The organism is Klebsiella sp. BIGb0132, from assembly GCF_024810075.1.
GTDB lineage: Bacteria > Pseudomonadota > Gammaproteobacteria > Enterobacterales > Enterobacteriaceae > Klebsiella > Klebsiella terrigena.
In genome coordinates, this window is the sequence record NZ_JANUDW010000004.1 from 284,263 (window position 1) to 341,933 (window position 57,671).

At 55.1% G+C, this 57,671-nt stretch carries 44 protein-coding genes, 1 tRNA gene and 2 pseudogenes (2 of these 47 only partly in view); 25 read left to right on the plus strand and 22 right to left on the minus strand.

Going from position 1 to position 57,671, the window contains the following annotated elements; genetic code table 11:
- Window positions 1-232, minus strand: the 5' portion of a protein-coding gene (locus tag M2416_RS14630; RefSeq protein WP_259225344.1) for a helicase HerA-like C-terminal domain-containing protein. The gene continues 1,271 nt to the left of window position 1, outside the view; only the first 232 of its 1,503 coding nucleotides appear in the window; it begins with the start codon at window positions 230-232; its stop codon lies off the left edge, out of view.
- A 99-nt stretch (window positions 233-331) separates the two neighbouring features.
- The gene (locus M2416_RS14635) at window positions 332-1,153 is read right to left on the minus strand and encodes a TIM barrel protein (RefSeq protein WP_076946982.1); all 822 of its coding nucleotides are present in this window, start codon (window positions 1,151-1,153) and stop codon (window positions 332-334) included.
- Between the two features lie 351 nt (window positions 1,154-1,504).
- Between M2416_RS14635 and M2416_RS14640 the strand changes: the two genes are divergently transcribed.
- Together M2416_RS14640 and iolB are read left to right on the plus strand one after the other, a co-directional pair.
- Entirely contained in the window at window positions 1,505-3,010 is a 1,506-nt protein-coding gene (locus M2416_RS14640; RefSeq protein ID WP_259225348.1) for a CoA-acylating methylmalonate-semialdehyde dehydrogenase, read from the plus strand.
- Between the two features lie 18 nt (window positions 3,011-3,028).
- Window positions 3,029-3,838 carry a 5-deoxy-glucuronate isomerase gene (iolB, locus tag M2416_RS14645; RefSeq protein ID WP_159237536.1) on the plus strand — a complete coding sequence of 270 codons (810 nt, stop codon included), beginning with the start codon at window positions 3,029-3,031 and terminating at the stop codon, window positions 3,836-3,838.
- A 269-nt stretch (window positions 3,839-4,107) separates the two neighbouring features.
- On the opposite strand, the gene M2416_RS14650 is transcribed toward iolB, so the two are convergent.
- Complete coding sequence (locus M2416_RS14650) at window positions 4,108-4,965, minus strand: MurR/RpiR family transcriptional regulator (protein WP_259225363.1); 858 nt, start codon at window positions 4,963-4,965, stop codon at window positions 4,108-4,110.
- A gap of 149 nt (window positions 4,966-5,114) precedes the next feature.
- Window positions 5,115-7,028, minus strand: coding sequence for a bifunctional 5-dehydro-2-deoxygluconokinase/5-dehydro-2-deoxyphosphogluconate aldolase (locus M2416_RS14655; RefSeq protein ID WP_259225365.1), 1,914 nt, complete (start codon window positions 7,026-7,028; stop codon window positions 5,115-5,117).
- A gap of 526 nt (window positions 7,029-7,554) precedes the next feature.
- Here M2416_RS14655 and iolD point away from each other — a divergent pair.
- The 9 genes from iolD (at window position 7,555) to M2416_RS14700 (ending at window position 20,685) form a co-directional block, all read left to right on the plus strand.
- Window positions 7,555-9,495: a 3D-(3,5/4)-trihydroxycyclohexane-1,2-dione acylhydrolase (decyclizing) gene (iolD, locus tag M2416_RS14660; RefSeq protein ID WP_041143802.1), complete on the plus strand. Its 1,941-nt coding sequence runs from the start codon at window positions 7,555-7,557 to the stop codon at window positions 9,493-9,495.
- 48 nt (window positions 9,496-9,543) lie between these two features.
- A complete protein-coding gene (iolG, locus tag M2416_RS14665; RefSeq protein ID WP_076946977.1) occupies window positions 9,544-10,557 on the plus strand; it encodes a bifunctional inositol 2-dehydrogenase/D-chiro-inositol 1-dehydrogenase in 1,014 nt (337 codons plus the stop codon).
- 42 nt (window positions 10,558-10,599) lie between these two features.
- The gene (locus M2416_RS14670) at window positions 10,600-11,484 is read left to right on the plus strand and encodes a sugar phosphate isomerase/epimerase family protein (protein ID WP_259225393.1); all 885 of its coding nucleotides are present in this window, start codon (window positions 10,600-10,602) and stop codon (window positions 11,482-11,484) included.
- A gap of 23 nt (window positions 11,485-11,507) precedes the next feature.
- Window positions 11,508-12,407, plus strand: a complete 900-nt coding sequence (iolE, locus tag M2416_RS14675) for a myo-inosose-2 dehydratase (RefSeq protein ID WP_159867408.1) — start codon at window positions 11,508-11,510, stop codon at window positions 12,405-12,407.
- Window positions 12,408-12,555: 148 nt separating this feature from the next.
- A complete protein-coding gene (locus tag M2416_RS14680; protein ID WP_041143806.1) occupies window positions 12,556-14,049 on the plus strand; it encodes a sugar porter family MFS transporter in 1,494 nt (497 codons plus the stop codon).
- Window positions 14,050-14,423: 374 nt separating this feature from the next.
- Window positions 14,424-15,332: a dihydrodipicolinate synthase family protein gene (locus M2416_RS14685; RefSeq protein WP_076946974.1), complete on the plus strand. Its 909-nt coding sequence runs from the start codon at window positions 14,424-14,426 to the stop codon at window positions 15,330-15,332.
- Window positions 15,333-15,346: 14 nt separating this feature from the next.
- Window positions 15,347-17,314 (plus strand): YjhG/YagF family D-xylonate dehydratase, encoded by a 1,968-nt coding sequence (locus tag M2416_RS14690; RefSeq protein ID WP_259225399.1) that lies wholly within the window; start codon window positions 15,347-15,349, stop codon window positions 17,312-17,314.
- Between the two features lie 359 nt (window positions 17,315-17,673).
- Window positions 17,674-19,053: a glycoside-pentoside-hexuronide (GPH):cation symporter gene (locus M2416_RS14695; RefSeq protein ID WP_141335058.1), complete on the plus strand. Its 1,380-nt coding sequence runs from the start codon at window positions 17,674-17,676 to the stop codon at window positions 19,051-19,053.
- Between the two features lie 12 nt (window positions 19,054-19,065).
- Window positions 19,066-20,685 carry a glycoside hydrolase family 43 protein gene (locus M2416_RS14700; RefSeq protein WP_041143810.1) on the plus strand — a complete coding sequence of 540 codons (1,620 nt, stop codon included), beginning with the start codon at window positions 19,066-19,068 and terminating at the stop codon, window positions 20,683-20,685.
- A gap of 4 nt (window positions 20,686-20,689) precedes the next feature.
- Here the strand turns inward: M2416_RS14700 and M2416_RS14705 are convergent, their stop codons facing one another.
- The 9 genes from M2416_RS14705 to M2416_RS14745 form a co-directional block, all read right to left on the minus strand.
- Window positions 20,690-21,448 (minus strand): IclR family transcriptional regulator, encoded by a 759-nt coding sequence (locus M2416_RS14705; protein ID WP_259225400.1) that lies wholly within the window; start codon window positions 21,446-21,448, stop codon window positions 20,690-20,692.
- A gap of 132 nt (window positions 21,449-21,580) precedes the next feature.
- Window positions 21,581-22,885, minus strand: coding sequence for an ABC transporter substrate-binding protein (locus M2416_RS14710; RefSeq protein ID WP_259225401.1), 1,305 nt, complete (start codon window positions 22,883-22,885; stop codon window positions 21,581-21,583).
- Between the two features lie 2 nt (window positions 22,886-22,887).
- Window positions 22,888-23,973: an ABC transporter ATP-binding protein gene (locus M2416_RS14715; protein WP_259225402.1), complete on the minus strand. Its 1,086-nt coding sequence runs from the start codon at window positions 23,971-23,973 to the stop codon at window positions 22,888-22,890.
- 5 nt (window positions 23,974-23,978) lie between these two features.
- Window positions 23,979-24,803 carry a phosphodiesterase gene (locus M2416_RS14720; protein ID WP_259225403.1) on the minus strand — a complete coding sequence of 275 codons (825 nt, stop codon included), beginning with the start codon at window positions 24,801-24,803 and terminating at the stop codon, window positions 23,979-23,981.
- 10 nt (window positions 24,804-24,813) lie between these two features.
- Complete coding sequence (locus tag M2416_RS14725) at window positions 24,814-25,701, minus strand: carbohydrate ABC transporter permease (protein ID WP_259225406.1); 888 nt, start codon at window positions 25,699-25,701, stop codon at window positions 24,814-24,816.
- Window positions 25,691-26,563: a carbohydrate ABC transporter permease gene (locus M2416_RS14730; RefSeq protein WP_143967785.1), complete on the minus strand. Its 873-nt coding sequence runs from the start codon at window positions 26,561-26,563 to the stop codon at window positions 25,691-25,693. The genes M2416_RS14725 and M2416_RS14730 overlap by 11 nt, the downstream gene beginning before the upstream one ends.
- A gap of 199 nt (window positions 26,564-26,762) precedes the next feature.
- Complete coding sequence (ahr, locus tag M2416_RS14735; protein ID WP_259225408.1) at window positions 26,763-27,782, minus strand: NADPH-dependent aldehyde reductase Ahr; 1,020 nt, start codon at window positions 27,780-27,782, stop codon at window positions 26,763-26,765.
- 158 nt (window positions 27,783-27,940) lie between these two features.
- Complete coding sequence (locus M2416_RS14740; protein WP_259225410.1) at window positions 27,941-28,519, minus strand: class I SAM-dependent methyltransferase; 579 nt, start codon at window positions 28,517-28,519, stop codon at window positions 27,941-27,943.
- On the minus strand, window positions 28,519-29,532 hold the full coding sequence (locus M2416_RS14745) for an HNH endonuclease (RefSeq protein WP_259225422.1): 1,014 nt from the start codon (window positions 29,530-29,532) through the stop codon (window positions 28,519-28,521). The genes M2416_RS14740 and M2416_RS14745 overlap by 1 nt, the downstream gene beginning before the upstream one ends.
- A gap of 281 nt (window positions 29,533-29,813) precedes the next feature.
- Between M2416_RS14745 and M2416_RS14750 the strand changes: the two genes are divergently transcribed.
- Window positions 29,814-29,898, plus strand: a tRNA-Leu gene (locus tag M2416_RS14750).
- Window positions 29,899-30,475: 577 nt separating this feature from the next.
- Here the strand turns inward: M2416_RS14750 and M2416_RS14755 are convergent.
- A complete protein-coding gene (locus M2416_RS14755; protein ID WP_259225423.1) occupies window positions 30,476-30,868 on the minus strand; it encodes a hypothetical protein in 393 nt (130 codons plus the stop codon).
- 84 nt (window positions 30,869-30,952) lie between these two features.
- Here M2416_RS14755 and M2416_RS14760 point away from each other — a divergent pair, with 84 nt between their 5' ends.
- Window positions 30,953-31,870, plus strand: coding sequence for a hypothetical protein (locus tag M2416_RS14760; RefSeq protein ID WP_259225424.1), 918 nt, complete (start codon window positions 30,953-30,955; stop codon window positions 31,868-31,870).
- Here the strand turns inward: M2416_RS14760 and M2416_RS14765 are convergent.
- Complete coding sequence (locus M2416_RS14765; RefSeq protein ID WP_259225425.1) at window positions 31,867-32,070, minus strand: hypothetical protein; 204 nt, start codon at window positions 32,068-32,070, stop codon at window positions 31,867-31,869. The two genes, M2416_RS14760 and M2416_RS14765, sit on opposite strands and share 4 nt — an antisense overlap.
- A gap of 341 nt (window positions 32,071-32,411) precedes the next feature.
- Here M2416_RS14765 and M2416_RS14770 point away from each other — a divergent pair, with 341 nt between their 5' ends.
- The 5 genes from M2416_RS14770 (at window position 32,412) to M2416_RS14790 (ending at window position 49,130) form a co-directional block, all read left to right on the plus strand.
- On the plus strand, window positions 32,412-32,639 hold the full coding sequence (locus M2416_RS14770; protein WP_259225426.1) for a hypothetical protein: 228 nt from the start codon (window positions 32,412-32,414) through the stop codon (window positions 32,637-32,639).
- A gap of 252 nt (window positions 32,640-32,891) precedes the next feature.
- Window positions 32,892-35,750, plus strand: coding sequence for a DEAD/DEAH box helicase (locus M2416_RS14775; RefSeq protein WP_259225427.1), 2,859 nt, complete (start codon window positions 32,892-32,894; stop codon window positions 35,748-35,750).
- Between the two features lie 2 nt (window positions 35,751-35,752).
- The gene (locus tag M2416_RS14780; RefSeq protein ID WP_259225429.1) at window positions 35,753-40,675 is read left to right on the plus strand and encodes a class I SAM-dependent DNA methyltransferase; all 4,923 of its coding nucleotides are present in this window, start codon (window positions 35,753-35,755) and stop codon (window positions 40,673-40,675) included.
- The gene (locus tag M2416_RS14785; RefSeq protein ID WP_259225432.1) at window positions 40,675-47,016 is read left to right on the plus strand and encodes a DEAD/DEAH box helicase; all 6,342 of its coding nucleotides are present in this window, start codon (window positions 40,675-40,677) and stop codon (window positions 47,014-47,016) included. The genes M2416_RS14780 and M2416_RS14785 overlap by 1 nt, the downstream gene beginning before the upstream one ends.
- Entirely contained in the window at window positions 47,013-49,130 is a 2,118-nt protein-coding gene (locus M2416_RS14790) for an ATP-dependent helicase (protein WP_259225434.1), read from the plus strand. Before M2416_RS14785 ends, M2416_RS14790 begins: the two co-directional genes overlap by 4 nt.
- A gap of 112 nt (window positions 49,131-49,242) precedes the next feature.
- Here M2416_RS14790 and M2416_RS14795 read toward each other — a convergent pair.
- A pseudogene (locus M2416_RS14795) lies at window positions 49,243-49,578 on the minus strand (integrase core domain-containing protein); the annotation flags it as partial.
- Between the two features lie 192 nt (window positions 49,579-49,770).
- On the opposite strand from M2416_RS14795, the gene M2416_RS14800 reads away from it, so the two are divergent.
- From M2416_RS14800 to M2416_RS14820, 5 genes and pseudogenes are all read left to right on the plus strand, one after another.
- Window positions 49,771-50,292 (plus strand): DUF2778 domain-containing protein, encoded by a 522-nt coding sequence (locus M2416_RS14800; RefSeq protein WP_115193685.1) that lies wholly within the window; start codon window positions 49,771-49,773, stop codon window positions 50,290-50,292.
- Window positions 50,267-50,545, plus strand: coding sequence for a hypothetical protein (locus tag M2416_RS14805; protein ID WP_259225436.1), 279 nt, complete (start codon window positions 50,267-50,269; stop codon window positions 50,543-50,545). The genes M2416_RS14800 and M2416_RS14805 overlap by 26 nt, the downstream gene beginning before the upstream one ends.
- A 54-nt stretch (window positions 50,546-50,599) precedes the next feature.
- A pseudogene (locus M2416_RS14810) lies at window positions 50,600-50,761 on the plus strand (DUF2778 domain-containing protein); the annotation flags it as partial.
- Window positions 50,742-51,263 carry a hypothetical protein gene (locus M2416_RS14815; RefSeq protein ID WP_259225440.1) on the plus strand — a complete coding sequence of 174 codons (522 nt, stop codon included), beginning with the start codon at window positions 50,742-50,744 and terminating at the stop codon, window positions 51,261-51,263. The pseudogene M2416_RS14810 and the gene M2416_RS14815, both read left to right, overlap by 20 nt.
- A gap of 1 nt (window position 51,264) precedes the next feature.
- Entirely contained in the window at window positions 51,265-51,750 is a 486-nt protein-coding gene (locus M2416_RS14820) for an Hcp family type VI secretion system effector (protein WP_041143831.1), read from the plus strand.
- 105 nt (window positions 51,751-51,855) lie between these two features.
- On the opposite strand, the gene symE (M2416_RS14825) is transcribed toward M2416_RS14820, so the two are convergent.
- The 4 genes from symE (M2416_RS14825) to M2416_RS14845 form a co-directional block, all read right to left on the minus strand.
- Entirely contained in the window at window positions 51,856-52,191 is a 336-nt protein-coding gene (symE, locus tag M2416_RS14825) for an endoribonuclease SymE (RefSeq protein WP_259225442.1), read from the minus strand.
- 376 nt (window positions 52,192-52,567) lie between these two features.
- Complete coding sequence (locus tag M2416_RS27000) at window positions 52,568-52,969, minus strand: IncC plasmid conjugative DNA transfer DtrJ family protein (protein WP_405047860.1); 402 nt, start codon at window positions 52,967-52,969, stop codon at window positions 52,568-52,570.
- A 38-nt stretch (window positions 52,970-53,007) separates the two neighbouring features.
- The gene (locus M2416_RS14840) at window positions 53,008-53,925 is read right to left on the minus strand and encodes a nucleotidyl transferase AbiEii/AbiGii toxin family protein (protein WP_259225444.1); all 918 of its coding nucleotides are present in this window, start codon (window positions 53,923-53,925) and stop codon (window positions 53,008-53,010) included.
- Window positions 53,918-54,691 (minus strand): type IV toxin-antitoxin system AbiEi family antitoxin, encoded by a 774-nt coding sequence (locus tag M2416_RS14845; RefSeq protein WP_259225446.1) that lies wholly within the window; start codon window positions 54,689-54,691, stop codon window positions 53,918-53,920. Before M2416_RS14845 ends, M2416_RS14840 begins: the two co-directional genes overlap by 8 nt.
- Window positions 54,692-54,941: 250 nt before the next feature.
- Between M2416_RS14845 and M2416_RS14850 the strand changes: the two genes are divergently transcribed.
- Window positions 54,942-55,583 (plus strand): HNH endonuclease, encoded by a 642-nt coding sequence (locus M2416_RS14850; RefSeq protein WP_259225455.1) that lies wholly within the window; start codon window positions 54,942-54,944, stop codon window positions 55,581-55,583.
- A 29-nt stretch (window positions 55,584-55,612) separates the two neighbouring features.
- A complete protein-coding gene (locus M2416_RS14855) occupies window positions 55,613-56,605 on the plus strand; it encodes a PDDEXK family nuclease (protein ID WP_076946954.1) in 993 nt (330 codons plus the stop codon).
- 101 nt (window positions 56,606-56,706) lie between these two features.
- Here M2416_RS14855 and symE (M2416_RS14860) read toward each other — a convergent pair whose 3' ends face one another.
- Window positions 56,707-57,048, minus strand: coding sequence for an endoribonuclease SymE (gene symE, locus M2416_RS14860; protein ID WP_259225457.1), 342 nt, complete (start codon window positions 57,046-57,048; stop codon window positions 56,707-56,709).
- Window positions 57,049-57,611: 563 nt separating this feature from the next.
- Window positions 57,612-57,671: the 3' portion of a Gfo/Idh/MocA family protein gene (locus M2416_RS14865; RefSeq protein ID WP_259225485.1), read on the minus strand. It continues 957 nt past the right edge of the window; 60 of the gene's 1,017 nt are visible here — the last part of the coding sequence; the start codon falls outside the window, past its right edge — the gene reads right to left on this strand; its stop codon occupies window positions 57,612-57,614.

Here is a 57,671-nt window from a genome sequence, read left to right on the forward strand (position 1 = left end):
CCTGCAGCTTTTCGCTGCTCTGGCCCGCCTCGGCGATACCGGTGAGGTCACCCTTCACGTCGGCCATAAATACCGGCACGCCGATTTCGGAAAAGGACTCCGCCAGCTTCTGCAGCGTGACGGTTTTACCGGTCCCGGTAGCCCCGGTGATCAGGCCGTGACGGTTGGCCATTCCGGGGAGTAGATGCAGCTGTTTTTCCAGCGTACGCGCAATCAGCAGGGGTGAGCTCATGGTCGATTCCTCCATTTATCCTGCGTCGATTATAGGCAACCTGGCCGCAAAAAGACGCAGGGAATCGCCACTTTAGGGCAGAGTCGGCGTTTATTTTCTTCAGGCGCAGTGCTGCTGGATCAGCGCGATGCTCTGCTCTACCTCACGACGGATATCGTCTTCACGCCAGTTTGCCAGCTCCGGCGCAAACGGCTCGAAGGCGTAAACGCCCTGATAGCCGCGCGCCTCGAGGTTTTTGACCTGCTCGCAGGTTTGCAGCCTGTCGCGCGGCGTCAGCATGATGCGCTCATCGTCGGTGAGCTCCTCACGCGGGCGGGTATCCTCGACGCCGGAGAGATGGACCAGGCCGATAGCGTCGATCTCCAGCTGGCTAAACTCCTCATCCGCCTGCGGGTAGAGATGGTGGTGGAAGGTATCGATCAGCAGCTTAAACGGCACGCGGGCATCGTGAATAAGCGTTTGCGCCTGCGCCGCCGAGCGCAGCGAGCTTTGCGGAAAGCCCAGCGGCTCAACCAGCCCGTGGATGCCGTAAAAAGAGAACAGCGGCGCCAGCTCGCGTAGCGCGCTCAGCGTCTCGTCGGTGGAGACCGCGCTGCCGTCGTTGAGCGGGCAGAGCACCAGCGACTTCGCGCCAACGGCCTGCGCCTCCTTCAGCAGGGATTCGGTCAGGCTGCGCACCTCCGGCGTACGGCAGTTGAAGGGATAAACCGCATTGATGGTCAGAATCTCAATATGGTAGCGCTCGGCCAGTTCGCGCACCTGGCGGGCGCTGAGATCGTCGGTCACCTTTCCGCCGGGGAGATCGTTGCGCAGCTCGACCTTGTTCAGCCCGAGGCTGTTCACCAGACGAAAAAAGGACTCGATATTCAGCGAAGGGGCGATCTTGCGATTAATGCAGAAGCGGTGCAGGGCAATGGTCATTTTACTCTCCGGGAACAGGATGAAGTGGCTTCGTTCGATTACCCTCTAGTCAAAACGTTTATTCCAAAATTGGCAATGAGTGAAATGGTGATTATTTGAGCCGTCTCGCAAAATAGCGTGCGCAAAAGGGACGATGCGCGTCGGGCCGAAGTGCCGCAGCGTCTGTTTCCGTGCGATCGCGCTTTCTTGCAGGAACAGAAGCGTTATTGCTTAAAATTGCGACCATCATCACCAAATTAGAATTTCATTTTATATCTATGTTGAAATATAAATTTCATTTTACTACGGTTATAGCACAGCAAAATCGGAGATGGGCCGCAGCGTTGGCCTTCCACACCATGAGGCGAGAACATGACGATCACAGGAAACTTTATTGGCGGGCAGACCGTTACCAGCAGCAGCAATGAAACGATGCCGGTGTTTGACCCGGCGACGGGCAAAGTGGTGCGCGAAGTCACGCTATCCACCGCCGAGGAGGTCTCTGGCACCATTCAGGTCGCGCGCGACGCGTTTGAAAGCTGGTCGCGTACTACGCCCCTGCGCCGCGCCCGGGTGCTGTTCAACTTTAAAATGCTGCTGGAACAACATGCCGAAGAGCTGGCGGGGATCATCGTTAGCGAGCACGGTAAGGTGTGGTCGGATGCGCTGGGCGAGCTGACACGCGGCCTGGAAGTGGTTGAGTTTGCCTGCGGGATCCCGCACCTGATTAAAGGCGAGTATTCATCCGACGTCGGTACCGGCGTCGACAGCTACTCCCTGATGCAGCCGCTGGGCGTGGTGGCGGGGATTACGCCGTTTAACTTCCCGGCAATGGTGCCGATGTGGATGTTCCCGCTGGCGCTGGCCTGCGGCAACAGCTTCATCCTCAAGCCGCCTGCGCTGGCGCCTACCGCGGCGGTACGTCTTGCGGAGCTGCTCAAAGAGGCGGGCCTGCCGGATGGCGTCTTTAACGTGATCCACTGCAGCAACGAAGATGCTGAGCAGCTCTACACCGACCCGCGCATTGCGGCGGTCAGCTTTGTCGGCTCCTCCGGCGTGGCGGAGTATATCTACAAAACCGCCAGCGCTCACGGGAAGCGCGTGCAGGCCTTCGGCGCGGCGAAAAACCATGCGATCGTGATGCCGGATGCGGACCTCGATGCCACGGTGAACGCGATTATGGGCGGCGCGTTTGGGTCGGCGGGAGAACGCTGCATGGCGCTGCCGGTGGTGGTTGCCGTCGGCGATGAAACCGCAGACAAGCTGATTGCCCGCCTCCAGCCGCTGGTGCAGGCGCTGAAGGTCGGCCCTGGCTGCATGCGCGGCAAAGAAGAGAACGAAATGGGCCCGGTGGTTTCCGACAGCCATCAGAAAAAAGTGCTGGGCTATATTGATAAGGGCGTCAGCGAAGGCGCGACGCTGGTCGTCGACGGCCGTAAGCCGCGGGTGCCGGGTTACGATGAGGGTTACTATGTTGGCGGGACGTTGTTTGATAACGTGACGCCGGAGATGACCATCTGGCGGGAAGAGATTTTTGGGCCGGTGCTGGGGATTGTGCGCGTCGCCGACTATCACAGCGCGCTGGAACTGGTGAACAGCCACGAGTTTGGCAACGGCAGCGCCGTCTTCACCAGCAGCGGTCATACCGCGCGTGAATTTGTCCATGACGTGCAGGCCGGGATGGTCGGGGTCAACGTGCCGGTGCCGGTACCGATGGCGTTCCACAGCTTTGGCGGCTGGAAGCGCTCGGTCTTCGGCGCCCTGAACGTCCACGGGCCGGACGGCGTGCGTTTCTACACGCGTATGAAAACCGCCACCGTCCGCTGGCCGGAAGGGCAGCAAACCGTATCTGAATTCAGCATGCCGACGTTAGGCTAATCGGCGAAGGAGAGCGCCATGTCGTTACTGGCTAAATCGCAAAAAGAGGGGCAGATCCAGCACATTACGCCGCAAAGCGCCGGCTGGCGCTACATCGGCTTTGACGTCTGGATGCTGAAAAAGGGGCAGAGCGTGACGCTGGAAAGCGGCGAACGCGAGCTGTGCCTGGTGCTGGTCGCCGGGCTGGCCTCGGTCAAAACGACGAAGGCCGATTTCCCGGACCTCGGGCAGCGGATGTCGCCGTTTGAGCGCACGCCGCCGTGGTCGGTCTACGTGCCGCCGCAGGATAAAGTCGAGGTTACCGCCGATTCCGATCTCGAGCTGGCGGTCTGCAGCGCGCCGGGTAAGGGGAGCTTCCCCGCGCGGGTGATTCGCCCGCAGGAGGTTGGCGTTGAGCATCGCGGCAAAGGGCGCAACCAGCGCCGGGTGCACAATATTCTGCCGGACAGCGCGCAGGCTGACTGCCTGCTGGTGGTCGAGGTCTACACCGATGAAGGGGCCACCAGCTCGTGGCCTTCGCACAAGCACGATACCGCGCTGCCGGGCCGCGAGACCCAGCTGGAGGAGACCTACTATCACCGCTTCGACCCGCCGCAGGGCTTTGCCTTCCAGCGCGTCTATACCGATGACCGCAGCCTGGACGCCTGCATGGCGCCCTACAACCACGACGTGGTGATGGTGCCGCGCGGCTATCATCCGGTGGCGGCGATTGCCGGCTATGACAGCTACTATCTGAACGTGATGGCCGGGCCGGATCGGCGGTGGCTGTTTAGCTGGGAAGAAGATCACGCGTGGATTAATAGCCCCGACTATCCTCGCCACGACTGATACGCCGTGAACGCGACGCAGGGCCGGTTAGATTTGCTAACCGGCCTTTTTTATTGCCTGAGCGTTCCCGGCGGCCGCGCGGCCCGGTTCGATAACGGGTCGTCTGGGCGGGAGGGGAAAATTTGCACAATGTCGCCTGACTGGACGGGATGACAAGGCGTGTGGCGCCAGCCCGGATAAGACGTTGACGCCGCCATCCGGGAGAAGAGAGTACGTCTGGTCGTGGTCGAGCGGACGGGCGGACGCGCCGCCTCCGGGGAGGCGGTGCCTCAGGCCTGCTGCTGGGCCTGCGGATCTTTACTGCTGTTGAGGGCCAGCGAAACCGCCAGCGTCTGGGCGAGGCAGAGCGAAGCCACCTGCGAGCGGAACCCGTCAACCTGGGCCTCGCGCACCACGAAGCAGACGTCGCTGAAAGCCGCGAGCGGGCTAACCTGGCTGTCGGTGATGGCAATCTGCCGCGCCTTGCGCTGGGCGCCGAGCTCAACCAGCTCAACCACCTCGCGGGCGTAAGGCGAGAAGCTGACCGCCACCACCACGTCTTTCGGACCGACCAGGCTCAGCTGCTCGGTAAACATGCCGCCGAGTCCGTCGATCAGGAAGGCCTTGCGGTCAAGGTGGCGCAGGGCGTAGGTCAGATAGGAGGCGACGCTAAACGAGCGGCGCAGGCCGATAACGTAGATATTCTCCGCTTCCGCCAGCAGGGCTACCGCGCGCTCAAGCTCGTCGCCCGAGGTCTGCATGGCAAGCTGCTGCAGCGCCTGGGTGTTGACCATGGTAAACATATTGAGAATTTCGGTCGGCGTTTCCGGCGGCGAGCTCTCATCGCTGGTGGTCTGACGGAACAGGCGCGCGCGCTCGGTATAGTTGGCGGTCTCTTCCATCAGATGCTGTCTGAACATCTGCTTCATTTCGTTAAAGCCGCTGAAGCCAAAAGCGTTAGCGAAACGAATCAGGGTGGATGGCGGAACGTCGGCCTGCTGGGCAATAGAGGCTACGGTATCGAAAGCCACGCTATTGCTGTTATCCAGAATATAGCGCGCCACCTGTTTTAAGCGTTTGCTTAACGTCTCGTAGCGACGCCTGATCTCATCCTGCAGGATGGTAAGTTGGGTTGGATTATTGGCCATAAATTGCGCTCTGATGAAATGAAAGAAATATAACTTCCAGTGTACCAAATGAAGCGAATTTTTCATTTTTTGCGATGAAATACGCGATTCATTTCACGAAGAAAGCGAAAAAGCCCGCACCGGAGGGGGAAGGTGCGGGCTGAGCAGGATTAGCCGCGGGCTTCGCGCCAGTAGCCGATAAGCGCCAGGTAGTTGCGTTTCACCTCATCGATCAGCGCCTCATCGCTAAGCTCGCCCTGCATCCAGCGGCGCGAAGGCTGACCAAAGATGGTGCGGCCGACGGCAAAGCCCTTGATGATCGGGTGGTTCGCGGCCTCGGCGAATCCGGCGCGCAGGCGATCGGGCGGCGCGTCGAGGCCAAGGATCAGGATCCCGCGGCACAGGCTATCTTCACGTTCGATCAGCGCGGCGATCTTCTCCCAGCTCGCGCTGGCGAGCGGCGGCAGCTTCCACCAGTCGGGCTGGATACCGAGCCGGTAAAAATGTTCCAGCATGGCGTAATAGTGGCGCTCGTCCTTATCCGGGCCGCTCTCCGGTAGGATCACTTCCAGCAGCAGCTCGTGCCCGGACTTATTGCAGGCCTGCCAGACCTCCAGCAGCAGCGCATCCTGCTCGGCGCGCAGCGCCGCCGGGTCGGCCGGATGATAGAAGACCAGGCACTTAACCACCTGTTCCAGCGGCCAGTCGATCAGCTGAGTGCCGATATTGCCGTGCTCAAGACGCAGCGGGCGAGAGCCCGGCAGCTCGATTGGCCGCCCGATCCACCAGCCTTTGCCGGTAATGGCGTTCAGCGCGCGCTGGCCGTAGGTACCATCGGCGAGGATACCGCTGCGCCGATCGAGCCCGGCCTCCTGCGCAGCCGCCTCGGCGGCGGCCAGCAGCAGCAGTTTGAGCTGCGGGATGCAGGCCGTATCGCGACCGGTTTCCTGCACCAGATCCGCCAGCTGCTTGCGGTGGTCAAAGGCGAAGATGCACAGCTCAGGCCACTGCTGGCGGCGGCTGGTCACCCGATGGAGATGGTTCAGACGGGCGTCGAGATCCGGGCGCGGGACCGATTCCGCGCGCAGCAGATAGTCATCCAGCTCCACTTTCGTCGGCATCGCCGGCGCGCAGCCGTGGCGAGAGACCACCAGCGCCCCGCAGGCGTTAGCGTAGCGGCAGGCCTGCTCCCAGCCCTCGTCGTTCAGCCAGCCGCGCAGCAGGCCGGACATAAAGGCATCGCCGGCGCCCAGCACGTTGAGCACCTCCACCCGCACGCCCTGCTGCAGTGGCACGCTGTCCCAGCTGTCGGGGATCTCGCCTTCCAGCACCACGCAGCCCATCGGACCGCGCTTGCACACCAGGGTGGCTTTGGTGGCGTGGCGGACGTTTTTCAGCGCCGTCAGCGTATCGGTGCTGCCGCCGGCAATATGAAACTCTTCTTCTGTACCGACCACCAAATCGAACAGATGTAGCACTTCCTGCAGCTGACGGGTGACGGAACCGGAAGCAATGAAACGCGTTTCACCGTCGCCGGGCGAGGTTAATCCCCAAAGAACCGGGCGATAGTCGATATCCAGCGCCGTCCGCAGGCCGTGGCGGCGGGCGTACTCCAGCGCTTTCAGCACCGCTGCGCGGGTGTTGGCATGCGATAGGTGCGTGCCGGTGATCGCCAGCGCCCGGGAGGAGGCGATGTACTCTTCCTTAATATCTTCCGGCGTCAGCGCCATATCGGCGCAGTTGTCGCGGTAAAAAATAAGCGGGAAGGTTTCCTGATCTTTAATCCCCAGCATCACCAGCGCGGTAAGGCGCTGGTGGTCGGTTATCAGGTATTCGGTATCAACCCCGGCACGGCTTAGCGTTTCACGTAAAAAGCGGCCATTGTGCTCATCACCCACGCGGGCAAGCATCGCCGATTTTAGTCCCTGAATGGCGGTGCCAAAGGCCACGTTGCCCGAGGAGCCGCCCAGATATTTAGAGAAACTGGCGACATCTTCCAGCCTTGCGCCAATCTGCTGGGCATAGAGGTCGACAGCCACCCGGCCAATACAGATGACGTCGAGCCGCTTTACTGCTGCATTCATAGCTACGGTTTCCTTTTGCATGTCTGCTGTACGGAAGGGTCGATATCGACGAGGTCTCCACAAACAGCCTGAGAGTGAACGATTCCCCTTAGTTTGAGAAATAAATATTTCATTTGCAAATTGGATCGAAATTAAAAAACCAAAAGTGTGAGGGATCTACCACTCTGCGGCGCCGGGCACCATTATACAAAGGTTTGCCGGTGCCGGCTGCTCTTGCGTGAAAAAGGGTGAGTGATAAACATCTTTATACCTGATTTTTAAAAGGATATTGGTATGTGGCGTGACGCAGAATGGGAGGCGGGTTGCGCGCCGATGTCGATGAAACGAGTGAAATGCGCCGAGAGTTTGATCCTTCTCGCAAAATGAAATATTTTTTCTGTATTTATGTTTAATGAAAAAAATGTTTGCCTATAATCCAACAGTATTCCAGTGGCCGTTAACGATTTGTCTGGACCTCTTCCGGTATCGCCGCAGGGGCAAAAGCGCTAACCCACACACAAATACTGAACAATAAGGATTGTGCAACATGGGCAAACTGAGACTGACAATGGCGCAGGCGCTGGTGAAGTTCCTTGATAACCAGTATCTGGAAGTCGATGGCGAAGAGCATAAATTCGTCAAAGGTATTTTTGCCATCTTCGGCCACGGCAACGTGCTGGGGCTGGGCCAGGCGCTGGAGCAGGACAGCGGCGAAATGCGGGTATTCCAGGGGCGTAACGAGCAGGGGATGGCGCACGCGGCGACCGGCTTTGCCAGACAGTCTCTGCGCCGGCAGATCATCGCCTGCACCTCCTCCGTGGGGCCGGGCGCCGCAAACATGATTACCGCCGCGGCCACCGCGACCGCCAACCGCATTCCTCTTCTTCTGCTGCCCGGCGACGTGTTTGCGACCCGTCAGCCTGACCCCGTCCTGCAGCAGGTTGAACAGAGCTATGACCTGAGCATCAGCACCAACGACGCGTTTCGCGCGGTGAGCAAATACTGGGACCGCATTACGCGCCCGGAGCAGCTGATGAGCGCCTGCATTAACGCGATGCGCGTCCTGACCGACCCGGCTGAGACCGGCGCCGTGACCCTCTGTCTGCCGCAGGACGTTCAGGGCGAAGCCTGGGATTATCCGCTCTCTTTCTTTGCCCGACGCGTGCATCGGCTCGACCGTCGCCCGGCCAGCGCCGCGCAGCTGGCGGATGCGCTGGCGGCGATTAAGGCCAGCCGCAAGCCGCTGATTATCTGCGGCGGCGGGGTGAAGTACGCCGGTGCCGGCGAGGCGCTGTCCCGCTTTGCCGAACGCTACGGCATCCCCTTTGCGGAGACGCAGGCCGGGAAAGGCTCGGTGGTCTCCTCCCATCCGCTGAACGTTGGCGGGGTGGGCGAAACCGGCTGCCTGGCGGCCAACCTGCTGGCGAAAGAGGCCGATTTAGTGATCGGTATCGGCACCCGCTTCAGCGATTTCACCACCGCGTCAAAATGGCTTTTCCAGCATCCCGGCGTGCGCTTCCTTAACGTCAACGTCAGCAATTTTGACGCCTGGAAGCTCGACGGGATCCCGCTGCTGGCCGATGCCCGCGAAGCGCTCACCGCGCTGGACGACGCCCTGGCGGGCGAGTCCTGGCAGGCAGAGTGGGGAGCGCAGATCGACAGCGTCCAGAGCCGCCAGCTGAAAGAGACCCAGCGCGTCTATCAGGCGGTATGGCAGGACGAGTCCTTCGTCCCGGAAATTGACGATCGCCTGGATCGCGATGCGGTGTACCGCGAATTCCGCCAGATCACGGATTCAACCTTAACGCAGTGCAGCGTGCTCGGCGTGCTGAATGAAACGCTGGCCTCCGATGCGGTGATCGTGGCGGCGGCGGGCAGCCTGCCCGGCGATCTGCAGCGCGTCTGGCGCAACCGGGGGACCAACACCTATCACGTTGAGTACGGCTACTCCTGCATGGGCTATGAGGTGAATGCCGCGCTGGGCGTGAAGCTGGCGCAGCCGCAAAGCGAGGTCTATTCGCTGGTGGGCGACGGCTCATTCATGATGCTGCACTCCGAGCTGGTCACCTCTTTACAGGAGCGCGCGAAGATCAACATCGTGCTGCTCGATAACATGGCCAACGGCTGTATTAACAACCTGCAGATCGAGCACGGTATGGACAGCTTCGGCACCGAGTTCCGCTACCGCTCGGCGGAGAGCGGGCGGCTGCAGGGCGGCCTGGTGCCGGTCGATTTCGCGACCATCGCCGCGGGCTACGGCTGCAAAACCTGGCGCGTCACCACCCTTGATGAACTGCGCCATGCGCTGGACGCCGCGCGTCGTGAAACGGTCAGCACGCTGATTGATATTAAAGTGCTGCCGAAAACCATGGTGCATAAGTACGGCAGCTGGTGGAACGTCGGCGTGGCCCAGACGGCGCTGTCCGAGCGGATCCGCAAAGTCGCAGAACAGATTAATGAAAAACGCGCCGAGGCGCGGGATTACTAAAACAGAACACCCACCCTGAACCCTACAGAACCGCGGGAGAACACTATTATGTCACTCAGATTAGGCGTTATTGGCGCAGGCGCCATTGGTAAAGAGCATATCCGTCGCTGCACTCAGGTATTACAGGGGGCCACGGTGGTGGCCGTTTCGGACATCAATGCCGACAACGCGCGGGCGGCGGTTGCGCTCCCCGGCGTTCACGCCGAAGTCTACGCCGACGGTCACGACGTGATTAACGCCAGCGACGTTGACGCTATTCTGGTGACCTCATGGGACCCGACCCACGAAGAGTACACCCTCGCGGCGATTGCCGCCGGCAAGCCGGTATTCTGCGAAAAGCCGCTGGCGATGAGCGCCGAAGGCTGCCGCCGCATTGTCGATGCCGAAATAAAAGCCGGCCGCAGGCTGGTGCAGGTCGGCTTTATGCGTCCGTACGATGAAGGCTACCTGGCGCTGAAAAAAGTGATTGATGACGGCGATATCGGCGCGCCGCTGATGCTGAAGTGCGCGCACCGCAACCAGAGCGTCGGCGAGAACTACACCACCGATATGGCGATCACCAACACCCTGATCCACGAGCTGGACGTGCTGCGCTGGCTGCTGAACGACGACTATCGCTCGGTGCAGGTTCGCTTCCCGCGCGCTACTTCCCACACCCACGCCCGGCTGAGAGATCCGCAGATCGTCTCGTTTGAAACCAAAAAAGGCGCCCTGATCGACGTCGAAGTTTTCGTCAACTGCCAGTACGGCTACGACATTCAGTGCGAAGTGGTGGGTGAAACCGGGATTGCGCGCCTGCCGGAACCCTCGGCGGTGCAGATGCGCAAGGCGGCGAACCTCTCAACCCCGATCCTCACCGACTGGAAAGACCGCTTTATCAAAGCCTACGACGTCGAGCTGCAGGCCTTTATCAACGACGTGCGGGCCGGCAGGCTGCAGGGCCCGTCGGCGTGGGATGGCTATGCCGCCTCCGTCGCCGCCGACGCCTGCCTGCAGGCGCAGGAAAGCACCGGGCCGGTCGCGGTCGCGCTGCCGGAGTGCCCGGCTTTCTATCAGCGCTAAGCGCAGCTGCGTCTGCGGAACCTCTGCAAACAGGACTCGACGATGAAAATTGCCTTTGATGTGGATGTGATTAAAGACCTCGGGATTAGCGGGATGGTGCATCAGGTCGCGGAGTGGGGCTACCGCTATATTGAGCAGTCGCCGCACCCGCAGATTAACCCGTTCTATAAGCACCCGCGCGCCGGTCGCGAAGTAATTGCCGAGTACAGGCAGGCGCTGCGCGACACCGGCGTTGAGCTCTCTTCATTTATCTGCGTCTATCGCTGGTCGGGTCCGGATGAAGCGCGTCGCCAGGCGGCGGTGAAAAACTGGAAGCGGCTGATCGAAATCGCGGTGGAGATGGGCGTCCAGGTGATCAACACCGAGTTCTCGGGCGATCCTAACCAGCCGGAGATCTGCGAAGAGATGTTCTATCGCTCGATGGAGGAGCTGCTGCCGATCTTTGAGCGCGAAGGTATTCGCGTCGAGATCCAGGCCCATCCGTGGGACTTCTGCGAAGAGAACAACGAAACCGTCGATATCGTAAAGTCGTTCCGCAGTGAAAACGTGAAGTACGTGTACAGCGTGCCGCACACCTTCTTCTATGACAAAGGGATAGGCGACGTGGAGAAGATGCTGCGCTACGCCGGCGACGATCTCTCCCACGTGCTGATCGCCGATACCCGCAACCATACCAGGCACTGCCGTTACATCGTTAACCCGCCGGGCGTTGATGCCGCCGTGCACCAGCACGTGGGCGTCGGCGAAGGGGACGTAGATTTCAACGCGCTGTTCCGCACGCTGCGCGAGATGAAATTTGCCGAACGGACGTTCAAAGTCGGCGGCGAGCCGATTGTGGCCGCCTCTCTGTTCGGCTACCCGGAGAAGATGAAGTACCAGGCAGTGGAAACCCGTGAACTCATCGAACGTGAATTGCTGCGTCGTTAAGACGCGGCGGCAGGAGCAACCTAATGAACAAAGATAATATCAAACTCGCTATCGCCCCGATCGGCTGGACTAACGACGACATGCCGGAGCTGGGCGGCGAAAATACCTTCCAGCAGATCGTCAGCGAAATGGCGCTGGCGGGCTTTAGCGGCAGCGAAGTCGGCAGTAAATATCCCCGCGATCCGGCGGTGCTGCAGCCGATGCTGGCGATCCGCGGTATCCAGATCTGCAACGCCTGGTTTAGCACCTTTTTTGCCGACGGGCAGCGCGAAAAAACCATTGATGAATTCGTTAACCATATGAATTTCCTCCATGCGATGGGGGCGAAGGTGATCGGCTGCTCCGAACAAAGCGGCAGCATCCAGGGGCTGGACAAGCCGATTCTGGCCGACGCCAAGCCGTGCTTTAGCGAAGAGGAGTGGCAGCGGGTTGCCGAGGGCTACAACACCCTGGGGCGCCTGGCTGCGGAAAAAGGGATGCAGGTTTGCCTGCACCACCACATGGGAACCGGCGTTCAAACGACGGCAGAGATCGATAAGTTTATGTCGCTGGTGGATGATGGCGTCTTCCTGCTGTACGACACCGGCCACGCCTGGTACTCCGAAGGCGGCGCGGAGCCGATGCTGGCGATCCTCAAAAAATATCTGCCGCGTATCAACCACGTGCACCTGAAGGACGTACGCCCGGCGGTGATTGAGCAGGTGCGCCGCGAGGGGCTTTCCTTCCTCGACGGCGTGAAGAAGGGCACCTTTACCGTGCCCGGCGACGGCGCGATCGATTTCCGTCCGGTATTTAAGCTGCTGGATGATTTTGGCTACAAGGGCTGGATGGTAGTGGAAGCCGAGCAGGATCCGGCGCTGGCCAACCCCTTCGAATATGCGCTGAAGGCGCGGAAATATATTCGCGAAACGGCAGGAATTTAATCGTTGTTTCACTTCAGGCCATGCAGCAGCGTGGCCTGCTTTTTCCCGGCGCCGTGCGCTAATCAAATCAACACGTCAGTGAGGCCATCGCCTCTGCATTCAGACCAGAGCGGATCTCCCCCTACAAGGCAGGTTACTGGAGTCTTTTATGTCAAAGGAACAATATCTCACCCTCAACAGGGCCTCGGGGCCCAATAGCGACGCCCCGACCACGCCGTTTGTGAAGGTCGTTGCGCTGATAGCAACGCTCGGCGGTTTGCTGTTCGGCTACGATACCGGCGTTATCTCCGGCGCATTGCTGTTTATGGGCAATGAACTGCATCTCACCCCGTTCACCACCGGCCTGGTGACCAGCTCGCTGCTGTTCGGTGCCGCGTTCGGCGCGCTGCTTTCCGGCTATATGGCCAGCGCGGCGGGTAGAAAGAAAATCATCCTCTGGCTGGCGGTTATCTTCGCCATTGGCGCCATCGGTACCGCGCTGGCGCCCGACGTTAACTGGATGATTTTCTTTCGCCTGGTGCTCGGCGTGGCGGTTGGCGGCGCGGCGGCAACCGTGCCGGTCTATATCGCCGAAATGGCGCCGGCGAACAAGCGCGGGCAGCTGGTGACGCTGCAGGAGCTGATGATTGTCTCGGGCCAGCTGCTGGCCTATATCTCGAACGCGGGCTTCCACGCCGTATGGGGCGGGGAGAGTACCTGGCGCTGGATGCTGGCGGTCGCCACGCTGCCCGCCGTGCTGCTGTGGTTTGGCATGATGTTTATGCCGGATTCGCCGCGCTGGTACGCGATGAAGGGGCGCCTGGCGGAAGCGCGTCGGGTTCTGGAGCGCACTCGGCGCAAAGAGGACGTCGAGTGGGAGCTGATGGAGATCAGCGAAACGCTCGATGAGCAGCGCAGTCTCGGCAAGCCGCGGTTCCGCGAAATTATGACTCCGTGGCTGTTTAAGCTGTTTATGATTGGTATCGGTATTGCCGTTATTCAGCAGCTTACCGGCGTAAATACCATTATGTACTACGCGCCAACGGTGCTGACGTCGGTGGGGATGAGCGATAACGCCGCGCTGTTTGCCACCATCGCCAACGGGGTGGTGTCGGTATTGATGACCTTTGTCGGCATCTGGATGCTGGGTAAAATTGGCCGCCGGACGATGACCATGATCGGCCAGTTTGGCTGTACCGCCTGCCTGGTGTTTATCGGCGCGGTGAGCTATTTGCTGCCGGAAACCGTCAACGGCCAGCCGGACGCGCTGCGGGCCTATATGGTGCTGGTGGGCATGCTGCTGTTCCTCAGCTTCCAGCAGGGCGCGCTGTCGCCGGTGACCTGGCTGCTGCTGTCGGAGATCTTCCCCACCCGCCTGCGCGGGATCTTTATGGGCGGGGCGGTGTTCTCAATGTGGATCGCCAACTTCATGATTTCGCTCTTCTTCCCGATCCTGCTGTCGTGGATTGGCCTCTCCGGAACCTTCTTTATCTTCGCCGGGATCGGCGTGTTTGGCGCGCTGTTCGTCATTAAATGCGTGCCGGAAACCCGCAACCGCAGCCTCGAGCAGATTGAGCACTATCTGCAGGACCGGCTTGATACCAGCGAAGAGCGCAAGGCCGCGCGTAAGGTGTGGGCCGAATCCCAGGCGGATAAGGCCTAAGCCAGCGTTAATCCAACGAATCCCGTCAGGCCCGGCGCCTGGCGGGGAGACGGGCCTGCTCTCCTGCAGCCCCGCGATCCTGTAGTCCGCACCGGCGCCGCGCGCTATCTTCGGTATTTTCCCCGCCCGTATTGCGCCTGATGAAAGCAGAGTTTGCCGCGTATTGAGGATTGTCTCCGCCTCCGCTGCGCTGACCGGGGCGATAGATCAGCGCCGTTGCAGCATTATGTGATCCAGCCTGAAAAACCGGCACTTACGTCCGCAACCCCATTTACCTTCCCTTTCCCGGCAGCATAGTATGATCGTTAAATAAACGAACGCTGTTCTACAATGTAGAACAAAAATAGCGAGCAATGCTTCAGCAAGGAGATCTCATGCAGCAGACCGTGCAGTTCTCGGGGATTATTCCGCCTGTTTCCACCATCTTTACCGCCGACGGCCAGCTTGATAAGCCGGGCTTCGCGGCGCTGATTGACGATACGATCGCCGCGGGCGTTGACGGCCTGTTCTTCCTCGGCAGCGGCGGGGAGTTCTCGCAGCTCGGCACCGAAGAGCGCAAGGCGGTTGCGGCGTTCGCCATCGGCCACGTCGATCGGCGGGTGCCGGTTCTGATTGGTACCGGCGGCACCAACGCGCGGGAGACTATCGAGCTCAGCCAGCACGCGCAGGCGGCGGGGGCTGACGGCATTGTGGTGATTAACCCCTACTACTGGAAAGTGTCGGAACAGAACCTGATCCGCTACTACCAGCAGGTGGCGGACTGCGTGACGCTGCCGGTTATTCTCTATAACTTCCCGGCGCTCAGCGGCCAGGACCTGACGCCAGCGCTGGTCAAAACCCTGGCGGATTCGCGCAGCAATATCGTCGGCATCAAGGACACCATCGACTCCGTAGCCCATCTGCGCAGCATGATCCTGACCGTAAAGGCGGCGCACCCGAACTTCTCGGTGCTCTGCGGCTACGACGATCACCTGTTCAATACGCTGCTGCTAGGCGGCGACGGGGCGATCTCGGCCAGCGCTAACTTTGCGCCGCAGCTGTCGGTTAAGCTGCTGCAGGCCTTCCGCGACGGCGACCTGGCGCAAGCGGCGCACTATCATCAGACGCTGCTGCAAATCCCGCAGATCTACCAGCTCGATACGCCGTTCGTGAACGTCATTAAAGAGGCGACGGTCCTGTGCGGCCGGCCGCTGTCAACGCACGTGCTGCCGCCGGCCTCGCCGCTGAATGAGGCGGGCAAGGCGCAGCTCAAAGCGCTGCTGCAACGGCTCAAGCTCTGCTGATACGGAAAAAGACGATGACCATCGACAAGATTTTCACCCCGCAGGACGACGCATTCTATGCGGTCACCACCCACGCCGCTGGCCCTCAGGGCGCGCTGCCGCTGACGCCGCAGATGCTGATGGAGTCGCCGAGCGGCAACCTGTTCGGCATGACGCAGAACGCCGGCATGGGCTGGGACGCCAACAAGCTGACGGGCAAAGAGGTGCTGATCGTCGGCACCCAGGGCGGCATTCGCGCTGGCGACGGTCGGCCGATCGCGCTGGGCTACCATACCGGGCACTGGGAGATTGGCCTGCAGATGCAGGCGGCGGCAAAGGAGATCACCCGCAGCGGCGGCATTCCCTTCGCCGCCTTCGTCAGCGATCCGTGCGACGGGCGCTCCCAGGGCACCCACGGAATGTTCGACTCCCTGCCGTACCGCAACGATGCGGCGATCGTGTTTCGCCGCCTGATCCGCTCCCTGCCTACCCGGCGGGCGGTGATCGGCGTCGCCACCTGCGACAAGGGGCTGCCGGCAACGATGATCGCCCTGGCGGCGATGCATAATCTGCCGACGATCCTCGTGCCCGGCGGGGCGACGCTGCCGCCAACCTTTGGCGAAGACGCCGGAAAGGTACAGACCATCGGCGCGCGCTACGCCAACCACGAGCTGTCGCTGCAGGAAGCGGCGGAACTCGGCTGCCGCGCCTGCGCGTCGCCGGGCGGTGGCTGCCAGTTTTTAGGCACCGCCGGCACCTCGCAGGTGGTGGCGGAGGCGCTGGGGATGGCGCTGCCGCATTCGGCGCTGGCCCCGTCCGGGCAGGACGTGTGGCTGGAGATCTCCCGCCAGTCGGCAAGGGCGGTGAGCGAGCTGGATAATCGCGGCATTACCACCCGCGATATCCTGACCGATAAGGCTATCGAAAATGCGATGGTGCTCCACGCCGCGTTTGGCGGCTCGACCAACCTGCTGCTGCATATTCCGGCCATTGCCCATGCGGCGGGCTGCACCATTCCCGACGTTGACCACTGGACGCGGATCAACCGCAAGGTCCCGCGGCTGGTCAGCGTGCTGCCCAACGGCCCGGACTATCATCCGACGGTGCGCGCGTTCCTCGCCGGCGGCGTGCCGGAAGTCATGCTGCACCTGCGCGATCTTGGCCTGCTGCACCTGGACGCCATGACGGTCACGGGCCAGACGGTCGGGGAAAACCTCGACTGGTGGCAGGCCTCTGAGCGTCGGCAGAAGTTCCGCCAGTGCCTGCTGGAGCAGGACGGCGTCGATCCGGATGACGTGATCCTGCCGCCGGAGCGCGCCAGGGCGAAAGGGCTCACCTCGACGGTGGCCTTCCCGGTGGGCAACATCGCGCCGGAAGGGTCGGTCGTCAAAGCCACGGCCATCGACCCGTCGGTGGTGGGCGACGACGGCGTGTATCGCCACACCGGCCGGGCGCGGGTATTTGTCTCGGAGGCGCGGGCGATCGGGGCGATTAAAAACGGCGAGATTGAGCGGGGCGATATCATGGTGGTGATCGGCGGCGGGCCGTCCGGCACCGGCATGGAGGAGACCTACCAGCTCACCTCGGCGCTGAAGCACGTGTCGTGGGGCAAAACGGTTTCGCTGATCACCGACGCGCGCTTCTCCGGCGTCTCGACCGGCGCCTGTTTTGGCCACGTCGCGCCCGAGGCGCTGGCGGGCGGGCCCATTGGCAGGCTGCGCGATAACGACATTATCGAGATCGTGGTTGACCGCCTGGCCCTGACCGGCAGCGTGAACTTTATCGGCACGGCGGAGGCGCGCCTGACGCCGGAAGAGGGCGCCCTGGCGCTGGCGGCGAGAGCGCCGCATCCGGATCTGCACCCTCACGATTTTTTACCGGACGATACGCGCCTCTGGGCCGCGCTGCAGTCGGTGAGCGGCGGCACCTGGAAAGGCTGTATTTATGATACCGATAAAATTATTGAGGTTATTAACGCCGGTAAAAAAGCCCTCGGCTTATAAATAATTAAGCGTTGATTTTAGCCTGCGGAATATATTCCGCGGGCGAATTTTCATTGGCCTAAAAAGGCTATTTTTCGAGAATTTTATTATTTAATAAGCCATTAAAAATAAAAGCTAAAAATATTTTTTTCCGTTTTCGATTTATACCGACCGTAATCACAAAAACCAAAAAACATAATTCATAAATTAAAAATGGTCATTGCCGTAAAAACGAGCAGCTCATTACACTCTATTAACACGACAACGTGAATTAGGCACACGCATCACGGGTGTTTTCCTGACGACGCTGCGGCTATTTTTTTGCCCTCTTCAGGCCCCTGACGTTTGCATCATTCCACTCTCTGGGGTTGGGGATAAATATGCAATTAACCATGAAAGATAAAATTGGCTACGGGCTAGGTGACACCGCCTGCGGCTTTGTCTGGCAGGCAACGATGTTCCTGCTGGCCTATTTCTATACCGACGTCTTTGGGCTCTCCGCCGGGGTGATGGGCACGCTGTTTTTAGTTTCGCGCGTGCTGGATGCCGTCACCGATCCGCTGATGGGGCTGCTGGTGGATCGCACCCGTACCCGCCACGGTCAGTTCCGCCCGTTCCTGCTGTGGGGGGCGATCCCGTTTGGCCTCGTCTGCATGCTGACCTTCTACACGCCGGACTTCTCCGCGCAGGGTAAAATCATCTATGCCAGCATCACCTATATCCTGCTGACGCTGGTGTACACCTTCGTCAACGTGCCCTACTGTGCGATGCCGGGGGTGATCACCGCCGATCCGAAAGAGCGCCACACGCTGCAGTCGTGGCGCTTTTTCCTTGCTGCCGCCGGATCGCTGGCGATCAGCGGTATCGCGCTGCCGCTGGTGGGGATCATCGGCAAGGGCAACGAGCAGGTGGGCTACTTTGGCGCGATGTGCGTGCTGGGGCTGACCGGCGTGGTGCTGCTGTACGTCTGCTTCTTTACCACCAAAGAGCGCTACACCTTTGAGGTACAGCCGGGCGCCTCGGTGATGAAAGATCTCAGGCTGCTGTTCGGCAATACCCAGTGGCGGATCATGTGCACTTTCAAAATGATGGCGACCTGTTCCAACGTGGTGCGCGGCGGGGCGACGCTCTACTTCGTCAAATACGTAATGGATCACCCGGAGATGGCGATGCAGTTTCTGCTGTACGGCAGCATCGCCACCATGTTCGGCTCGCTGGCCTCGTCGCGCCTGCTGGGGCGCTTCGATCGGGTGAAGGCCTTCAAAGGGATTATCGTCGTCTATTCGCTGTTAAGCCTGCTGCTGTTCTTTATCCCTGCCGAACATATTGCGCTGATTTTCGCGCTCAACATTGTTTTCCTGTTCATCTTTAACACCACCACGCCGCTGCAGTGGCTGATGGCTTCCGACGTGGTGGATTACGAAGAGAGCCGCAGCGGCCGCCGCCTCGACGGCCTGGTGTTCTCCACCTATCTGTTCAGCCTGAAGATTGGCCTGGCGATCGGCGGCGCGGTGGTGGGCTGGGTTCTCGCCTTTGTGAACTACTCCGCCAGCAGCAGCGTGCAGCCGGTGGAAGTGCTCACCACCATTAAAATCCTGTTCTGCGTGGTGCCGGTGGTGCTCTACGTCGGCATGTTCATCATGCTCTCACTTTACAAGCTGAGCGATGAGCGCGTTGAGGCCATCAGCCAGCAGCTGCTTAAGCATCGCGCGGCGCAGAGTGAAGACGTTCCCGGCGCCGCGGCCGCAGCATCCAATTAAGAGGGAGACAATATGTATACGATTACTAACCCGATTTTGACCGGCTTCAACCCCGACCCGTCGCTGTGCCGGCAGGGCGAGGATTACTACATCGCGACGTCCACCTTTGAGTGGTTTCCGGGCGTGCGTATTTACCACTCGCGGGATTTGAAAAACTGGTCGCTGGTCAGTACGCCGCTGGACCGCGTGTCGATGCTGGATATGAAAGGCAACCCTGACTCTGGCGGTATCTGGGCGCCGTGCCTGAGCTACGCCGACGGCCTGTTCTGGCTGCTGTATACCGATGTGAAGATCGTTGATTCGCCGTGGAAAAACGGCCGCAACTATCTGGTGACCGCTCCGTCCGTCGAAGGCCCGTGGAGCGAGCCGATTGCGATGGGCAACGGCGGGTTTGACCCGTCGCTGTTTCACGATAGCGACGGCCGCAAATACTACATCTATCGCCCGTGGGGGCCGCGCCACCACAGCGATCCGCACTGTACCATCGTCATGCAGGAGTACTTCCCGCAGACGCAAACCCTGGCGAAGACGCGCAAAACCCTGTTTACCGGCACCGACCTGCGCTATACCGAAGGGGCGCACCTGTACCGCAAAGAGGGCTGGTACTACCTGCTGGTGGCGGAGGGCGGCACCAGCTACGAGCACGCGGTGGTGGTGCTGCGGGCGAAAAATATCGACGGGCCCTACGAGCTCTCTCCGGAGGTGACGCTGATGAGCAGCTGGCACCTGCCGGAGAACCCGCTGCAGAAAAGCGGCCACGGTTCGCTGCTGGAGACGCATACCGGCGAGTGGTATATGGCGTACCTCGTCAGCCGCCCGCAGCGCCTGCCCGGCGTGCCGCTGCTGGCATCCGGCGGGCGCGGCTACTGCTCGCTGGGGCGTGAGACCGGCATTACGCCCGTCGCCTGGCGCGACGGCTGGCCGGTCATCGAGGGCGGCAAGCACGCGGCGCTGACGGTGCCCGGCCCGCAGATGACGGAAAGCAAAGCGGCGGCAGAGCCGGCGTGGTGCGACGAGTTCGACGGCGCAGCCCTCGACCCGGAGCTGCAAACCCTGCGCATTCCCTTCGATGAGACGCTCGGCTCCCTCAGCGCCCGGCCGGGCTATCTGCGCCTGTACGGCAACGATTCGCTCAACTCCACCTTTACCCAGTCCACCGTGGCGCGGCGCTGGCAGCACTTTGCCTTCCGCGCCGAAACGCGGATGGAGTTTGCGCCGGAGAACTTCCAGCAGAGCGCCGGTTTAACCTGCTATTACAACACCAAAAACTGGAGCTACTGTTTTGTCGACTTCGAAGAGGGGCGGGGCAGAACGCTGAAGGTGCTGCAGCTCGACCACAACGTGCCTTCCTGGCCGCTGCACGAGCAGCCGATCCCGGTGCCGGACGAGGCGCAGAGCGTGTGGCTGCGGGTGGACGTCGACCACCTGGTGTACCGCTATAGCTATTCGTTTGACGGCGAGAACTGGCACCGGGTGCCTGTCGACTATGCGGCGTGGAAGCTGTCGGACGACTATATCGGCGGTCGCGGGTTCTTTACCGGGGCGTTCGTCGGCCTGCACTGCGAGGACATCAGCGGCGACGGCTGCTACGCTGATTTTGACTACTTCCGCTACCTGCCGGTAGAGGCGTAGGCCATCAGGCCGGGTAGCCCAGCGCTTTTGACAGCTGGCGCCCGGCCTCTTCCAGCTGCAGCCGGTAGCGGGTGAGCTCGTCGTCGTCCACCCGCGAGGTAAGGGTGGAGAGGCTCAGGGCGGCAATCACCCGCGATTCATGATTCCACACCGGTACCGCCACGCAGCGCACGCCCTGTTCGTTCTCTTCGCTGTCGAGGGCGTAGCCCCGGGCGCGGGTTTGCGCCAGGACATCCAGCAGCGCCTCGCGGGAGGTGATGGTCGCGGGCGTGAAGGCGGTGTACTGATAGCCATCGAGCAGGGGATCCCGCTCGGCGTCGCTCAGCCAGGCCATCAGCACCTTGCCGATGGCGGTGGCGTGCACCGGCAGGCGGCGGCCAATGCGCGAGTAGGCGATAGCGGCGAGCCGGCCTTCGATCTTCTCTATATAGACCCCTTCGCGGCCGTCGAGAATACCGAGATGGGTGGTCTGCCCGGTATGCTGCGAGAGCTCCGTCAGCCAGCCCTTCGCCTTCTGGCGGATATCCATTGAGCCCACCACAAAGTGGCCGCGCTCCACCAGCTTCATGCCGAGGCGGTATTTGCCGTTTTCCGGGTTCTGATCGATATAGCCGTGCAGCTGCAGGGTTTTGAGCAGCGAATGGAGCGTGCTTTTGCTCAGGCCCATTTGCTTGCTGATGTCGGTGATTTTGAGCTCCTTCGCCTGGTCGTTAAACAGATCGAGGATCGTCAAGGCACGTTCAACAGACTGAATAATAGGCATTATGTACGACCATTCGCGCGGGGGGAGGGTGAAAAAGTACCTTTTTTACGCTGAAAAATCAAACGGCTGGGGTGAAAACTCCTCGTCGCCCCGCTCGGCGCAGTGCGGCCGTCGGGGCGACGAGGCGCGGGCTTACTTTATCTCGGCGAGCGCGGTTTTATCCACGTAGGGCTTCATCAGGGCATCGGCCTCTTTCTGCGCTGCCTCGACCGCCGCTTCCGGGGTGACCTTCGCATCGTTGACCACCGCCGCCAGCTGGTTCTCCATCGCCTTACGTACCGCGACGGTCTCCCAGGTGGAGTACCACGGATGGGCGTATTTCAGCTGCTCCAGGGCGATGGCCGCGCGCGGGTCCTGCTGCAGATAGGCCTTCATTTCCGGCGTATCGTAGGCCGCTTTGCGCGGGGAGAAGTAGCCGGTGAAGCGGCTCCACTCGCCGTTGATCTTCGGGCTGACGAGGTAAGTGAGGAACTGGTAGGCCGCCTTTTTCTGCGCGTCGGAAATGCCTTTAAAGCTCACCAGGCTGGCGCCGCCGATCGGTACCGCGCGCTGCTCTTTGGCCGGCAGCATCGCCACGCCGAGCTCGAAGTCTTTGCTATTTTCGCGCATAAAGCCCAGCGCGCCGGTGCTCAGCATCGCCATCCCGACCTTGCCGGAGAAGAAGGACGCGCTGATCTGCTTCGAGTTGAGCACGCCGGAGGGCATCACCTTGTCCTGATAGACCAGGTTCTGCCAGAAGCGCAGAGCGCCGATGGTAGTCGGGGCGTTGTAATAGACTTCGCCAGGGTAGTCTTCGTTAAAGTACTTCCCGCCGTTGGCGCGCACCAGCGCCGAGAAGATCCAGCCGCCGTAGTCGTCGTTGGTGGACGGCAGCATAATGCCCCACTGGCCTTTGCTCTCGTCGGTCAGCTTTTTGGCATCCGCCAGCAGCTCGGCCCAGGTCTGCGGCGGCTGCTTGATCCCGGCCTGCTCGAACAGGGTTTTGTTGTAGTAGAGGATCGGCGTCGAGTTATGGAACGGAATGGCGTAAGTGGTGCCCATTACCTGGGCGTTTTTGTGCATCGCCGGCCAGAACTCTTTGACCAGGAAATCCCCGGCCTTCTGGTCGCCGTATTTGAACAGCTCGTCCATCGGCAGGATCTCATCCTTGAGCGCGAGGTCGGTGGTGAAGTTGGCGGACATAATCACCAGCGCCGGCGGCTGCCCGGCCTTCTGCGCCGACTCGGCTTTGATCTTGGTGGTGTCGTAGTTGCCGGTAAAGATCCCGCGTACCTCCACGTCCTGCTGCGAGTCGTTAAAGGCCTTGATGACGCGGGTCATCTCCATGGTCAGCTTGCCGTCTACCGGCGCCGGGAACATGAAATCGATCTTCTCTTTCGCCAGCGCTGCGCCGCTTAGCGCGAGCGAAAGCCCGACCGCTGTCAGAGTTTTAAGCATGGTCAATCTCCTGGAGTAAGCGCCTGATGAGCGGGCGCTAAATTGTGCTGTTGCTCAGCATGAAAAAGATGAATATCCCCGGGCGAAAAGCCGAGGATCAGCGAGTCGCCTTTCTCCGGCACCGCGCCGCGATGGCGGCGGCTAAAGCGCAGGGTGCCGATGGGGGTGCTGACGTGGAGCAGGTAATCGGCCCCCATCAGTTCTCGTTGCAGCACGGTGGCGGGCAGGCGCAGGTGGCCCTCCTCCACGCGATCGCTGATATGTTCCGGGCGAAGGCCTAGCCAGACGCGGGACTCGTCGCGATAGCCCGGCGGCAGCGGATGACGCAGCTCGCCGAGCCGCACCTCGCCGTCGGCGCAGGGCAGCGACAGCAGGTTCATCGCCGGGGAGCCGATAAACCCGGCGACGAACAGATTGGCCGGGTGGGCGTAGAGGTGCTCCGGGCGCCCGACCTGCTGCACGTGGCCGGCGTTCATCACCACGATGCGGTCGGCCATCGACATCGCCTCGGTCTGGTCGTGGGTGACGTACACGGTGCTGGTTTTCAACTGCTGGTGGAGGTCCATAATGCTGTCGCGCACCTCGCTGCGCAGGCGCGCATCGAGGTTGGAGAGCGGCTCATCCATCAGGAACAGGCGCGGATTGCGCACGATGGCGCGGGCCATCGCCACCCGCTGGCGCTGGCCGCCGGAGAGCTTCGCCGGCTTGCGATCCAGCAGGGCGTCCAGCTGCAGCATCTGTGCGACGTTATCCACCCGCGGCTGCCAGCTGGCCTTCTCTTCCTTGCGCACCTTCATGCCGAAGGTGATGTTGTCGCGCACCGACAGATGCGGAAACAGGGCGTAGTTCTGGAAGATCATCGCGAAGTTGCGCTCGCGCGGCGACATATCGGTGATGTTCTGCTCGTGCAGCCAGATTTCACCGTCGCTGACCCGATCGAGCCCGGCCAGCAGGCGCAGCAGGGTGCTTTTGCCGCAGCCGGAGGGGCCGACCAGCACCACGAACTCGCCCTCGTGAATATCCAGCGACAGGGCGCTAAGGGCCGGCTTGCCGTCGAAGCGTTTGGTGATATTTTGCAGACTCAGCATCGTGATTAGCGCTCTTGCGTCGGGCAGCTGATGTTTTCGTCATACAGCCACGGCCCGGCATAGTGCGCCAGCGAGTGCTGGTAGCTCACCCACTGCTCGCCCACCTGGCGATGCATCAGGCAGGAGGCCGGCGACAGGTCGTAGTACGGGCGGGTATCTTCGTGGAAATAGGGCACCTGATGGACGGTTCCCGGCACGGTGGAGATAATCGCCTGGCGGTGCTGGGTCATCGTCAGGCTATGGTTGTGGCCGCAGAAAATGCGCGTCAGCGACGGGAAGCGCTCCACCAGCGCCAGCAGGCGATAGCCGTTTTCACAGGCGATGGGGTCCATCTGGGCGTTACCCAGCGGCAGCGGCGGATGGTGCATAAACACCGTCGCCGGCTTATCGCCGCCGTCGAACAGCTGGGCTTCCAGCCATTTAATGGTTTCGTCGGTCAGCCAGCCGCTGGAGGTGCCGGCGCGGCTGGAGTCGATAAACAGCAGGCGGGTGGCAAAATCGTCTACCGCGTAGTGCATGTTCTGCGGGTCGCTGCCGAGCTGCGGGCACAGCGGATGCAGGTATTCGAGAAACAGCGCTTTATCGTCGTGGTTGCCGGGAATGAGATACAGCGGATAGTTCAGGCCGCTGAGGATCTGGCGGGCCGCCTCGTACTCCTCCGGGCGGCCGCAGTTGACGATATCGCCGCTGATCACCACCGCGTCCGGACGCTCCTGCAGGGCGTTGAGCTGGGAAACCACGTCGGCGTTGGCGGCATTAACGTCGATAAAGCCGTACAGCTTCTGGCCGTGGCTGCGGAAGTGGGTATCGGAAATTTGCGCTAACAGCATCAATAACTCCTTATTTGATCCCGGAGAAGCCGAAGCTTCGCAGGAACTGTTTCTGGAAAAGAATGAACGCCAGCATCAGCGGCAGGCAGACCATCAGCGTCCCGGCGCCGATGGTGCCCCACTGGCCGCCGGATTCGGCGCCCATGGCGAAGGAGACCAGCCCCACGGTCAGCACCTGCTTATCGGGATCGTTGAGCATCATCAGCGGCCACAGGTATTCGTTCCAGTGGTAGGTAATGCTGACGGTGGCGAAGGCCAGCACCGACGGCCAGGACATCGGCAGCAGCACGCGGAACAGCACCTGCCACCAGCGGCAGCCCTCCATCAGCGCCGCCTCCTCCAGCTCTTTGGGGATGGCGAGGAACGCCTGGCGCATCAGGAACACGCCGAACGCCGAGGTGAAGTAGGGCATCATCACCCCGGTGAGGGTGTTGAGCAGGCCGAAGGTTTTCAGGGTCAGCATGTTCGGCACCATCATCACCACCGGCATGATCATCAGCTGCACCAGGAACAGCAGGAACAGGGTCTGCTTGCCGCGGAACTCGTGGCAGGCGAAGACGTAGCCGGCGGTGGTGATGGTCAGCAGCTGCACGCAGAAGGTGCCGAAGGTGAAGATCAGGGTGTTGGCATAGAGGCTCAGCCAGTCGGCGCTGGCCCAGGCATCGCGGAAGTTATCGAGGGTCAGCGGCAGCCTGGGCAGCAGCGAGGCCATATCCTCGCCGAAGGTGGTGGCGCTGAACGAGGTTGCCAGCATCCAGATAAACGGGCTCACCCACAGCAGCGCCAGGCAGCACATCAGCACGCTGAGGGTAAAGGGCTGCGAACGGCGCAGGCGCAGCCACAGCGGGCGCGCTGCGGCCGGAGAGCGCACGGCCAGGGGCGAGATTTCAGCGCTCATGGTGGGCTCCTTTTTCCAGCAGTCTGAGGTTAAGCAGCGAGAAGGCGAACAGCCCGGCCAGCGTCAGGAAGGTGGCGGCGGAGGCTTTGCCGAGGTCGTGGGTATCCCACGCCAGGTTCTGGATGTAGTAGAGCAGGACGGTGGTGGCGTTGTCCGGCCCGCCGCGGGTCATCACCGCCACGTGGTCAATCTGGGTGATGGAGTAGATCAGCGCCGTGGTGATGACGAAGCTGAGAGTCGGGCGCAGCAGCGGCAGGGTGACCTTAAAGAACACCTGGCTGCGGGTGGCGCCTTCCATAATCGCCGCTTCGCGGGCCGAGGCCGGGATGCTCTGCAGGCCGGCGAGGAAAAACAGCATGTAGTAGCCGGCAAACTTCCACACCCCGATCAGCGCCAGCGCCAGCAGGGCGGTGTTGCTGCGCCCCAGCCAGTTGTTGTTCATCGGGCCGACGATCTTCGCCAGGTAGTGGTCGAGCAGGCCGAGGCCGGGCATAAAGATAAACAGCCACAGCGCGGCGGCGCTGACCATCGGGATAATCATCGGGAAGAAGAAGGCGGTGCGCAGCCAGCGGTTGACGCGGTGGTTTTCGCTCAGCGCCACTGCCAGCAGCAGGGCCAGCGTCACGCCCGGCACCACCGTCAGCAGGATATAGATCAGGTTGTTGACCAGCGACTGCCAGAAGACGCTATCGGCGAACAGGCGGGTGAAGTTATCGAGGCCGACGAACTGCGCGCCGTCGCTCACCATCCGGGTATCGAACAGGCTGTCGTAGACCGATCGCCCCAGCGGGAACCAGGTAAAGAGCAGTAAAAACAGCAGCGAAGGTGACAGTATTAGCCAGGGGAGCCAGCTTTTTCTCATAACGGCGACGTCTCAATCGGGCATTGTCGAAGCACGGATTGTGAGAAGCTTTGACTGCAAAAGTATGGCGGGAAGATGACTGTTTAATGACCGGGGGCGCAGCTGCCGGGCAGACGGACCGCCCGGCGGAGAGGTTACAGATATCCTGAATCACCGGCGCTCAGGCAGCGTATAGGCGGCCTGAGCGCGGCGGAGATCGTCAGAAGTCGGCTTTCAGCACCACCCGATAGCGGGCCTTGCCTTCGCGCACGTGCTTGAGCGCCTCGTTGATTTGCGACATCGGGAACAGCTCGGTGGTTGGCGCCACTTTGCTGCGTCCGGCGAACTTCATCAGCTTGCGCAGCTCGGACGGGTTGCCGGTCGCCGAACCGGAGATGCTGCGGTCGCCGCCGATCAGGGTGAAGGCGGGAACCGGGAACGGCTTCATCACCGCGCCGACGGTATGGAAGTTGCCGCCCCAGGAGAGGGCCTCGAAGTACGGCTGCCATTCGAGATCCACCGCCACGGTGTTGATGATCAGGTCGAACTGGCCGGCCAGCGCTTTTAGGGCTTCGGGATCGCGGCTGTTGACCACGCGATCGGCGCCCATCGCCAGCACTTCCTGCTCTTTCGCCGGGTTGGAGCTGAAGGCGGTGACCTCCGCGCCCATCGCGCGCAGCAGCTTGATGGCGATGTGGCCGAGGCCGCCGATGCCGATGACCCCGACGCGGCTGGTGGCGGTGACACGATGCATCAGCAGCGGTTTAAAGACGGTGATGCCGCCGCAGAGCATCGGGCCGGCGGATTCAATATCGATGCTTTCCGGCAGGGGGATCACCCACTGCCAGTCGGCGCGCAGCTTATCGGCAAAGCCGCCGCGGTTGATGATGGTCGGCACCGAGCCTTCCAGGCAGTTGATCTGGTTGCCGCTGATACAGGCGTCGCAGTGTCCGCAGCTGCGCGCCGTCCAGCCGATGCCGACCTTCTGACCGACCTTCAGCCCCTTCTCCTGCGCCGCGCTGCCCAGCGCCGCGACGCGGCCAATGATTTCATGCCCGGCAACCAGCGGGTAGCTCGACATGCCCCATTCGTTGTCGATCATCGACAGGTCCGAGTGGCAGATGCCGCAGTACTCCACCTTGACCTCGACATCTTCCGGCCGGAGTTCGCCGGCGTCGTATTCCCACAGCGACAGATCGGCGCCCGCTTCTTTGGCGGCGTAGCTTTTAATTATGCTCATGACGGTTTCCTTGGGTTTGGCGTAGATAATCAGGAAGTGTAGAGCATTGGGGGTGGCGACGCTTGGCAGAAGGAGGTGTGGGGGGAGGGGCGTGGGTGGGGCGAGAAACGAAGAGCGGCCAGGGTTCCCCCCGGCCGCGAGGGGAAGGGAGCAGAGGCTCAGGCCTTCAGCAGCAGCGCATTCAGCCAGGTTTCGCTGCGGTCCGGGCGCTTATCCAGGGTTTGCCACATCCGCGTGATGTCGATATCCACCAGCGCGGCGACCAGCGCCGCGAGGCCCGCTTCATCGAGGTCGGTAAAACGTCGCCCCTCTTTTTCGCGCTCGCCGGTCCCGTATTTAAACGAGACGTACCAGACGCCGCCGGGTTTAAGCGCCGTCGCCAGCCGCTGCATCACGCCGGGAAGCTCATCGCCAGGCACGTGCAGCAGCGATGCGCAGCACCAGATCCCATCGTAGCGCGCGGTTTCGCTGATGTCGGTAAAGCTGCGCTGGCGGACCGGCAGCCCGCTGTAGCGCGCCGCCCGCGCCACCATTTCCGAGGAGGCGTCAAAGGCCTCGACCTGATAGCCCATCTCTGCAAAAGCTTTCGCATCGCGCCCGGAACCGCAGCCGGCATCGAGGATCAGCTCCGGCGGGGTTAGCGCCTCAACGAAGGGGGCGTACAGGGAGGACATATCGACAGCGACGGTGGCGGTAAAAAAGCTGTCGGCGTTGTGTTGGTAGTAGTTGATGGTCATCAGAAGATATCCGGCCCGGCGGCCTGGGGCTCCCATTCATGAAGCAGGGTAATACGCGCGGTATTCCAGGCGTTGTTTAAAAAATCATGCCTGCGCGCCGGGGTGCTCCCGGTCTGGCGGATGAGCGTTTCGCGCAGCGGCAGGTGGCTGGTAATAAAATATTCGTTCCTGTCGCGCAACCGGTAGAGTAATTTTTGCGACGGCACCCGCATAAATTTGCCCCGTTCGCCGCGGTTGCAGCTCCGGCAGGCGAGGACCAGATTCCAGACGCCGTTGATGTTGCCCACCTCCTGACGGGCGCTCCACGGGATAAAGTGGTCGACGTCGGCCAGGTTCTCGTCGCCGCTATCGAGGCTAACCGGTGCGTAGCAGTAGAAGCATCGTCCTTTTTGGTAGCCATTGAGGCTGCCGCGACAGCTGGAGATAGCTACCCGACGGGCGCTGCTGGCGCTGAACAGCTGCTGTTCGGCCGCATCGTACTCGATGGCGATTAGGCTGCGGGAGACGTTCATCGCCCACGCCTGCTCGACCAGCCGCCAGCGGGCCTCGGTTTCATGGATCAGGTTCGGGTACTGCTGGCGCTCCGTCAGCTGGTAAAAGCTGTCGGTCAGGCGGATGCCCTTATGCGTTTTGCGCTCGTCGATAAAAAATCGCGTATCGATTTCGCCCTGATTGACGTTATGAAACTTATCCAGCACCACGCTAAAGCCGAGCTTCACCGTGGCGGCGGTGAGCCGATCCTGGTTTATCTCCCGGCGGTTAAAGCTGTCGCAGGTATTAAGGAACTGGCTTCTGGCGGAGGTGATCTGCTTCGGCGCCTGCTGCAGATGGCGGCACAGATGCTGGCAGAAGGGCAGCGCCAGGTCTTCGAGCAGGATCAGGTCGCTGCCGTCGCGGCGGACGTCGTACAGGGCATGGGCCAGCGCGAACTTGTAGGAGGCGACGTTCTTGCCAAACAGAATAATGCCGCGCCAGTAGTTCTCCAGCGTGGGTTCGATCTGATAGAAACGCATAGCGGGCACCCTGTTATTGGGAAAGTATCGGCGTTATTACGCGAACCAATAACAGGATCTGATAACAAATGGCTGAAAATGTAAACCGCCCTGAAGCGTTTGCAGTTTTTTGCGAGCAGGTTCGGAGATAAGGTCCTGAGAGAGCAGGGGAGCACGCGGGTTAGCGCGGCATAAGGCGGGTTACGCTGTTTTTTTCGACACTTAGCGTAGCCGGCATACGCTGTTGCTTGCATGGCAGCCAACGACAGGTATAATCCACAACGTTTCCGTATCCCTTCTGTGCCGGAGTGGCGAAATCGGTAGACGCAGTTGATTCAAAATCAACCGTAGAAATACGTGCCGGTTCGAGTCCGGCCTTCGGCACCATTCACTTTAATTTCTTATTAAACAGTGAGTTAGACGTAAAATTCTATCTCATTTGCATGTAAGAAATGTAATAAGTCTTTCACCAGAAATTGCCGCTTAGTTAGTAGTGGCAGATCTTCGGGAATACTATCTCATAGCGGCGTGTAGTTCCAAGCTTCAAACACGTACAGTACTCAACTTGAAAAGCTATGACGTTGCCCACGTCTCTAAACCATCCCAAAACTTTCATTCGTTCCACACTTTGCGCGGTGTTCCGTAATGCCATGTCGAGAGACAGCACAGGGAATAAACAGGCGATAGATGGGAATCCTAACCAGATCGGGAAAGTATCTGGCTCTGCCACGGTTTCAGCCACCGGACTATAACGGCTACCTGATAAGAGAATGAGTGAAAGCAGAACACAGATGACGCCTACGGCGCTGATCGGTTAATACCCCATCACGGCGCTTATTGGCTTCTATTGCTCAAATCATCAAGTGGTGAAGAGAACGCATAGCTCAGGCCAAAGGGGGAGACCATAGTTCAATCGCTACAAATGGATAATGTAGTGGTAAAAGTCTCCCCTTAAGCGGTATCTTTACAAGCTAAAATCGAAAGGGTTAAACAGCACTATTTTATTAACTGGCAATGTTCGGATTTTTACTTGGGCATCTTCTAAAATAGCGCCCCTGATCGATGAATCCGCAGATGGTGAGTCAGCCTCTTTGCGAATTTCATTAAACACTCGGTTAATGACATTTGCTGCTTCTTGGTGATTCAAACCTCTTAGCTCTGAACTCATCAGCATTAGGGTATTAAGATTTTCTGTGTTATGGAAAACTTCGCCTTTAGGCCCAAGGGTATCTATCGCGCGGACTATGCGTAACGCTTCTTTTTTGATATTAGAGAATGCTACAGCTTTTGATACAACAATCCCCATGTAGCCACCTGTAACGAGGCTCATAACGAGATTAATGATAAAATCACCCATTAACTACTCTCCATTTCAGATTTTTTAACAGCTTTATAATTTAGTTATGTACTTTAAGAATAACACAACTATAAAGGTAGGCGTATGTTAGAAGATGTTTATAACCTATTTTACTTTGCCTCAAGTGACGACCGAATAACGCATGTTGGCATAGTTGCACACAAAGTGAATGGTACTGATGAAGAGAAGATAAACCACTTAAAGAAGCACATTTATTCTGACGTAGCTATTTGTGAACATTATGATGTAGACCCAAGTGCTTTAGGTGAAGAACAGTTTTTATCAAATAGCCGGTTTTCGGCTATGGCAAGAGTTGGTAATCCACTCATAGTATTTGATACAGCTTTGCAGGCTAAAAATGCTTCTCGTAATCCATTAGTAATCTATACAGCGATTAAAAATGGCCAAGTTCAAATCGACGCATCCATTCCAGCAGATAAAGAAGTAAGAATAAGTGATTTTACAGCCAATAGCGTCCCTGGAGTAAAAGAAATGCCCGATTACCTTGATAAGTATTTTGTGAATGGAGTGTTAAAATTCAAGGAGTTACTTGTTGACGATCACGTAAAGCCTATTCATTTACTCTTCAAGAATAAACATTATCTCTCCAGTATTAAATTACTAATGTCATTTATTGATACCATAGGCTATTTGGAGTTTGGAGGGGTGAATAAAGCATTTCCTAAATGGCTGGATAGATATTGTGATCTTACAAGTCTTGAAATAACATCTGGAGAGTTATACGAGTTAAGACATTCACTTCTACACATGACGAATCTTAATTCACGCAAAGTGATGCAGGGTGATGAAAGAAGGATTAGCTATTCAATTGCCCCTCAAGGTACACCGACTCGAACACATTCAGGAATTACATTCTTCAATTATGTAGACTTTATACCTCTATTTGAGGAAGGGATGAATAAATGGATAGCAACTTACGACAGCGAGAAGCTAACAACCTTTGTAGAACGCTATGATCAAATTCTAAGAGAAAATTATTAATTCTCAGTTTCGAATGACATAGCCGCCTTGCAATTCTGGCTTGCTGGAACCTCAACAGTGCGCGTGATGTTATGCCCTGTGTAAACGCATAGGGCTGTTCTGCCATTCTCCACACGTTCAACATCAGTTAGCGTTACCTGCAAAGCTGACGCCTTAGCAGCTCCCAAGCACAGTAAAATAATGGCTAATGCTTTATTCATCTCAAACCTCCCCCGCCGTGGGCGACTCCAAAAGGCCATGCCTCCACTCTACAGCTGATCAAGGAAAATATCCCATCTCAACGGCTGCATTGCTAAGCGCCGCGCATCCTGCCGAAATCCTCATTCCGCAAAATCCCAAAATATCAGGACGGCTGATCCTGTAAGCATACCCGTTTTAGTTCCACACACTTTTTGAGATTTCCGGTTTCTCAGCCATCAGCCGGTATTCTTCCGGCGTCAGGTTATTCAGGGATTCATGGGGCCGCTCGAAATACGACTCGTTGACCAAAACTCAAAAGATGAAGCATCACCATATTTACCTGCAACCGCATGAGAAAGGAGTGTTTGTTCTGGTAAGCGATGCTCAGCCTACAAATCCTACTATTGCACGGCCTAAGCTGGTAGAAAATCTGCTGATATGGGATGCTCAAGGTAAGGCCGTCGATGTATTTAACCACCCGTTAACTGGTGCTTACCTCAATAGCTTCACCCTGGATATGCTCAGGAGCGGCGAAAGTAGTAAGAGTTCGATTTTTGCCAAGCTTTCCCGATTGATGGTTGAGAACTAACACGGTCTATAACCTTCGTCCCTTAATCACGAATTCTCCCCCACCGACTCAGTGTGGGGGAGTTGACCCAGCTCACTTTTTAACTATCGCTGTTTGAAATTTATGCGTTATTTCTGCGTATTACATTCCATTTTGTCCCCCCTGACGCCACCCTTCATGTTATCTTTAAGGCCCTCTTTTTTATCGCAGTGTGCAGCGACATATCGCTCGGGATAGTGTTATCACCACTGCCTCATACAGACAGAAAAACCGATGAATGAGCAAAATTATGCACCTGGAATGCGGGTGGTTATTCGTGATGCAGAGTGGCGCATTCGCCGGGCGGATGACAGCGGAGATGGTGGTTACCTGCTGACCTGTGATGGCATTTCGGAGCTGGTACGCGGTAAAGAAGGGCTGTTTCTGACAAAGCTGGAGCAAAAAGTCGAGATTCTTGATCCAGCAAAAACAAATCTGGTGGAAGATGAGTCAGCCAATTACCAGGCGGCTCAATTGTACATAGAGAGCCAGCTACGCCAACGCGTCCCGACTGACAGCAAAGTCCATTTTGGACATCAGGCTGCGATGGATTCCATGCCCTTTCAGCTCGATCCCACGCGCATGGCACTGGCGCAACCGCGCCAGGGGATATTAATTGCTGATGCGGTAGGGTTGGGTAAAACGCTTGAAGCCGGTATCCTGGTTTCAGAGCTGATTCGCCGTGGACGTGGCAAACGCATTCTGGTGCTGGCGGTTAAATCCATGCTCACGCAATTCCAGAAAGAGTTCTGGAGCCGTTTTGCTATTCCGTTGACGCGGCTTGACTCAGCTGGTTTACAAAAGGTGCGTAACCGCATCCCAACCAACCACAACCCGTTCCATTATTTCGATAAGACCATTATCTCCATCGATACCCTGAAACAGGACATCGAATATCGCCATCACCTGGAAAACGCCTGGTGGGATATTATTGTTATCGATGAAGCGCATAATGTCGCTGAACGTGGGACCAGCTCTTTGCGCAGCAAACTGGCAAAATTGCTCGCCGGGCGCAGCGATACGCTGATTATGCTTTCAGCTACGCCGCATGACGGCAAAGCTGAAAGTTTTGCCAGCCTGATGAACATGCTCGACCCGACAGCCATTGCCAATCCGAAAGAGTATGAATACGCCGATTTTGCCGATAAAAATCTGGTTGTGCGTCGCTTCAAAAAAGACGTAAAAGATCAGATGGCTGGCGAGTTTCCGGAGCGCAATATCGTCAAATTGATGCGCCCGGCAACCGGAGCTGAAGAGGAAACCTACCGCCGATTGGTTGAGAGTCAGTTCCGTGACGATGATGATGAAGACTCGCGGTCAAATAAGGGCCGCCTGTTCAAAATTACGCTCGAAAAGGCGTTGTTCTCCAGTCCAATGGCATTTGCCAGCGTGGTGGCTAACCGCCTGAAGCGGCTTGAGAACCACAAAGAAATAAACAGTCAGAGCCAGATTAACGAATTAGAGTCACTGCTGCTGGCGCTCCATAATATTGATGCCAGTCAGTTCAGCAAGTATCAGTTGTTGCTGGAGACCATCCGAAACGATCTCCGCTGGAAAGCGAATAACACGGAAGATCGTTTGGTGATCTTTACCGAGAGTATCAAAACGCTCGAGTTCCTTGAGCAGCAACTGCGTTCCGATCTCAAGCTGAAAGACGATCAAATTGACACGTTGCGAGGCGATCAGGGGGATACAGTTCTCATGAAAACCGTCGAAGCGTTTGGCAAATCCCAGTCTCCGCTACGCCTGCTCATCTGCTCGGATGTCGCGTCTGAAGGTATCAACCTGCACCACCTCAGCCATAAAATGATTCACTTCGATATTCCGTGGTCGCTGATGGTATTCCAGCAGCGTAACGGACGTATTGACCGCTACGGGCAAAAACACCAGCCACAGATCCGCTACTTGCTGACTGAAGCCAACGAACCGCAGATCAACGGTGATATGCGCGTGCTGGAAGTGCTGATCAATAAAGACGAACAGGCGCAGAAGAATATCGGTGACAGCTCCGAATTTACCGGCAAATTTACGCAGGAAGAGGAAGAAGAGCAGGTTGCTGAATTCATGATGCAGGACGATGGTGCCAGCCTGTTCGATGATCTGTTGAATAGCAATGTCACTGAAAATACTGGAAACGACCTGTTTGGCGAAATCTGCAGCGCAGTGTCCAACGATGCCTCAGCCGTGACCGAAAGCGACATTACCCTGTTTGATAATGAGCAGGCATACTGCGAAAAAGTGCTGGGCTATCTGAAGGCCAGCGGCCAGACCGTGCAATACGAGACCTTGCCTGATAACACCTTATCGCTGGTCGCACCGGAGGAGTTACGCCGTCGCTTTAACCAGTTACCGCCGGAAATTGCGCCGGAAAACTGGCAGCTTTATCTAAGCCAGGACAAAACGGTTATCACGGAAGCCATTTCGCGTGCGCGCGGTGAGCAACATGCCTGGCCCGATGTGCAGTATCTCTGGCAAATTAACCCGATCGTGCAGTGGTTAGACGACAAAATTCAGTCCGCCTTTGGTCGCCACCAGGCTCCGGTATTGCGCCTGCCGCACCTGTTTGAGCCTGATGAAGATCACTTCATCCTTTCCGGGCTGTTCCCGAACCGTAAGTCGCACCCGATGGTGAACCCGTGGCTGGTGGTGAGCTTTAACCGCGAAACGTTAAGCGGTAGCCTGCCTTTTGCTGAGTTCCTGAAACGACATCCGCAATTGAGAAGCAAACTGACTAACAGTGGTGGTAAAGATCGTAACCACCAGCGTCAGCAGGATCTGCTGGAAGCGGCAATCGCACATGCGCGGGATGTGTTTGTTCACGATCGAAATGCTTTTGAGGAGCATATCAATCAGCAGCTCAACGAGCATCTGCAAAAGCTGGACGTTCTGCGTGGGCGTCAGTTGAGTCAACTGGAGCTGGATTTTGCCGATAATAAACAGCAGCTTTCAGTGAAACAGAGCCGCAAAGAACAACGTCAGCGCGAAATTGAACACAATTTTGACAGCTATATCCAATGGATTGAGGACACCATGACCACCGAAAAAGAGCCCTACATTCAGGTTATTGCTGTAATCACCGGAGCGGAGGGCTAATCATGGCGCTGGTCGGTATTAATAACGAAAACGAATTTTACTCCAACCATTATCTGGGCGAAGTCTTTACCAGTGATATCCGCGATGTACTGGAACCCTGGATTGAGCAGGAAAATGCCGCTCGCGAAGCTGAACGCGCTGCCCGTGAACAGGGCAAAGAGGTTGAGGCGGGCTACCGCGCACCGTGGAACCAGCTTTACAGCCTGGCGACAGAGTTTTTCCGCAAACTTACTGAACATGAGAAACAGCGCCAGATCCCGCAGCGTCTTGCCGATCAGCGCAGTCGCTGGCAGCCGCTGTTAAAGGCATTGGGTTATGAACTTAATCCGCACATTCAGATGCTGGATGACGATACGGCTTTGCCGGTACTGGCTCGTTACAACAGCACTGACGGCAGTCCCTGGCTGTGGATTGTTGAAGCACATGACCAGGACGAAGGAACGCTGGATCCGCTGGCGCTGTCGCTGCTGACCGCGCAGTTCCCGGCAGATACCGATAAATATAAGCGCGACAGCCTGCGTAAAAAAGCCAACGGTGAATATCGCAGCTGGCAGGATCTGCTCTCCACGGTTGTCTTCACACAAAATGAACCGCCGCGTTTTGTGCTGCTGCTTGGCAACCGCCAGCTGTTATTGCTGGATCGTACTAAGTGGGCGCAAAACCGTCTGCTGCGTTTTGATTTTGAAGAAATTTTAAGTCGTCGCGAGATAGATATCCTGAAAGCGACATCGGTGTTGCTACACAAAGATTCGCTGTTGCCAGGCAGCGGTGCGCCGTACCTCGATTCGCTGGATGACAATTCGCACAAGCATGCGTTTGGCGTGTCGGAAGATCTGAAATATGCCCTGCGTGAGAGCATTGAGCTGTTGGGTAATGAAGCGATGCGTTATCTCATCGACAACGAGCTGGCTTATTATACCGGGAAACGTGCTATTAACCCGGATGAGTTGAGCCGTGAATGTCTGCGGTATATGTATCGTCTGTTGTTCCTGTTCTATATCGAAGCGCGCCCGGAACTGGGCTATGCGCCGATGACCGCCAAAACCTATCTACAGGGCTACAGCCTGGAAACGCTGCGCGATCTGGAGATGATCTCGCTGACAAGCGAAGAAGATCGCAATGGGCGCTACTTCCACGATAGCCTGAATATGCTGTTCAAACTGGTGCGTGACGGCTACAGCGGCGGCGTGAAAATGCAGAGCGACCTGGAGAGCGGCGACCGGATCACTATTCACAGCCATCAGTTCAGCGTGCCGCGTCTGGAAAGCCATCTTTTTGAAGCGAATAACACCCGTATTCTTAACCGTGTGGTGTTCCGCAACGAAACCCTGCAACAAATTATTCAGGCGATGTCGTTAAGCCGTCCGGGTAAAGGACGTTTTAACCGCCGGGGGCGTATCTCCTATCGCCAGCTGGGTATCAACCAGTTAGGTGCGGTGTATGAAGCGCTGCTCTCCTACCGCGGATTCTTCGCCAGTGATGACCTCTACGAGGTGAAAAAAGCCGGAGAAGAGTTTAACGAGCTGGAGACGGGCTATTTCGTCAGCAAAGACGAGATCGGCAAATACCACGACGACGAGAAGGTCTACGAAAAAGACGGTAGCCTTCGTATTCATCGTAAAGGAAGTTTTATCTACCGCATGGCCGGACGCGACCGCGAAAAATCCGCCTCTTACTACACCCCGGAAGTGTTGACCCGCTCGTTAGTCAAGTATGCCCTGAAAGAGCTGTTTAAAGAGCAAATTGATCCGATTATCGATCCGCATGCCAAAGCCGATGCCATCTTAAATCTCACCGTATGCGAACCGGCGATGGGTAGCGCGGCGTTCCTTAACGAAGCTATCAACCAGCTGGCGGAAGCTTACCTGTTCCACAAACAGCAGGCGGAAGGTCGCCGCATTCCTCAGGATCGCTACACCCAGGAGCTGCAACGGGTGAAGATGTACATTGCCGACAACAACGTCTTCGGCGTGGACTTAAATCCGGTGGCGGTGGAACTGGCGGAAGTGTCGCTGTGGCTGAACGCCATAAGCGGCGATGCATTTGTACCGTGGTTTGGCTACCAGCTGCACTGCGGCAACTCGCTGGTGGGCGCACGCCGTCAGGTGTTCAACAAGAGCGAGCTGACCTACAAAAAAGCGAAAGATCCGAGCTGGCTTAACAGCGAACCGGCCGAGCTGGCGATGAATATTACACGCGAAGAGAAGCAGATTTTCCACTTCCTGCTGCCGGATAGCGGTATGGCCAACTACAGCGACAAGACCGTTAAGCAGCGCTATCCGGATGATTTCAGAGCACTGGACAGCTGGCGCAAAGAGTTTACCAAAAGCTTTGCACCGCATGAGATTGTCGATGTGCAGCGCATCAGCGGCAAAGTGGAAGCGCTCTGGAACACGTTCCGTCAGCAGCTGAGGGCCGAGCGCCAGAAAACCGCCGATAACTACCCGGTATGGCCTGCTGAAAGTACGGAGCAAATCCGCTCTTCTTTACGCAGCAAAGATGAAACCTTCAGCGGTCGCCTCGAAGATAACAGTACCTATCAGAAACTGCGCTGGGTGATGGACTACTGGTGTACGCTATGGTTCTGGCCAATCGACAAAGCGAATGAACTGCCAGATCGCGGCATGTGGCTGATGGAGATGGAGACGCTGATCGACGGTATTGTCGTCACAGAAAGAGTTACTGAAACCACAGAACAGACCACCGGCGAGCTGTTTGCTGATGAGGGCATTGTGCGTGAAGAGTCTTCGCTATTTTCCGGTGCAGGACGCCTGAAAACCGATGTGCTGTTCCGCCATTTACCACGTCTGGCGATTGTTGATGCGCTGAAGAAGCAGCACCGTTTCTTCCATTGGGATCTGGAGTTTTGCGATCTATTTGCCGAGCGCGGTGGTTTCGACCTGATGCTTGGAAACCCGCCGTGGTTGAAAGTAGAATGGCAGGAAGCTGGCGTGCTGGGTGACTACGAGCCGGAGTTTGTGCTGCGTAAGCTGAGCGCCTCTAGACTGGCAACATTGCGTATTGATACTTTTAACCAGATTCCGGCACTGGAAGATGCATGGCGCAGCGAGTACGAAGGTTGTGAAGGGATGCAAAACTTCCTTAATGCGCAGCAGAACTACCCTGTACTACGCGGTGTGCAGACTAATCTGTATAAATGCTTCCTGCCGCAGGCATGGCGCTTAGGGGCTCAGAAAGGTGTGGCAGGTTTCCTGCACCCGGAAGGGATTTATGACGATCCGAAAGGCGGGCAATTGCGTGCGTCGGTGTATCCGAGGCTGAGGGCGCATTTTCAGTTCATTAATGAAACTAAATTATTCTCTGAGGTACATAACCAGACATTATTTAGCATTAATGTTTATGGTCCTTTTTATGTTAATCCAGAATTTTATCATGTCTCTAACTTGTTCATTCCACAAACAGTCGACGCCAGTTTCGGGCATAGTGGTGTTGGAGTTGTTCCGGGTATAAAAGAAGAAACTGAGATCGATGGTAAGGTTAAAGTTAAGTGGAATTTTCAGGGGCACATAAACCGAATTGTTCACATTGATTTAAAACAGCTTGGCCTATTTGCCCGTCTTTATGACTCTGCTGATACACCAGCACTGGAAGCTCGTCTTCCTGCATTGCATGCAATACAATTGGTGGCTGTGCTTGAAAAATTTGCCATACAGCCCAAACGTTTGGGAGATTTGCAGGGACAATATTTTTCAACGGTTATGTTTGACGAAACATACGCGCAGCGTGATGGAACAACCAAACGAAAAACTCAATTCCCAACCGATGCTTCACAATGGGTCTTGTCTGGCCCTCATTTTTTTGTTGGCAATCCTTTCTATAATACGCCTAGAGCGGTTTGTGACACGAATAAAGCATACGATAACCTCGATCTACTAACTTTGTCCGATGACTATCTGCCGCGCACTAACTACATTCCGGCATGTGATGCACAGGAATATGCCAAACGTACTCCACGCGTTACATGGACTGAACCAGGCGAAGATGAACCGAGGAAGGTGACGGATTATTATCGTTTTGTTAACAGGAGAATGTTTGGTGGGTCTTCTGAGAGATCTTTTATCTCTGCAATTCTTCCCAAGGGATTTGCAAACATCAACACATGTGTCGCGACAGCGTTTGAGTCAACTAATATTCTGGTTAATTTCACCGGCCTTTCACATTCAATTGTTTATGATTTCATTTTGAAATCAACTGGAAAATCAGATCTGTATGGTGCGCAACTCGGTGGGTTCGTTTATACAGAAATATTTGGTGTAAAAATAAGGACCTTATTATTAAATGCTCTTTCAAGTGAATACGCCGAGCTCTGGCAATCCTGCTATACCCCAGATTTCAACACTCAGCGCTGGAGCCGCAATCTCCCACAACTACCCCAAGATTTCTTCGCCAACCTGGCTCCTGAGTGGCAGCGCAATTGTGCATTACGCTCCGACTACAGCCGCCGTCAGGCGCTGTTGGAAATAGACGTACTGGCGGCGCAGGCGCTGGGGTTAACCCTCGAAGAGCTGCTGACTATATATCGCGTCCAGTTCCCGGTAATGCGTCAGTACGAAGCCGATACCTGGTACGATCAAAACGGCCGAATTATCTTTACCCCAAGCAAAGGGCTGGTGGGCGTTGGCCTGCCGCGTACCGCGCGTAAAGCGGACCTGAAAAACGGTTTTGTCTTTAACGTCGACAGCCCTGAATGGACCAGCGGCGACTGCACCGATCAAGCCATCGGCTGGGATGATGTCAAGCATCTGCAAACCGGTACCGTCAGCGTCACTTTTGATGACTATACCCGCAGCGACGAAGGCGAGCGCCGAACCGTCACCTGGCAGGCTCCGTTTATCAAGCCGGATCGCGAAGACGACTACAAAGTGGCCTGGGCATTCTTTGCACAAGATAAGGAGAGCACCTGATGCTGCCTTCCGTTGTCAGTCGGCAGGTTGCCGACAGCGTTGCTTCCTTTTTACGGGCTGCCTTTCCGCTTAACAGCCCGCTATTTAACGGTGAAGAAAACAATAACGTCTCGATGCTGGAGCAATTTCTGTCCCAGCCGGAAACGCTGCTGAAAGGGCCGTATCTTTCCGCTCAGCTGCCGTTTCGTAAAAGTGACTTACCGCTGAACTTCTTCCCTAACCTGACGCTGCCGTTCCCACCGCACGCGCATCAGGCGCAAGCGTTTCAGCGCCTGGGTATCGAGACGCCTCAGCCGACGCTGGTGGCAACCGGGACGGGTTCCGGTAAAACGGAATGTTTTATGTTCCCACTGCTTAACCATTGTGCTGGGGCATCAGAGGCCGGTGTTAAAGCGATCATCATCTACCCGATGAACGCCCTGGCAACCGATCAGGCCAGCCGTTTCGCCAAAACCATCGCCAGCGATCCACAACTGCATGGCAAGGTGACCGTCGGTCTGTTTGTTGGCGACAGTGAAATCGAACCTAGCAAAAAGATGTCTGCGGATAAAGTCATCACCTGCAAACATACCCTGCGTGAGAATCCGCCGGATATCCTGCTGACCAACTATAAAATGCTGGATTACCTGCTGATGCGCCCCGGCGATCAGAAGCTCTGGCGCTATAACCAGCCTGGGTCACTGCGTTATCTGGTGGTGGATGAACTGCATACGTTTGATGGTGCGCAGGGGTCGGATCTGGCCTGTCTGGTGCGCCGCTTAAAGCATCATATTGGTGTCGATGACAAGCGTTTTGCCTGCGTGGGGACGTCGGCTACCGTAGGTGACGAACAGGGACAACTACTCGATTACGCGAAAACAATCTTTGATCAGCCGTTTAGCGATGACGCGGTTATTCGCGAAGATCGCTACACGGCGGCAGAGTATCTGCAGGGTTATACCATCGAGTACAGTCAGTATCCGGGCCAGGATGTCAGCGCTGCGCTGGATCCACAAACGTACGCCAGCCCGGTAGATTATCTGAACGGACAAATTCCGCTGTGGTTCCCGGATAGTTCACTGCAATTGCCTGCCGATCTGGACAGCGATCGCGGACGTGAAAAGCGTATTGAGCTGGGCTCATTGTTACGTCGCCACAGTATCCTGCACGTACTGCTTGAGGATTTGCAGGGCGGTATTCTGTCGGAACAGCAGTGCCTGGAAAATCTCCAGGTGATGCTGGCGGAAAGTGTCGGGCATGCGACCCGCGTGCTGCAAAGCATTCTGGCGCTGATTGCTCAGGCGCGCCTGGATGTTCCAGAAAAACAGAAAGATCGGGAAAAACGTTTGCAGGCGAACAAAGCGCGTCCTGTTCTGCCTTTTGTGCAACTACGTTCTCAACTGTGGCTGCGTGAGATGCGCCGCCTGGTTGCCAGCGTGTCAAAAACACCCGAGCTTGTTTTTGCTGATGATGTAGCGGTGGAAGATCGCGAACATTATCTTCCCGTTATTCACTGTCGTGACTGCCATGCTACCGGTTGGGCGAGCCTTCGCCATGGTCAGAGCGTTCAACTCGAAACCGACCTGGACGGTATTTATCGTCAATTCTTCGAAAAAGGCCGTTCTATTGTGTTGGCCTTTCCGGATAACAACGATAAACCGGTCAGCGGTGTTCACCAGAAGCTGTGCCCTTCCTGTTTAAAGCTCAATAAGCAATCTAACGTGCAGTGCGGGCATTGTGGCCATACTGGGCTGCTACAAGTACTTATCCCGGATATGCTCAAAGAGCGTAAGGATGAGCTGGAATTTGCCAACGAATGCCCGTACTGCAACAGCAAACAGGGTATTTCGATTCTTGGGTCACAGGCGGCCAGCCTGTCGGCGGTGATGATCCATCAGCTTTATGGCAGCCAGTTCAACGAACATAAAAAGCTGATTACGTTTTCTGACTCGGTACAGGATGCCGCACACCGCGCCAGTTTCTTTACCGCCCGAACCTGGCCGTTGATGGTACGCGGACAAATCGCCAGCGTGTTGGGTGAAAAAGAAACGTTACCGTTGGATGCCTTTGCGGCACGCGTCTGCCAGCAGACGCGTGAACGTTCACCGGATGACGCTCATTTTGCCGCGAGCTTCATCGCGCCCAACATGCAGTGGATGAACGATTACCAGACGCTGAAGAATGAAGGCCAGCTGGCAGAGAGTTCCGATTTACCGGAGCTGGTTTCTCTTCGTCTCGACTGGGAGGTATACAGCGAATTTACCCTACGCGCACGAATTGGACGTACGCTTGAGGCCACGGGTTACGCAGCTGCAGGAATTGATATTACGCGTTTCAATTCAGCGATAACGGCGCTTCACCAACAGCTTGCCGAAGAGCTGGGTGATGAAATGGTTGGGGTCAGCGTTGAGCAGGTGGCACACCTGGTGATTGGCGTTCTTTGGCATCAGCGGCAGGCGGGAGCTGTTCTGCATCCGGCGTTCGAAAGTTATCGGAGTGAGGGTAAGACCTTTATGATGACGCAGAAGGAGCGAACTTCACGCTATATGCCGTCTATTGGTCCGAAAACGCGTAAACCGGCCTATGCCTCGTTTGAAAAAATAAATGGCTTCCATCGACTGATTGGTGCGAAATCCAACCCCAGCTGGTATCAGCATTGGATCAACCGAACGCTCAGCAACGGCAATAATCTGTTTATCAGCAGCCTGGCCGAGACGGTTTTACGACGTCTGTTTGCGACACTAAAAATGGCCGGGTTGGTAAAAGACTTTGACACAAAAGGCAAAGAAGCTTGGGGGCTAGTACCTTCAGCGCTGGTAGTGAGCCGAGATGTTGTTCAGCTAAACTGCTCTTGCTGTCGTGAGGTTGTTCGGGCACCGGCCGATCAGGGGTGGCACTGGCGAAACGCGCCATGTCTTTCTCTGCGCTGTGAAGGCCGCTATCAGGAAACTGAAAATACAGTGACCTGGCACTGGGATAATATGGACATCGCTCGTGTTCAGGGGGCAGAGCATACCGGATTACTGAGCCGTGAAGATCGTGAGGCTACGGAACAATCGTTCTACCGCGGTAATCAGCCATGGAATATAAACCTGCTTTCGGCAACACCGACGCTGGAGATGGGTATCGATGTGGGTGACCTTTCTACGGTATTACTCTGTTCTGTTCCACCCGCGCAGGCTAATTACTTACAGCGTATTGGTCGTGCCGGGCGTAAAGACGGCAATGCACTTAACATCACGGTGGCTGAGGGGAACCCGCACGATCAGTTCTTCTTTGAAGAGCCTCTGGAGATGATGCAAGGGCAGGTACAGGCCCCTGGTGTGTTCCTGAACGCAACGGCTATCCTGGAGCGTCAGCTGGCCGCATTCTGCATGGACAACTGGGTGAAAACCGGCGTCCCGGCATCTGCTATCAGCAAAAACGTGAAGCAGATGCTGGACGAGCTGGAGTTTGGACACAAGTCTGGGTTCCCTTATAACTTCCTGCGTTATGTTGAACAACATCATGCGGATATTGCTCAGCAGTTCTCGTCCATCTTCCCGGATCTTACGGAAGACACTCGTCTACAGTTACTGTCATATTTGCAAGGGGCATCAGGGCAGCGTTCTCTGGTTCAACGTATCGAACAAGCATTAAAACTGCTGGTGGAAGATCGCAAATCGTTGCGTTCCCGGATTGATAAACTCAAGCGCAGTATCGATAAGCTGGAGAGCGATCCACACGATCAAAACTTTGATAGCGATATGCGCGAGTTAACTTCGGAACGTCAGGCGCTGATGGCGCTGGTGAACCAGATCAATAACAAGCAGACGCTTAATTTCCTCACCGATGAAGGATTACTTCCCAACTATGCCTTCCCGGAGGCCGGTATTACACTGCGTTCTGTGCTGTGGCGGCGCAAAGACGGTGGGGAGACGCGTGAGTATCAGAACACGACCTACGAATACGAACGTCCGGCCTCAACGGCGCTGGCTGAACTTGCCCCGTTGAATAACTTCTATGCGGGCGGGCATAAAGTTGAAATCGAACAGATTGATCTGAAAGTGTCTGAGCCTGAAAACTGGCGTATTTGCAGCCACTGTAACTACAGCGAGAATATCGATCAGACCGGCGATCAGGATAAATACTGTCCAAAATGCGGCACACCAGGTTGGGCTGATGCCGGGCAAAAAACGACGTTATTGAAGCTCCGCCAGGTTTATGCCCGCTCAAGCGCCCGTGACAGCCAGATCAGTGATGAGAGCGATAGTCGAGAACCTGCATTCTTCCAGCGACAGCTGCTGGTCAGCTTCGAAAAAGAGGATGTATCGGCCGCTTATGCCATTGATGAAGGAGAAATCCCGTTTGGCTTTGAGTTTTTGAGCAAAGTGACTCTGCGAGATATCAACTTTGGCAAAATGGCGGATGATGCCAATGAGCTGATGATCGCAGGAGAGGCAAAGAAACGCACCGGGTTTAAAGTTTGCCTCGGCTGCGGCATGGTGCAGCGCCCTCGAGATCATGAACCACGCCATGACCTGAGCTGTAAATATCGCGTTGAACCCGAAAAAGCGAAGTTTGAAGATTATCTCTACCTCTATCGCCAACTGGAATCTGAGGCATTGCGTATCCTGCTGCCGGTAACCAGCTACAGTAACGATCGCGTGGTAGAAGCCTCCCTGGGGGCAGCCATTCAGCTTGGGCTTAAACATTACTTCAAAGGTAACGTGGATCACCTGAAAGGCGTGGTGTATCGGGAGCCGGAAAATGAAGGCGAATCCTGGCGTCAGTATCTGGTGATTTACGACACCGTACCAGGGGGGACTGGCTCACTCAAAGAATTGATGCGTACACCTGACAACCTGCTGAAATTACTTGAGCTGGCCTACAAGGCGCTAGTGGAATGCAGCTGCAACCATGATACGCATAAAGACGGCTGCTATCGCTGTGTTTACGCTTACCGTGACCGCGGGCGTATGAAGTATGTATCAAGAGATCAGGCGCGTCTCTTACTGGCGAAAATCCTGAAGGCCAGTGCTTCTATACGCGTTATTGATTCCATCAAAAACATTTCGCTTGATGCCATGATGGGGAGTGAACTGGAAAAACGGTTCATTCACTGCCTGCAGGATAACAAAAATCTTCTCGTGAGCCGGAGTTATGCCCATCAGAATGCAGGCTGGATTATTAACACCCGTACAGAACCGGCGATGAGCTGGCATCTCAAAGCACAGGTTGATTTAGGGGTTAAAGAAGGAGTAGGCATCCTTAGCCGACCAGATTATGTGCTCTATCCTCTGATGCAGTCAGAAAAGATAAAACCGGTAGCAATTTTCCTGGATGGTTTTGCTTTTCATAAAGATAGCGTGTCGGATGATGTCCAAAAACGGCAGGCGATTAAAGACAGCGGTAATTTTTGGGTATGGACAGTGACCTGGGCAGACCTTCAAGAACAAGGTATTAAACATGTACAGAATGTTATGGGGCTTGGTCATAACCCGGATATGAAACAGCCTAAGTTTTATAACCCGTTCCATGATACAAACTTTGCTACGCTTGAAGGTTCATTCAGGGAGAGAAACAGTTTTGCACTGCTACTCGATTATCTCTCTGATCCCGGTAATAAAACTCTGCTATGGCAGAAAATGGCCGCTGCCTTTGCTTGGGTGTGGCTGGATCCTAAAAAGTCGCAGGATACCGGAGCCAAACAAAAGTACGCCTATGAAATGCAGGAGAACGCTCCCGCTTATCGGTTGAATGCACTTTTGCCTGATGAACCTTTTGTATTTGGTGGTTTACTGGATAGCTGTAGTTCATCACAACAGTTCATTGAGCTGGCAGCCGTTGTTCCTCAACAAGCCATTAAATCAACGACAAGTATTGAACAAATGCGAAATTGGTTGAGGCTGCATATTTGCTTTGACGATCGTCATTCGCAGGATGATGGCTATGAAGCCGGATTTAACGGTTTCTGGTGGATGGTGAATTTACTGCAGTTCCTGCCAGATATGACATTCACCAGCCGTAAAGCGGTTCATTTACCGCAGGAGCCTGAAACGGTAAAAATGCAGACTTCGGTGGTAGTGGATATTCAGCATGACGAGAGCTGGGTGGAGATACTAGAGTTTGGTTTATTGAGCGCAGAAGAAATCGCTTTGCTTCAGTCATTATCACTACCGGCACCGACAGTTGGATATGAATTGCAGGATGACGATGGTGAAATTATTGCGGAAGCCGATCTCGCCTGGCCGTTACAAAAGCAAGCTTTGATTATCGATAACCAGGACTTTACTCCTTTATTCGAAAGTAAGGGTTGGCTCGTTGCGGTCGGGCCAATTGACGAAAGTACATTGCAACATCTGTTCGGAGGTGACAAATGACGGTTCAAGCGCCAATGGTGGCACTTTCTGATGGTTTTCTGGAGGCTTTTGCGCGGATTCCTAAAGCACAGCAAAAAAAGGTCCAGGAATTCATCTCCAAGTTCCGCCAGGATCCGACGAGTAATGGGCTGAACTACGAAAAGATCCACGATGCACGCAGCAATAATGTGCATTCCGTTCGTATTGACCAAACCTACCGAGGGATCGTCCTGAAACCTGAGCAGGGTGCTCTGTATATGCTGATGTGGGTGGATAAGCACGATGAAGCCTACGACTGGGCGCGGCGACATGATTGTGCAATTCACCCGGTTACTGGTGCGATTCAGGTAATTGATGTCAGCTATATTAAATCCGCCTCCGAACCTGCTGTTGTTGATAAACCCAAACTCTTTGCTGCTTATACTGCGGAGCAGATCCTCGCGCTGGGTGTTCCACCTGTGTTTATTGAGCAGGTGATGGCTCTTGTGGATACCACAGGGCTGAATCAGCTGGAAAGCGTGATGCCTGCGGAAGCCTGGGAACCCCTACACTGGCTGGCAGAAGGTCTGGATTACCAGGAAGTGCTGGAGGAGTTTAACGATCACCGTGATGAGTCTGTTGATACCAAAGACTTTATTGAGGCAATTGAGAGAAGTAAACGTCGTTTTCATGTCGTTGAAAATGAACAGGAGCTACTGCAAATGCTCAATGCGCCACTGGAAAAATGGCGTGTATTCCTGCACCCGAGCCAGCGAAAACTGGTGGAGTCTCCGGCAAATGGTCCGGTGCGAGTATTAGGTGGTGCAGGCACGGGTAAAACAGTTGTTGCGATGCATCGTGCACGTTGGTTATCCCAACGCCTGGCCGATAAACCCGGTAAAAAAGTTCTGTTCACAACCTTCACCCGTAACCTGGCGGCGGATATTCGCGCCAACCTCCAGCGTTTGTGTAGTCGTGAGGAGATGGCGCGTATTGAAGTTGTTAACATTGATGCCTGGATGAGCGAGCAACTGAAACGCCATGGATATGATTTCCGCGTGGTGTATGACAGCGATGAAGGGCGACGTAAATGCTGGAACTATGCCTTGCAGCAAGTCCCTGCTGAATTGGGATTACCGGATAACTTTTATTCAGAAGAGTGGCAACGTATTGTTCAGCCGAATGCGGTTTACAGTCGTGAAGAATATCTGAAGGTGAGCCGTATTGGTCGTGGCACGGCGTTATCACGTATTCAGCGTGCGAAAATCTGGCCTGTGTTCGAAGAGTTCCGGGCACAAATGGCGCGTGCCAAACTGCGAGAAATGGGTGATGCCATGCATGAGGCTATTATTCTGTTTAAAGAAAAACAGGTGCAATTGCCTTATAGCAGTATCGTAGTCGATGAAGCTCAGGATATAGGCGCACCGGCCTTTACCCTTATTCGTAGCCTGGTTCCAGAGTCTCCTAACGATCTCTTTATCGTGGGTGATGGACATCAGCGTATTTACCGCAATAAAGTCGTTCTAGGTCAGTGTGGGATTAACGTTCGTGGGCGCCGTAGTAAAAAACTGAAAATTAACTACCGGACTACAGAAGAGACGCGACAGTTTGCTGTCGGGTTGTTAACCGGCGTTAAGGTTGACAACCTGGATGGTGAAACTGATTCCTGCAACGATTATTTATCATTGCTTCATGGTGAAAAACCCATGATTACTCATGCTTCAGATTTTAAGGAAGAGGCTGAGACGATTATCAAGCAAATTCAGGCGTTGTTAGCCAATGATGTCCGTTCCCAGGATATCTGCATTACTTCCCGCACGCGGCATACGAATGAGCGCTATGTGTCAGCTCTGAATGAAGCGGGAATTGAAACTTTTAATTTAGGGAACGATAGTGGCGACAGTGATCAACGGGCCGGTGTTCGCATTGCAACAATGCACCGCATTAAAGGGCTAGAGTTCCAGTATGTGTTCCTTGCGGGTATCAACGATGGCGTTGTACCGGAAGTAAAAGCCATAGCATCTGACGATCCTGTTGAACAACGTGATGCACTATTTAATGAACGTGCGCTGCTCCATGTTGCAGCAACTCGTGCGGTAAAAGGACTGTTTGTTTCTTCGTACGGCGTCCCAAGTACATTATTAACAGCGGAGTAATATTTTTTTTGTATGGGCCAGGAGTAGCAAACTTTCCTGGCCCGCATATCAATTTTTATGTTATCAGCCATTCTTAATAGTTTTGACCTGCCCCCAGGATTAGGTACAACCTTCAGTTAGTAATATCGGTTGGTTTTTCTTCATATTTCCTGTTTCGCCAGCTCGCTGCAAATTCAGCCGGCGTCTGGTAATTCAGCGATGAATGTGGTCGACACTCGTTATAATCCTGCCGCCAGTCATTAATGATTTCCCGGGTATGAAGAATATCTCTGAACCAGCGCTCATTCAGGCATTCATCCCGAAAGCGGCCGTTGAAACTCTCAATAAATCCGTTCTGAGTTGGCTTGCCAGGCTGGATTAAGCGCAACTCAACACCATGTTCAAAGGCCCATTGATCGAGCGCGCGGCAGGTAAATTCCGGGCCTTGATCGGTTCTTATCGTTGCAGGACAGACAGGTTCCTGAAGAGTGTATGTATATCCTGATAAGTTTCACTATTTGCCATAACCCATATCCTATCGCCAGAATCTTACTATCAACAAAATAAGATTATTTAAAATAAAATCATAAAGTTAAAATAGACTGTTTGCTAAACAGCTTATACCATAATCCACATGTTATAAAAGGGTATTGGGTGGTTTATGGCTCTACAAGGAACGTTGATTTTGAACGGGGCAGACTATGCACCTTTCAACCTGTACGGCGTGGGCGTGTTCATGGCTTTTTCCGGTAACGGTGTCTATCGAAACAAGGGAGCCTGTGGCGCTGTAAAAGGGGATGGCCCGCTGCCTCCTGGCAAATATTGGATAGTTGATCGTGGTGCCGGCGGTTTTTTTTCAGGATTGAAAGCCAAAGGACAGGATACATGGAACAAGGTTAAGAACGGTGCAGAGTTTGGACGTGATGAATGGTTTGCTCTGTATAAGGATGATTGGGGTATTGATGACGGAACCTGGATTAACGATGTTTACCGTGGATTATTCCGGCTTCATCCTGGAACATTATCAGAGGGCTGCATAACTATTGGCCATAACTCCGACTTCGCACAAATTCGCAATGCATTGATGAACACATCGCTTATTCAGGTTCCGTGTATGCGCTCTCTTATGGCTCGTGGTTGGGTTGAGGTAGTGGCTAATGGCAACACCAACACTTGCCCGTAGATGGGGCGTAAGATTGCTAAAAACGGCTCTATTTCTGCTGATCGGTATGGCTGTAGGGAGAATATTAGGCAATCCAGAGATTTACATTAATCATGCAATTGCATCAAAGATAAGTGACCTTATTTACGGCGATATTAACGCAGAAACCATGTATGACACTTATTTTTACCTTGACGTTCTAACGGTCGTTATTACCACTACTGTTATTTATTTCATAACGATGAAGTTGATCAGAAAAATAAGGAGCAAATGAAATGCTAATCCCTCCGTACATATGGTTAAAGATGATGGCAGCGCAGACTGTAGTGGCACGCTGTCAGAAGGTTGTATCACCCTTCCACATGATTCAGATTTTGCCATGTTACGCAACGCATTGCTGAGAACACAGCAGGTGGATGTTCCTTGTATGAGAAAACTCAAGGCCTACGGCACAATTGAGGTGATTGCCAATGGCAAAACATGCCCTTAGCTTGTTTATTAAGATAGCGCTGTTTTCTGCGGTTATGCTGATTGTCTCTGAGGTGATTCCTTACGACGGTTTAGTCAGTTCAATCATTGCTCTTTTCGATTTCCAAAGCGCCAGTAATTTTACTCGTTTCATGCTGGGTGAACCTGATTTAGAGGTGTGGGAATCGTTACATATTTACTTCAGTATCCTGATTAATACCCTGATCAGTGCTCCTGTCATGAGTGCGATTATTTCTGCCTACAACGGTGTTACACGCAAAGTGAGTCCAGCTAGCCTCCCTGAGGATTGGATTTTATCCACGCTGCGGCGTTTAGCTAAGTTATTTGCGTTCACGTTTTTGTTCTGGCTACTGTTCCGCTTCTTGCCCTACCAGGTTTTTTTTCATGAAGGAGAAACATATTCAGCTCCCATTATTGCGGCAATCATGACTTTCAATTTGTTGCTAACGGTGGCTTGTTATGGGGTTGTTATGAATAAAATTACAATCAAAAGGAGTTTGTAAAATGCCTATTCCGGCTTATATGTGGCTTAAAGATGATGGTGGCGCAGATATTAAGGGAGCTGTAGACGTTAAGGATCGTGAAGGGAGTATCGAGATTATTGGCTTTAGTCACGGTTTGAACATTCCGGTGGACGGTGCCAATGGCAAGATCACTGGCAAGCGATCGCACTCTCCGATGATGATTGAAAAGGAGTTTGATAGCTCCAGCCCGTATCTATATAGAGCGGTATCGACGGGTCAGACGCTGAAAAGCGCGGAGATTCGCTGGTATCGTATTAATGATGCAGGGCAGGAAGAGTGCTACTTCATTATGACCCTTGAAGGCGTGAAGATTACAGGCGTGAATCCGGGTATGCCAAACGCTAAAATGGCTGGTAACGCGCAGATCAATCATATGGAATCTATTGCCCTTATGTACGATAGAATCACATGGCGCTATGTCGATGGTAACGTGCAGTATACCGACGACTGGAATGTGAGGGCTTAGTCAACGTTACTGAGGAAAGGCGTTTACACAGAATGATGTACAGGGTCTTTTGGGAGACAGAAAGTAGTGCTCCTGTCTCCACAAATAATCACCAGCGCAGAAGCATTAATTCTTTATGTCCCGTTTCCCCGCAATCACCCCAATAAACTCCCGGACCTGCTTCTGCTTCCTCGCCGACAGCTTCTCTACTTTGCGCATCGCTTCTTCCAGTTCGGGTTCCGGCTCAACCGCCGTCAGCACGATACAGCCCGCCATGACCCGAACCTCTACCTTCGCACCCGTCGCGAACCCGGCCGCCTCCAGCCACTGGCCCTTCATAACGATAGCCGGAATACGGGTATAATCCGGAAAGCGGCTCGCATAGCTCACGGTAAGCTGGCGCTTATTTTTCATCGACGCTTCTGCATCGAATGAATCTGCAATACAATCGGTCTCAGTCATAATTGCTATTCCCACTTAATAGTGATTGTGATGAGCGGTGCGGGCGTGCTTCAACACGCTAGCATCGCGCTAAATAACACCTGTAAATTTACCCAGTAATAAAAATAAAGTCCAACTGATAATAAAACATAATCAGCACCTTCTGGCCTATTTTAAGAATCATGGAATTAATATTTAATCGTGATGTTTTAAAATAATGAATAGAATAAATGAATGGTTTTAATTTCTTATTGGCAATTAAACTATTTAACGCGAGATATTATTATCAACCACAGGGTAAAAATGTAATATCCCCCGTTTAAACCGGACACTTCACCAGTAAGACATAGTCATAGAGCTATGTTTACGGAGTGTCCTGTGCAAAGAATCGAAGTGATCACTGGCGAGCAAAAGTGCCGTTGTTATGCTCCCGAAGAGAAAGCCCGTTTTGTTGCGCTCGCCATGCAGCCCGGCTACCCCGTCTCACTCGTTGCCCGGCTAATCTAGACACTTTAGGACTGACCCCAGCGCCATTGACATTGCTAGCCCAATCCCCACAGCTCCTGGTAACAACAAATACTGAAAACGGCAACGCTAACCACACCAATCCCGTTGCCGCCAGGCTGGAGCTGAACATGCACCAGGTATGATGATAAACAAACCCGGACTCATGGCCTGCGCCAAAGCGCCGCAGGTCCTGACAAACCAGATCGCCTGCGAGGTCAATAGCAATCCTGGTTTTAAGTGCTGGAAGACAATGGATTCTGAGATGGCTTTGCTTGTTTATAAAATATTGTATAGTTTCACTATTGGTGTAACTATACTAATTTTAATAAACTAACTTAGCCATTCTGTCATGACCTTTTCCAGTGTATCCAGGGACTGCGCGCGCTTTTCCTCCGACATCCGGCCAATATTGCGCAGCTTCCATTGAACGGCTGGCAAATTCTGAATATGGGGCTCTGGCGCTAAACTCCAGTCAGGCTCGCCGCGTTTAAATGACATCAGGAAGTCGAAATCCTGTTGAGTGAAATGTGCTTTCAACGCGCTGAGCATTCTTTCCGGGACCTCTCTTAACTCTTCCAGTGATACCTCCTCAAAAGTCATACCGCTGAATTCATTTTGAAAGGGTTCGGTAATATCCTTCCAGCGTGGCTTAAGCACTTCGGACAATGGGCGATTATGGCTGAGCAAGTAAGCGATAAAACCATTGAAAATAGCGCGGTCGATTCCTTGTGTATCAAGGAGCATTTTGACGTCGTAGAAATCTCTGGGATGCTGGCGATCTAACGCAGCACATAGCTTGCCACCGTATAAATCGGGCAGTGAGACAACCGGGATGGCGGCAAAACCAAATTCTTCCTCCACGGCTTCGACGACGTCGCGTTCTTGCGGTGGATATAGTGTTCCCCGGGCAACCGGCGAGACTTCAATTTTAATATGCGCGTCGTCCGTGGTGACAATGATGCGCATCTCATCGGGATCATGAGTTTGCAGCACTGCACGGATCCCGGCTTGCGCTTCCAGTTCAGCGGCAATACGGGTGAGTGCCTCCCGCACGTTAGGCAACGCGACCTCTCTGCTTTCCAGCGGGATCCAGGCCAGATCGATATCAACGGACAAGCGGGGAAAATCACGGATGAATAAGTTGATCGCCGTTCCGCCTTTCAGCGCAAAACAGGGCTCGTTAGCGACATAGGGTAATGCCCGCACCAGCAGGGCGACCTGGTGGTAGTAGGGAGAGGTTTTATCCATGGTTTATTCCCTTCCTGGTAAAATTTTCGGGCACGGTAATCTGGTATTGCGTGTTCAGCTTGCCATTAACAACGATTTGTCGGTTGCCCGATCCCAGGTCGATTTTGCTGGTATCTACCCGTTTAAACCATGCATGTTCATAGAAACTGGCGAAAAACAGATACAGGCGCTTGGTTTGTACGGACTGGCTGAGCGTAAGCAGCTTCTCCACTTTACGTGGGTTGAGATTGACTAGTCCCTGAAAAAGCTCGGCAGCGTGCTCAAATGAGATTTCCTGAGGTACTGCGCTTAATAGCTCGTAGGCTGCCAGTTCTGGCGTACTGGCGGTTATTTTTTTTCCTTTAACCTCAAGCTCAGTTCGGTATTTTTCATCCAGTTCAGGGAGCTTCAGAGCCGATACCACCCACCACTCAACGCCGGGAAATTCTTTAAACCATTTGGGCAATATCGCTTTGTTTTCAACGGTAAGCCAGCATTGACTCTGCTTAAGCTGTAGGTAATGGGAACGGCCCTGCCAGGAGAGACTGCTCAGTCCGGCCAGATGCACCGGCGCTTCAAGCTGGTTTTGCAGACACCATAGCGCATCACTCCAGTCTGGTTCTCGTCCTGCGCGCGCATAGACGCCAGCCCGCAGTTTTATTAACCAGCCATTTTGCGCGTATTTAAAGGCCAGAGAAGGCGATATGTTGTTCCGGGTTAGCCAGGATTGCAAAACCAGGCTTCCTGGAGAGGTATTTTGCAATAACCAGTTTATTTTTGATGCCATAGATTCACTCATGGTGTAACTATAATAAAAAAAGTAAACTATTTAGTGAGTGAAAAGTCAATGTACGGCGTCTGTCGCAGCATAAATGTTGCCCGCGAGAGTTGTATCAGTCCACGTCTATTCAAGTCTAATAAAGCAAAAAATCAGTAATAACATCGGTCCGACAGAATTATTCCTCTGGTCTATGTGATCGAGAAATGCATATCGATTTGAGTATAATGAGCTATCTCCCATGGCATGAGTTTACCAGGTGAAGAAGTTACCGGATCGGTTATCAAGGGAAAGCATCATCGAAGCCATTCGCGCCTATGACGCAGGTGTTGCTCACCAGTTCAAGGCAGCGCGGCTGTACGAAGTCGAGTTTGAGGGGCGTCGTTACCCTTCAAAGGCTATCGTGGGGATTGCCGCTTCAATGGTCACCGGCTTTGAGTTTACACCTGCGGATTTCAGCGGTGGGATCAAATCAAAATGCGTCAAGCTGCTGATGGACCAGGGGTTTCGTATTATTGAAGATCATAAAGGCAGCGTTGCTGCAGATGATTCTCTGTTCCCCGATGAGCTACTGTCGCAGGACGAGTTCGTTGAAGGGGCGGCGGTTCAGGTGATGGTAAATCGCTATGAACGGGATCGTCATGCCCGCGAGGCTGCGCTGCGCTATCATGGCTATTTATGTATGGTTTGTGCCCTCGATATGTCAAAGAAGTACGGGAACATAGCGAAAGGATTTATCCATGTTCACCATCTGACTCCGCTGTCGGCAATTAAAGAGGATTATCATCTGGACCCAAAAACCGATCTTATTCCGGTTTGCCCTAATTGCCATGCTATGTTGCATCGCCGAAATCCCCCGTTTACACCGCAAGAATTAAAAAGCCTGATGGATGTAGAATAATTATTTTTTTGCCTACAAGGAACTTAAAGGTGGCACTGTATAATATTTTTGATAAAAAACTCACAGCTCTGGAAAAAACGTCTTTCACTTCAGAAGGCCTCCAGGAACGATATGATTTACAGGCAGCGATCGAGAAAAATATCGATATTATCGCGCCAGATTGCATGGTGATCGCGGAAGAGTTTTCTGACTGGGAAGATAGCCGTCGTAGAATCGATCTGTTAGCCATTGATAAGCAGGCCAATCTTGTGGTCATCGAGCTGAAGCGAGATGAGATCGGTGCGCATATGGAGCTGCAGGCGCTAAGATATGCGGCAATGATTTCCACAATGAGCTTTACTAAAGCGTGTGAATACTATCAATCCTATTTGCTGAAGCACAATAAAGAGATAAATGCCAAAGATAGCTTACTTGAATTTGTTGACCTTGATGAGAGTGAACTCGTTGATTTTGGTAAGGATATTCGCATTATTCTTGCTTCTGCAGGTTTTAGCAAAGAGCTGACGACTACCGCAATATGGTTAAGGGATAAGGGTATCGATATTCGCTGCGTTCGCCTCACGCCGTATAGCTTTAAGGGCGAGGTTTTCATTAATGCCGAACAGATCATTCCGGTGCCGGAATTAGAAGAGTACCAGGTGAGATTCCGGGAGAAGCGGACAGAGCAAATAATCAGCAGCCAAAAATCAGAAAAAGATTACTCCGAGTATAAATATAATGGCGTGATTTATAATAAACGTAAGCTGGCCCTGGCACTTTTCACTGACTGGATTAGTAAACATAATCCCCAGGATCTTAATACGCTGAAATCTAAGCTAAGCGAAATTCTGATACACAGAACGATCGTCCTGGCCGAACAAATCCCGGAAGGCAGGCAAAACAGGTATCATATGCACGAAGATGCGCTGATCGAACTCCCATCCGGCGAACTGATTGCGATATCTAATCAGTGGGGAATTGGCAATATCGAAAAGGTGATAGATTTTTTGCGGCGGGATGGTTTCATCATTGAGAAGCACTGATGGCTTAGCAACGGCAAGACCCTCTGTCTCATATGGCAGAATGCTGCTGGATGTAATGAGGGCTTAGCCTAAGCCCTCATTTGAATTAAGCATTTTTTACCTTATGCGAGAGCCTTCAGCCCCGCTTTCCCCGCAATCACCCCAATAAACTCCCGGACCTGCTTCTGCTTCCTCGCCGACAGCTTCTCTACATTGCGCATCGCTTCTTCCAGCCCCGGTTCCGGCTCTATCGCCGTCAGCACGATGCAGCCCGCCATGACCCGAACCTCTACCTTTGCTCCCGTCGCGAACCCGGCCGCCTCCAGCCACTGGCCCTTCATAACGATAGCCGGAATACGGGTATAATCCGGAAAGCGGCTCGCATAGCTCACGGTAAGCTGGCGCTTATTTTTCACCGGCGCTTCTGCATCGAATGAATCTGCAATACAATCGGTCTCAGTCATAATTGCTATTCTCTGTAAATAGTGATTGTGATAAGCGGTGTGGACGTGCTTCAACACGTTCGCATCGCGCTAAATAACACCTGTAAATTTACCCAGTAATAAAAATAAAGTCCAACTGATAATAAAACTTAATCGGCGCCTTCTGGTCTATTTTAAGAATCATGGAATTAATATTTAATCGTGATGTTTTGAAATAATGAATAGAATAAATGAATGGATTTACTGCCTTATTGAAAATTAAACTATTTAACGCGAAATACTATTATCAACCACAGGGTAAAAATATCAGCCCATGACGCTATCCTGCGAATAAGCCCCTTCACCTCATTGACGCTCGGGAGAATGCCCGGCGTCTTCCGGAAATGTCCCGTTCTGCGGCGCGCTGCTTTTAAACGATGCGGCAGCATGAAGAAACTGATGTGTTCGGCGTGTGAATGATTCGCGCCCGAAGGTGTGGCGCGAATCGCCATCCGCGGGACAGTCCATCCGGTTATCGGCTAACGCCAATCACCGGATGTATAAAGTGACAAAGGGAGGGGAGACATCCCTGTTCCCGGCTCCCTTTAAACCAGTAGCTCCACCTGGCCGCTCTGCAGGCTTTTATGCGCCGTCTCGCAAATCCG

Bases quoted from the DNA above. Each gene is read 5' to 3' on its own strand.
- M2416_RS14635 (WP_076946982.1), bottom strand. From the start codon at position 1,153: ATGACCATTGCCCTGCACCGCTTCTGCATTAATCGCAAGATCGCCCCT.
- M2416_RS14640 (WP_259225348.1), top strand. From the start codon at position 1,505: ATGACGATCACAGGAAACTTTATTGGCGGGCAGACCGTTACCAGCAGC.
- iolB (WP_159237536.1), top strand. From the start codon at position 3,029: ATGTCGTTACTGGCTAAATCGCAAAAAGAGGGGCAGATCCAGCACATT.
- M2416_RS14650 (WP_259225363.1), bottom strand. From the start codon at position 4,965: ATGGCCAATAATCCAACCCAACTTACCATCCTGCAGGATGAGATCAGG.
- M2416_RS14655 (WP_259225365.1), bottom strand. From the start codon at position 7,028: ATGAATGCAGCAGTAAAGCGGCTCGACGTCATCTGTATTGGCCGGGTG.
- iolD (WP_041143802.1), top strand. From the start codon at position 7,555: ATGGGCAAACTGAGACTGACAATGGCGCAGGCGCTGGTGAAGTTCCTT.
- iolG (WP_076946977.1), top strand. From the start codon at position 9,544: ATGTCACTCAGATTAGGCGTTATTGGCGCAGGCGCCATTGGTAAAGAG.
- M2416_RS14670 (WP_259225393.1), top strand. From the start codon at position 10,600: ATGAAAATTGCCTTTGATGTGGATGTGATTAAAGACCTCGGGATTAGC.
- iolE (WP_159867408.1), top strand. From the start codon at position 11,508: ATGAACAAAGATAATATCAAACTCGCTATCGCCCCGATCGGCTGGACT.
- M2416_RS14680 (WP_041143806.1), top strand. From the start codon at position 12,556: ATGTCAAAGGAACAATATCTCACCCTCAACAGGGCCTCGGGGCCCAAT.
- M2416_RS14685 (WP_076946974.1), top strand. From the start codon at position 14,424: ATGCAGCAGACCGTGCAGTTCTCGGGGATTATTCCGCCTGTTTCCACC.
- M2416_RS14690 (WP_259225399.1), top strand. From the start codon at position 15,347: ATGACCATCGACAAGATTTTCACCCCGCAGGACGACGCATTCTATGCG.
- M2416_RS14695 (WP_141335058.1), top strand. From the start codon at position 17,674: ATGCAATTAACCATGAAAGATAAAATTGGCTACGGGCTAGGTGACACC.
- M2416_RS14700 (WP_041143810.1), top strand. From the start codon at position 19,066: ATGTATACGATTACTAACCCGATTTTGACCGGCTTCAACCCCGACCCG.
- M2416_RS14705 (WP_259225400.1), bottom strand. From the start codon at position 21,448: ATGCCTATTATTCAGTCTGTTGAACGTGCCTTGACGATCCTCGATCTG.
- M2416_RS14710 (WP_259225401.1), bottom strand. From the start codon at position 22,885: ATGCTTAAAACTCTGACAGCGGTCGGGCTTTCGCTCGCGCTAAGCGGC.
- M2416_RS14715 (WP_259225402.1), bottom strand. From the start codon at position 23,973: ATGCTGAGTCTGCAAAATATCACCAAACGCTTCGACGGCAAGCCGGCC.
- M2416_RS14720 (WP_259225403.1), bottom strand. From the start codon at position 24,803: ATGCTGTTAGCGCAAATTTCCGATACCCACTTCCGCAGCCACGGCCAG.
- M2416_RS14725 (WP_259225406.1), bottom strand. From the start codon at position 25,701: ATGAGCGCTGAAATCTCGCCCCTGGCCGTGCGCTCTCCGGCCGCAGCG.
- M2416_RS14730 (WP_143967785.1), bottom strand. From the start codon at position 26,563: ATGAGAAAAAGCTGGCTCCCCTGGCTAATACTGTCACCTTCGCTGCTG.
- ahr (WP_259225408.1), bottom strand. From the start codon at position 27,782: ATGAGCATAATTAAAAGCTACGCCGCCAAAGAAGCGGGCGCCGATCTG.
- M2416_RS14740 (WP_259225410.1), bottom strand. From the start codon at position 28,519: ATGACCATCAACTACTACCAACACAACGCCGACAGCTTTTTTACCGCC.
- M2416_RS14745 (WP_259225422.1), bottom strand. From the start codon at position 29,532: ATGCGTTTCTATCAGATCGAACCCACGCTGGAGAACTACTGGCGCGGC.
- M2416_RS14755 (WP_259225423.1), bottom strand. From the start codon at position 30,868: ATGGGTGATTTTATCATTAATCTCGTTATGAGCCTCGTTACAGGTGGC.
- M2416_RS14760 (WP_259225424.1), top strand. From the start codon at position 30,953: ATGTTAGAAGATGTTTATAACCTATTTTACTTTGCCTCAAGTGACGAC.
- M2416_RS14765 (WP_259225425.1), bottom strand. From the start codon at position 32,070: ATGAATAAAGCATTAGCCATTATTTTACTGTGCTTGGGAGCTGCTAAG.
- M2416_RS14775 (WP_259225427.1), top strand. From the start codon at position 32,892: ATGAATGAGCAAAATTATGCACCTGGAATGCGGGTGGTTATTCGTGAT.
- M2416_RS14780 (WP_259225429.1), top strand. From the start codon at position 35,753: ATGGCGCTGGTCGGTATTAATAACGAAAACGAATTTTACTCCAACCAT.
- M2416_RS14785 (WP_259225432.1), top strand. From the start codon at position 40,675: ATGCTGCCTTCCGTTGTCAGTCGGCAGGTTGCCGACAGCGTTGCTTCC.
- M2416_RS14790 (WP_259225434.1), top strand. From the start codon at position 47,013: ATGACGGTTCAAGCGCCAATGGTGGCACTTTCTGATGGTTTTCTGGAG.
- M2416_RS14800 (WP_115193685.1), top strand. From the start codon at position 49,771: ATGGCTCTACAAGGAACGTTGATTTTGAACGGGGCAGACTATGCACCT.
- M2416_RS14805 (WP_259225436.1), top strand. From the start codon at position 50,267: ATGGCAACACCAACACTTGCCCGTAGATGGGGCGTAAGATTGCTAAAA.
- M2416_RS14815 (WP_259225440.1), top strand. From the start codon at position 50,742: ATGGCAAAACATGCCCTTAGCTTGTTTATTAAGATAGCGCTGTTTTCT.
- M2416_RS14820 (WP_041143831.1), top strand. From the start codon at position 51,265: ATGCCTATTCCGGCTTATATGTGGCTTAAAGATGATGGTGGCGCAGAT.
- symE (WP_259225442.1), bottom strand. From the start codon at position 52,191: ATGACTGAGACCGATTGTATTGCAGATTCATTCGATGCAGAAGCGTCG.
- M2416_RS14840 (WP_259225444.1), bottom strand. From the start codon at position 53,925: ATGGATAAAACCTCTCCCTACTACCACCAGGTCGCCCTGCTGGTGCGG.
- M2416_RS14845 (WP_259225446.1), bottom strand. From the start codon at position 54,691: ATGGCATCAAAAATAAACTGGTTATTGCAAAATACCTCTCCAGGAAGC.
- symE (WP_259225457.1), bottom strand. From the start codon at position 57,048: ATGACTGAGACCGATTGTATTGCAGATTCATTCGATGCAGAAGCGCCG.